54 protein-coding genes and 4 pseudogenes (1 of these 58 cut by a window edge) are annotated in these 56,584 nt (G+C 61.9%); 32 read left to right on the top strand and 26 right to left on the bottom strand.

Features of this window, described 5'->3' with window-relative positions; genetic code table 11:
- Nucleotides 1–15, top strand: the 3' portion of a protein-coding gene (locus IVB36_RS32630; RefSeq protein ID WP_026233653.1) for a hydroxyisourate hydrolase. The gene continues 321 nt to the left of window position 1, outside the view; the window shows 15 of its 336 coding nt (coding positions 322–336); its start codon lies beyond the left edge, outside the window; it ends in the stop codon at nt 13–15.
- Here IVB36_RS32630 and IVB36_RS32625 read toward each other — a convergent pair whose 3' ends face one another.
- Genes IVB36_RS32625 through IVB36_RS32610 form a run of 4 tightly spaced genes read right to left on the bottom strand, consistent with a single transcriptional unit; the run spans nt 16 to nt 3,883 of the window.
- Nucleotides 16–831 carry an ABC transporter permease gene (locus IVB36_RS32625; protein ID WP_018458752.1) on the bottom strand — a complete coding sequence of 272 codons (816 nt, stop codon included), beginning with the start codon at nt 829–831 and terminating at the stop codon, nt 16–18. It lies immediately after the preceding gene.
- Nucleotides 831–1,694, bottom strand: a complete 864-nt coding sequence (locus tag IVB36_RS32620; protein ID WP_026233654.1) for an ABC transporter permease — start codon at nt 1,692–1,694, stop codon at nt 831–833. Before IVB36_RS32620 ends, IVB36_RS32625 begins: the two co-directional genes overlap by 1 nt.
- Nucleotides 1,695–1,711: 17 nt before the next feature.
- A complete protein-coding gene (locus IVB36_RS32615) occupies nt 1,712–2,758 on the bottom strand; it encodes an ABC transporter substrate-binding protein (RefSeq protein ID WP_007608710.1) in 1,047 nt (348 codons plus the stop codon).
- A 30-nt stretch (nt 2,759–2,788) separates the two neighbouring features.
- Nucleotides 2,789–3,883 carry an ABC transporter ATP-binding protein gene (locus IVB36_RS32610; RefSeq protein ID WP_018458754.1) on the bottom strand — a complete coding sequence of 365 codons (1,095 nt, stop codon included), beginning with the start codon at nt 3,881–3,883 and terminating at the stop codon, nt 2,789–2,791.
- Nucleotides 3,884–3,971: 88 nt separating this feature from the next.
- Between IVB36_RS32610 and IVB36_RS32605 the strand changes: the two genes are divergently transcribed.
- Nucleotides 3,972–5,363, top strand: coding sequence for an amidase (locus IVB36_RS32605; protein WP_085362426.1), 1,392 nt, complete (start codon nt 3,972–3,974; stop codon nt 5,361–5,363).
- On the opposite strand, the gene IVB36_RS32600 is transcribed toward IVB36_RS32605, so the two are convergent.
- Nucleotides 5,360–6,109: an aspartate/glutamate racemase family protein gene (locus IVB36_RS32600; RefSeq protein ID WP_018458756.1), complete on the bottom strand. Its 750-nt coding sequence runs from the start codon at nt 6,107–6,109 to the stop codon at nt 5,360–5,362. The two genes, IVB36_RS32605 and IVB36_RS32600, sit on opposite strands and share 4 nt — an antisense overlap.
- On the bottom strand, nt 6,106–6,822 hold the full coding sequence (locus IVB36_RS32595; protein ID WP_018458757.1) for a GntR family transcriptional regulator: 717 nt from the start codon (nt 6,820–6,822) through the stop codon (nt 6,106–6,108). Before IVB36_RS32595 ends, IVB36_RS32600 begins: the two co-directional genes overlap by 4 nt.
- Before the next feature lie 206 nt (nt 6,823–7,028).
- On the opposite strand from IVB36_RS32595, the gene IVB36_RS32590 reads away from it, so the two are divergent.
- Both IVB36_RS32590 and hydA read left to right on the top strand, forming a co-directional pair.
- Entirely contained in the window at nt 7,029–7,769 is a 741-nt protein-coding gene (locus IVB36_RS32590) for an aspartate/glutamate racemase family protein (protein ID WP_018458758.1), read from the top strand.
- 11 nt (nt 7,770–7,780) lie between these two features.
- Nucleotides 7,781–9,190, top strand: a complete 1,410-nt coding sequence (hydA, locus tag IVB36_RS32585; protein ID WP_026233655.1) for a dihydropyrimidinase — start codon at nt 7,781–7,783, stop codon at nt 9,188–9,190.
- A 225-nt stretch (nt 9,191–9,415) separates the two neighbouring features.
- Here hydA and IVB36_RS32580 read toward each other — a convergent pair whose 3' ends face one another.
- From IVB36_RS32580 to IVB36_RS32570, 3 genes are all read right to left on the bottom strand, one after another.
- Nucleotides 9,416–9,712 (bottom strand): hypothetical protein, encoded by a 297-nt coding sequence (locus IVB36_RS32580; protein ID WP_231188681.1) that lies wholly within the window; start codon nt 9,710–9,712, stop codon nt 9,416–9,418.
- Between the two features lie 141 nt (nt 9,713–9,853).
- Nucleotides 9,854–11,014 (bottom strand): iron-containing alcohol dehydrogenase, encoded by a 1,161-nt coding sequence (locus tag IVB36_RS32575; protein WP_018458761.1) that lies wholly within the window; start codon nt 11,012–11,014, stop codon nt 9,854–9,856.
- Nucleotides 11,015–11,049: 35 nt separating this feature from the next.
- A complete protein-coding gene (locus IVB36_RS32570) occupies nt 11,050–11,628 on the bottom strand; it encodes a TetR/AcrR family transcriptional regulator (RefSeq protein WP_026233656.1) in 579 nt (192 codons plus the stop codon).
- Nucleotides 11,629–11,714: 86 nt separating this feature from the next.
- Between IVB36_RS32570 and IVB36_RS32565 the strand changes: the two genes are divergently transcribed.
- The 5 genes and pseudogenes from IVB36_RS32565 (at nt 11,715) to IVB36_RS32545 (ending at nt 17,230) form a co-directional block, all read left to right on the top strand.
- On the top strand, nt 11,715–12,797 hold the full coding sequence (locus tag IVB36_RS32565) for an efflux RND transporter periplasmic adaptor subunit (protein ID WP_247394360.1): 1,083 nt from the start codon (nt 11,715–11,717) through the stop codon (nt 12,795–12,797).
- 39 nt (nt 12,798–12,836) lie between these two features.
- Nucleotides 12,837–13,292: a nuclear transport factor 2 family protein gene (locus tag IVB36_RS32560; RefSeq protein WP_018458764.1), complete on the top strand. Its 456-nt coding sequence runs from the start codon at nt 12,837–12,839 to the stop codon at nt 13,290–13,292.
- Nucleotides 13,293–13,362: 70 nt separating this feature from the next.
- Nucleotides 13,363–13,740, top strand: a pseudogene (locus IVB36_RS32555) (efflux RND transporter permease subunit); the annotation flags it as partial.
- A 430-nt stretch (nt 13,741–14,170) separates the two neighbouring features.
- Nucleotides 14,171–15,370, top strand: coding sequence for an ABC transporter substrate-binding protein (locus tag IVB36_RS32550; protein ID WP_247394358.1), 1,200 nt, complete (start codon nt 14,171–14,173; stop codon nt 15,368–15,370).
- 57 nt (nt 15,371–15,427) lie between these two features.
- Nucleotides 15,428–17,230 (top strand): AMP-binding protein, encoded by a 1,803-nt coding sequence (locus tag IVB36_RS32545; RefSeq protein WP_018458767.1) that lies wholly within the window; start codon nt 15,428–15,430, stop codon nt 17,228–17,230.
- Between the two features lie 26 nt (nt 17,231–17,256).
- On the opposite strand, the gene IVB36_RS32540 is transcribed toward IVB36_RS32545, so the two are convergent.
- On the bottom strand, nt 17,257–17,769 hold the full coding sequence (locus IVB36_RS32540) for a helix-turn-helix domain-containing protein (protein WP_018458768.1): 513 nt from the start codon (nt 17,767–17,769) through the stop codon (nt 17,257–17,259).
- Between the two features lie 238 nt (nt 17,770–18,007).
- Between IVB36_RS32540 and IVB36_RS32535 the strand changes: the two genes are divergently transcribed.
- Nucleotides 18,008–18,640, top strand: coding sequence for a 2-hydroxychromene-2-carboxylate isomerase (locus tag IVB36_RS32535; protein WP_018458769.1), 633 nt, complete (start codon nt 18,008–18,010; stop codon nt 18,638–18,640).
- A gap of 98 nt (nt 18,641–18,738) precedes the next feature.
- Nucleotides 18,739–19,938, top strand: a complete 1,200-nt coding sequence (locus tag IVB36_RS32530) for a CaiB/BaiF CoA-transferase family protein (RefSeq protein WP_018458770.1) — start codon at nt 18,739–18,741, stop codon at nt 19,936–19,938.
- Between the two features lie 33 nt (nt 19,939–19,971).
- Here the strand turns inward: IVB36_RS32530 and IVB36_RS32525 are convergent, their stop codons facing one another.
- Together IVB36_RS32525 and IVB36_RS32520 are read right to left on the bottom strand one after the other, a co-directional pair.
- Nucleotides 19,972–20,649 carry a glutathione S-transferase family protein gene (locus IVB36_RS32525; protein ID WP_026233657.1) on the bottom strand — a complete coding sequence of 226 codons (678 nt, stop codon included), beginning with the start codon at nt 20,647–20,649 and terminating at the stop codon, nt 19,972–19,974.
- Between the two features lies 1 nt (nt 20,650).
- Nucleotides 20,651–21,394, bottom strand: coding sequence for an SDR family NAD(P)-dependent oxidoreductase (locus tag IVB36_RS32520; protein WP_026233658.1), 744 nt, complete (start codon nt 21,392–21,394; stop codon nt 20,651–20,653).
- Between the two features lie 229 nt (nt 21,395–21,623).
- On the opposite strand from IVB36_RS32520, the gene IVB36_RS32515 reads away from it, so the two are divergent.
- From IVB36_RS32515 to IVB36_RS32485, 7 genes and pseudogenes are all read left to right on the top strand, one after another.
- Nucleotides 21,624–21,869, top strand: a complete 246-nt coding sequence (locus tag IVB36_RS32515; RefSeq protein WP_157643067.1) for a hypothetical protein — start codon at nt 21,624–21,626, stop codon at nt 21,867–21,869.
- Between the two features lie 14 nt (nt 21,870–21,883).
- The gene (locus IVB36_RS32510; protein ID WP_018458774.1) at nt 21,884–22,621 is read left to right on the top strand and encodes an SDR family oxidoreductase; all 738 of its coding nucleotides are present in this window, start codon (nt 21,884–21,886) and stop codon (nt 22,619–22,621) included.
- Nucleotides 22,622–22,630: 9 nt separating this feature from the next.
- On the top strand, nt 22,631–23,812 hold the full coding sequence (locus IVB36_RS32505; protein ID WP_018458775.1) for an acyl-CoA dehydrogenase family protein: 1,182 nt from the start codon (nt 22,631–22,633) through the stop codon (nt 23,810–23,812).
- 23 nt (nt 23,813–23,835) lie between these two features.
- On the top strand, nt 23,836–24,966 hold the full coding sequence (locus IVB36_RS32500; protein ID WP_018458776.1) for an acyl-CoA dehydrogenase family protein: 1,131 nt from the start codon (nt 23,836–23,838) through the stop codon (nt 24,964–24,966).
- A gap of 14 nt (nt 24,967–24,980) precedes the next feature.
- Nucleotides 24,981–26,168, top strand: a complete 1,188-nt coding sequence (locus IVB36_RS32495; protein ID WP_018458777.1) for an acetyl-CoA C-acyltransferase — start codon at nt 24,981–24,983, stop codon at nt 26,166–26,168.
- Between the two features lie 22 nt (nt 26,169–26,190).
- Nucleotides 26,191–27,200 (top strand): annotated as a pseudogene (locus IVB36_RS32490) (nitronate monooxygenase family protein).
- Nucleotides 27,201–27,352: 152 nt separating this feature from the next.
- Nucleotides 27,353–27,649, top strand: coding sequence for a YciI family protein (locus IVB36_RS32485; protein WP_018458779.1), 297 nt, complete (start codon nt 27,353–27,355; stop codon nt 27,647–27,649).
- Nucleotides 27,650–27,667: 18 nt separating this feature from the next.
- Here the strand turns inward: IVB36_RS32485 and IVB36_RS32480 are convergent.
- Nucleotides 27,668–27,841: pseudogene (locus IVB36_RS32480) on the bottom strand (acetyl-CoA C-acetyltransferase); the annotation flags it as partial.
- A gap of 170 nt (nt 27,842–28,011) precedes the next feature.
- Here IVB36_RS32480 and IVB36_RS32475 point away from each other — a divergent pair.
- From IVB36_RS32475 to IVB36_RS32450, 6 genes are all read left to right on the top strand, one after another.
- Complete coding sequence (locus tag IVB36_RS32475; protein ID WP_018458780.1) at nt 28,012–28,899, top strand: AraC family transcriptional regulator; 888 nt, start codon at nt 28,012–28,014, stop codon at nt 28,897–28,899.
- A gap of 206 nt (nt 28,900–29,105) precedes the next feature.
- Nucleotides 29,106–30,179, top strand: a complete 1,074-nt coding sequence (locus tag IVB36_RS32470) for a sugar ABC transporter substrate-binding protein (RefSeq protein ID WP_026233659.1) — start codon at nt 29,106–29,108, stop codon at nt 30,177–30,179.
- A 60-nt stretch (nt 30,180–30,239) separates the two neighbouring features.
- The gene (locus IVB36_RS32465; RefSeq protein ID WP_247394356.1) at nt 30,240–31,064 is read left to right on the top strand and encodes an ATP-binding cassette domain-containing protein; all 825 of its coding nucleotides are present in this window, start codon (nt 30,240–30,242) and stop codon (nt 31,062–31,064) included.
- On the top strand, nt 31,061–32,317 hold the full coding sequence (locus tag IVB36_RS32460; RefSeq protein ID WP_247394354.1) for a sugar ABC transporter permease: 1,257 nt from the start codon (nt 31,061–31,063) through the stop codon (nt 32,315–32,317). Before IVB36_RS32465 ends, IVB36_RS32460 begins: the two co-directional genes overlap by 4 nt.
- A 27-nt stretch (nt 32,318–32,344) precedes the next feature.
- Nucleotides 32,345–33,073 (top strand): SDR family oxidoreductase, encoded by a 729-nt coding sequence (locus tag IVB36_RS32455; protein ID WP_018458784.1) that lies wholly within the window; start codon nt 32,345–32,347, stop codon nt 33,071–33,073.
- Between the two features lie 24 nt (nt 33,074–33,097).
- Entirely contained in the window at nt 33,098–34,723 is a 1,626-nt protein-coding gene (locus tag IVB36_RS32450) for an FGGY-family carbohydrate kinase (RefSeq protein WP_247394352.1), read from the top strand.
- Nucleotides 34,724–35,029: 306 nt separating this feature from the next.
- Here IVB36_RS32450 and IVB36_RS32445 read toward each other — a convergent pair whose 3' ends face one another.
- The 4 genes from IVB36_RS32445 to IVB36_RS32430 all read right to left on the bottom strand — a co-directional run bounded on the left by IVB36_RS32445 (nt 35,030) and on the right by IVB36_RS32430 (nt 37,498).
- Nucleotides 35,030–36,232 (bottom strand): hypothetical protein, encoded by a 1,203-nt coding sequence (locus IVB36_RS32445; protein WP_018458787.1) that lies wholly within the window; start codon nt 36,230–36,232, stop codon nt 35,030–35,032.
- A gap of 248 nt (nt 36,233–36,480) precedes the next feature.
- Complete coding sequence (locus tag IVB36_RS32440; RefSeq protein ID WP_018458788.1) at nt 36,481–36,636, bottom strand: hypothetical protein; 156 nt, start codon at nt 36,634–36,636, stop codon at nt 36,481–36,483.
- A 5-nt stretch (nt 36,637–36,641) separates the two neighbouring features.
- On the bottom strand, nt 36,642–37,163 hold the full coding sequence (locus IVB36_RS32435; RefSeq protein ID WP_247377774.1) for a hypothetical protein: 522 nt from the start codon (nt 37,161–37,163) through the stop codon (nt 36,642–36,644).
- Complete coding sequence (locus tag IVB36_RS32430) at nt 37,076–37,498, bottom strand: hypothetical protein (protein ID WP_018458790.1); 423 nt, start codon at nt 37,496–37,498, stop codon at nt 37,076–37,078. The genes IVB36_RS32435 and IVB36_RS32430 overlap by 88 nt, the downstream gene beginning before the upstream one ends.
- Before the next feature lie 319 nt (nt 37,499–37,817).
- Here IVB36_RS32430 and IVB36_RS32425 point away from each other — a divergent pair, with 319 nt between their 5' ends.
- Nucleotides 37,818–38,117, top strand: a complete 300-nt coding sequence (locus tag IVB36_RS32425; protein ID WP_143273925.1) for a hypothetical protein — start codon at nt 37,818–37,820, stop codon at nt 38,115–38,117.
- A gap of 92 nt (nt 38,118–38,209) precedes the next feature.
- Here IVB36_RS32425 and IVB36_RS32420 read toward each other — a convergent pair whose 3' ends face one another.
- Nucleotides 38,210–38,503, bottom strand: coding sequence for a response regulator (locus IVB36_RS32420; RefSeq protein WP_345946553.1), 294 nt, complete (start codon nt 38,501–38,503; stop codon nt 38,210–38,212).
- Between the two features lie 292 nt (nt 38,504–38,795).
- Between IVB36_RS32420 and IVB36_RS32415 the strand changes: the two genes are divergently transcribed.
- Complete coding sequence (locus tag IVB36_RS32415) at nt 38,796–38,987, top strand: hypothetical protein (RefSeq protein WP_247394350.1); 192 nt, start codon at nt 38,796–38,798, stop codon at nt 38,985–38,987.
- A gap of 141 nt (nt 38,988–39,128) precedes the next feature.
- Here the strand turns inward: IVB36_RS32415 and IVB36_RS32410 are convergent, their stop codons facing one another.
- Nucleotides 39,129–39,281 carry a hypothetical protein gene (locus IVB36_RS32410; protein WP_157643068.1) on the bottom strand — a complete coding sequence of 51 codons (153 nt, stop codon included), beginning with the start codon at nt 39,279–39,281 and terminating at the stop codon, nt 39,129–39,131.
- Nucleotides 39,282–39,496: 215 nt separating this feature from the next.
- Here IVB36_RS32410 and IVB36_RS32405 point away from each other — a divergent pair, with 215 nt between their 5' ends.
- The 4 genes and pseudogenes from IVB36_RS32405 to IVB36_RS32385 all read left to right on the top strand — a co-directional run bounded on the left by IVB36_RS32405 (nt 39,497) and on the right by IVB36_RS32385 (nt 44,042).
- Nucleotides 39,497–39,694 carry a Myb-like DNA-binding domain-containing protein gene (locus IVB36_RS32405; RefSeq protein WP_051113050.1) on the top strand — a complete coding sequence of 66 codons (198 nt, stop codon included), beginning with the start codon at nt 39,497–39,499 and terminating at the stop codon, nt 39,692–39,694.
- A 14-nt stretch (nt 39,695–39,708) separates the two neighbouring features.
- A pseudogene (locus IVB36_RS32400) lies at nt 39,709–40,029 on the top strand (MBL fold metallo-hydrolase); the annotation flags it as partial.
- Nucleotides 40,030–40,580: 551 nt separating this feature from the next.
- Nucleotides 40,581–42,242 carry a cytochrome b5 domain-containing protein gene (locus IVB36_RS32395; RefSeq protein WP_018458797.1) on the top strand — a complete coding sequence of 554 codons (1,662 nt, stop codon included), beginning with the start codon at nt 40,581–40,583 and terminating at the stop codon, nt 42,240–42,242.
- A gap of 1,485 nt (nt 42,243–43,727) precedes the next feature.
- Complete coding sequence (locus IVB36_RS32385; protein WP_157643069.1) at nt 43,728–44,042, top strand: hypothetical protein; 315 nt, start codon at nt 43,728–43,730, stop codon at nt 44,040–44,042.
- 128 nt (nt 44,043–44,170) lie between these two features.
- On the opposite strand, the gene IVB36_RS32380 is transcribed toward IVB36_RS32385, so the two are convergent.
- The 4 genes from IVB36_RS32380 to IVB36_RS40295 form a co-directional block, all read right to left on the bottom strand.
- Nucleotides 44,171–44,500 (bottom strand): GcrA family cell cycle regulator, encoded by a 330-nt coding sequence (locus IVB36_RS32380; RefSeq protein ID WP_018458800.1) that lies wholly within the window; start codon nt 44,498–44,500, stop codon nt 44,171–44,173.
- Nucleotides 44,501–44,537: 37 nt separating this feature from the next.
- Nucleotides 44,538–44,708 (bottom strand): hypothetical protein, encoded by a 171-nt coding sequence (locus IVB36_RS32375; RefSeq protein ID WP_018458801.1) that lies wholly within the window; start codon nt 44,706–44,708, stop codon nt 44,538–44,540.
- A 152-nt stretch (nt 44,709–44,860) separates the two neighbouring features.
- Nucleotides 44,861–45,172 (bottom strand): hypothetical protein, encoded by a 312-nt coding sequence (locus IVB36_RS32370; RefSeq protein ID WP_018458802.1) that lies wholly within the window; start codon nt 45,170–45,172, stop codon nt 44,861–44,863.
- Nucleotides 45,173–45,203: 31 nt separating this feature from the next.
- Entirely contained in the window at nt 45,204–45,704 is a 501-nt protein-coding gene (locus IVB36_RS40295; protein WP_275991566.1) for a dodecin family protein, read from the bottom strand.
- 1,435 nt (nt 45,705–47,139) lie between these two features.
- Between IVB36_RS40295 and IVB36_RS32360 the strand changes: the two genes are divergently transcribed.
- Nucleotides 47,140–47,340, top strand: coding sequence for a hypothetical protein (locus IVB36_RS32360; protein ID WP_018458805.1), 201 nt, complete (start codon nt 47,140–47,142; stop codon nt 47,338–47,340).
- 528 nt (nt 47,341–47,868) lie between these two features.
- On the opposite strand, the gene IVB36_RS32355 is transcribed toward IVB36_RS32360, so the two are convergent.
- Nucleotides 47,869–53,748 (bottom strand): AAA family ATPase, encoded by a 5,880-nt coding sequence (locus IVB36_RS32355; protein WP_247394348.1) that lies wholly within the window; start codon nt 53,746–53,748, stop codon nt 47,869–47,871.
- Between the two features lie 1,138 nt (nt 53,749–54,886).
- Here IVB36_RS32355 and IVB36_RS32350 point away from each other — a divergent pair.
- Nucleotides 54,887–55,150 (top strand): hypothetical protein, encoded by a 264-nt coding sequence (locus IVB36_RS32350; RefSeq protein ID WP_007592736.1) that lies wholly within the window; start codon nt 54,887–54,889, stop codon nt 55,148–55,150.
- Nucleotides 55,151–55,398: 248 nt separating this feature from the next.
- Here the strand turns inward: IVB36_RS32350 and IVB36_RS32345 are convergent, their stop codons facing one another.
- Both IVB36_RS32345 and IVB36_RS32340 read right to left on the bottom strand, forming a co-directional pair.
- Nucleotides 55,399–55,581, bottom strand: coding sequence for a hypothetical protein (locus tag IVB36_RS32345; protein WP_085350878.1), 183 nt, complete (start codon nt 55,579–55,581; stop codon nt 55,399–55,401).
- A 417-nt stretch (nt 55,582–55,998) separates the two neighbouring features.
- A partial coding sequence (locus IVB36_RS32340; protein WP_247394345.1) for a Crp/Fnr family transcriptional regulator occupies nt 55,999–56,584 on the bottom strand: 586 nt, incomplete at its 5' end.

The raw sequence follows: 56,584 nt of genomic DNA, 5'->3' as shown, positions 1-56,584 counted from the left end.
TTCCGCGGCGCCTGATCAGTTGGTCAGCCGCCGCGATAACCCCGTGACGCGCTCCATAATCGCGACCAACGCGACGGTTGCAATGATCAGCACGCCCGACAGCGCGGCGATGGTGACGTCGAGCTTGCCCTCGAGGTCCTGCCACATCCGGATCGGCAGCATGTCGGTGGCGGCATCACGCAGGAACAGCGACACCGGCACGTTGTCGAAGGACGACATGAAGGCGATGAAGGCGCCCGCGATGATGCCCGGCCGGATCAGCGGCAGCACGATGCGCCGGAACGTGTAGATGCGGCCGGCGCCCAGCACGGCCGAGCTCTCCAGCAGGGTCGGCTCCAGCTGGGCAAGCGCCGCAATCGTATTGCGCACGACATAGGGCACGCAGACCACGGTGTGGCCGATTACCAGCGTCAACGGCGACACCGGCAGGCCGACCAGCGAGAACAGCATCAACGCGGCAAGGCCAAAGGCCAGCGCCGGCAGAACCAGCGGCGACATGAAGAGGGAATCGAGCAGCCGCGCCGACAGCGTCGGTGAGCGCGAGATCGCGAGCGCGGCGGCAACGCCGAGCACCACGGACAGGCCCGTCGCCCACAGTGCCACGATGAGGCTGTTCTTGGCTGCGAAGTGCAGCTGCCAGGCGTTCCACAATTCGGCGTACCAGCGCAGCGAATAGCCCGGCGGCGGAAAACGCAGCGAGAAGCCGCTGGTGAACGAGACGATCAGCACCACCAGCGACGGCGCGATGATGATGATCAGCGCAATCGCGGCGATCAGGCTCATGACCAGCTCGAAACTGAACGCCTCCAGGGTGCGCTTGCGCCCGCTCATCACGCACCTCCATAGCCGCGCGACAGGCGGCCGAGCGTGGTGAAGACGGAGACGACCGCGAGCACCGCGAGCAAAAAGATGATCGAGATTGCGGAGGCAAACGGCCAGTTCTGCAGGGTCGAAGCCTGCTGGTAAAGATACATCGGCATGAACAGCATCTGTCCGCCGCCGATCAGCGACTGGGTGATGAAGGCCGTGATCGCGGCGGCATAGGTCAGCGTGCAGCCGGCGATCACGCCGGGCAGCGACAGCGGCAGCACGATCCGGAAGAACGTGCGCCAGCTTCCAGCGCCGAGCGAGCAGGAGGCGTCGTCGAGATTGGAATCGATCCGGCCGAGCGCGGTGATCAGCGGCAGCGTCATCAGCGGCATCTGCACCTGCGCCAGCGCGAGGACGACGCCGAACTGGGTGTAGAGCAGTTTCAGGGGCGTCTCGATGATGCCGAGCGATTGCAGCGTCGCGTTGATGATGCCCTGGCGGCCCAGGATGACGATCCAGGCGAAGGTACGGACCACGACGCTGGTCAAAAGCGGCAGCAGCACGATCAGGATGATGATGGTCTGAAGCCGCGGCCCGACCCGCTGGTAAAGCCAGGCGATGGGAAAGCCGAGCACGAGGCAGACGGCCGTCACCTCGGCCCCAAGCAGCAGCGTCGAGCCGAGCACGCTGAGGCTGAAGGGATCGGTGAGGAAGTGCAGATACTGGCCGAGTCCCCAATGGAGCGCGGCCGTGTCGTTGTGCAACGAGAGCCACAGTAATTGCAGCAGCGGCGCCACTAAGAACACTAGGAAGAACAGCGCCAGCGGCGCTGCCAATCCCATCCCGTAGGACGTGACGTCTCGTGATGCCGGTGCTGTGCCCATCATGAGTCCTTGAAGCTCTAGATCTTGATCTCGCGGTTGAAACGCTCGATCCAGGCCGAGCGCTGCTCGTTGATCTTCTTCCAGTCCTGGAACACGAATTTCTGCTTCAGCTCGGCCGTGTCCTTGGCGAGCACGCGCGCGATCTCGCCGCCCATCGCCACCTTGGAATTGGTCGGCACGATCAGGTAGGGCGGGTTCATCAGCGTGGTCTGCACTTCCGGGGTCAACGACGCCTCGATCAGCTTGAAGGCGAGCTCGCGGTTGGGCGAGTTCTTGACGATGTGGATCGTGGTCTTGAAGGCGATGGCACCTTCCTTCGGGGCCACGAACTCGACCGGCACGCCGCGCGCTTTCAGGATCTGGATGGCGTTGAAATTGCCGGGCGAGATATCGATCTGGCCCTGCTGGAACAGGGTGGCGAGCGCGCCGGGATTGGCGGCGACCGCGGCGAGGTTGGGCTTCAGCTCCTCGATCGCCTTGAAGCCGGGATCGACATTGGCTTCCGAACCGCCGCGCATCTTGGCGATCTCGACCAGCCAGCCGGTGCCGAGCGTCGAGTTAAGGTTGGTGATGCCAACGCGGCCCTTGAACTCGGGCTTCCACAGATCGGCCCAGGAGGTCGGCGGCGTCTTGACGGCTTCCGGATTGTAGGTGAGGCCGACGACCTGAAAGAAGGGGGCAGGGCCCATCGGCTCCTGGGCCTCGGCGATCAGGTCCTTGTAATAGGCGCTCTTCTCGACGGGGTATGGCTCGACCAGATCCTGGCCGATTGCGACCAGGGCCGGGCCGGGATCGTGCAGCATGACGTCAATCGGCGGATTGGCCTTGGCGGCGTTCACCTTGGCGATCTGGTCGACCGAGAGCATGGGGTCGAGCACCATCGCGGCATCGGCGTTCGCCTTGCGAAAGGCCGGCACCAGCACGGCCTTGTGCGCCTCCTCCCAGCTTCCGGTGAAGGTCGCAAACACCAGCGGGCGGGCCTGGGCGTAGCTCAGTCCGGGAAACGCCTTCATGGCGCCGAGTGTGAGTGCGGTCGTCATCAGGCTTCGGCGGTTCATGATCATGGTCGAACTCCCTCTGGACAAAAACTGAATTCAAAGCGTTGCAGGAAAAGCGTTTGCGAGCGACGGGGCGAGCGGCGCGAGGCGCACCGCGGCGCCGCTCTCCAGGGTGCGCGTCTCGCCGATGCGCGCCTGGGAGATCTTGACGCCGGAGCCGTCCGCGGTGGTGACCTCGTGGACGACGGTGGCTCCTAACGGCAGCGACATGCCGACCACGCCGGCAAAGCCGGTCTCGTCGCCAACGAATTGCAGATGCTCGGGGCGTATGCACACGGTGACGCGGCCGCCCTCGGTGAGAGCGCCGCCGGCGGGACGCGCAATGATTTCCGCGCCGGCATCGAGGCGGACTTTTGCGGCCGTGCGGTCTGCCGAGACGACCACGCCGGGCATGCGGTTGCTGGCGCCGACGAACGTGTTGACGAACAGGGTCTGCGGCCGGTCGTAGACGTCCGACGGCGACCCGAACTGCTCGAGCTTGCCGTGGCTCAGGACGGCGACGCGGTCGGCCATCGACAGCGCTTCTTCCTGGTCGTGGGTCACGATCAGCGTGGTGATGCCGGAGACGCGCTGGAGCCGCTTGACCTCGATCTGCATGTCGAGCCGCAGATTCTTGTCGAGCGCGGCAAAGGGCTCGTCGAGCAACAGGATTGACGGCTTGATCGCGAGCGCGCGGGCCAGCGCGACGCGCTGCTGCTGGCCGCCGGAGAGCTGCCGTGGCAACCGTTCCGACATGGTCGGCAGCTGCACCAGATCCAGCAAGCGCTGTGCTTCGCGCTGGCGGGTCGCCTTGTCGATCCCGCGCGCGGCAAGCCCATAAGCGACGTTCTCGCTGATGCTGAGATGGGGGAATAGTGCGTAGTTCTGGAACACGATGCCGACCGCGCGGCGGTTCGGCGGTAGCGCGTCGACGATGTCGTCGCCGATGATGATCCGCCCCTGCGTCTGCGCGATGAAGCCGGCGATGATGCGCAGCAGGGTAGTCTTGCCGCAGCCGGAGGGGCCGAGCAGGGCGATGATCTCGCCCCCTTTGATGTTGAGATTGATGTTCTCGACCGCGAGCGCGCCGCTCGGATAGCGGTGGGTGACGGCGTCGACCACGAGCGATCGGCCGCCTTGCGCTTCAGCCATGGTGTTGCCTCCCGTTGCCCCGGAGTAGAAAGCAAGTCTCATGCCCGCACCGGTCGCTTTTCGCCGCGAGGTTTGGCATGGTGGGGTGATGACGTCGGATCGATCGGTTTGCGACCTCACTGCCACGGCCCTCGCACGCGCCCTCGCGAAGGGCGAACTCTCCTCGCGCGACGCGGTCGAGGCGCATCTGGCGCGGATCGCGAGTCTTGATAGCCAATTGGCGGCCTTCGTGACTGTCGATGCGGAGGGGGCCCGCCGTGCCGCTGATATCTGCGACGCCGCGCCAACGCGGGTCGGCCCGCTGCATGGGGTGCCCATAGGGATCAAGGACCTCACCGACACTGCGGGGGTTGCGACCACGTACGGATCGGCTCTGTTCCGCGATCATATTCCGGCCGAAGACGATCTCGTGGTCGCGCGATTGCGGCGCGCTGGCGCGATCATTCTGGGAAAGACCAACACACCCGAATTCGGCTTCGGCGCGGTCTGTACCAACAAATTGTGCGGGCCGACGCGCAATCCGTTCGATCCGGTACTGACTTCGGGTGGATCTTCCGGTGGCTCCGCGGTTGCGGTCGCGGCCGGCATGGTGCCGTTGGCCCATGGCACCGATTTCGGTGGCTCCGTGCGCACGCCCGCAAGTTTTTGCGACGTCGCCTCGATCCGGCCGACGCCCGGTCGCATCCCGGCGCCGCATCGCCCCCTCGGCTGGGACATGCTCGCCACCCACGGTTTTCTCGCCCGCGGCGTCGACGATCTCGAGCTTGCGCTGTCGATCTGTGGGGGAGGCGATGTGCACGACCCACTCTCGATCGGTGTCGTCAATGAGGATCGGCCGGTTGCAGTGCGTCCCCGGATCGCAGCGACGCCCGATTTCGGGATCGCGGCCGTCGCGCGCGATGTCCGTGCACGTTTCGCCGCGGCCTGCGAGGCGCTCGGAGCCGTGGCCGATGTGGTGCCGTCCGCGCCCGATTGCGGCGGTGCGATCGAGGCATTTCGGACGCTGCGCGCCGCGCACATCGCCAACGGCTATGGCGAGCTGCTGAAGTCGCGCCGCGCCGAGCTGACGCCCACCGTGATCTGGAATATCGAGGCGGGCGCAAAGCTCTCCGCGGAGGACTATCTCAATGCCGAGCGTCGCCGCACCGCGATCTATCGCAGCTTTCGCGAGCTGTTCAGCCGCGCCGATTTCCTGGTAGCGCCGGCGGCGTCCGTTTTGCCCTGGCCGAATGAGATCAGCGACGTCACCACGATCGATGGCGCGGCGCTGGAGACGCCGATCGATTATCTCGCCGTCACCTTCATCGTGTCGCTGGTCGGTTTCCCGGTGCTGACCCTGCCGGCCCCCCGAGCGGAGAACGAGCTGCCGTTCGGTATCCAGATCATTGCACCGCCGGGATGCGAATCCCGCCTGTTTGCCTTCGGCCGTACGATTGAGAACAAGCTTGGTTTTTCGCATCGCTGGCCGCAGCTCCCCTAGTTATCGCGATGCTCGAGCCGGGCGGCGAGCGCATCGGCAAGACCAAGGGTGGGTTTGGCGGCGGGCCGGCGGTACGTGCCTGCGGTTGCCTTGCGCAGGCGAAGCGCGACCAGGGCCTCGGCCTGCTTCACCGACGCGATGACTTGATCGACGACTGGGACGGGGATCCGGTCGGCCACGCGCTCGGCGAGGCCCGAGAGCGGCGCACCTGCAAAAATCAAGACGTCCGCGTCGTCCTCCACGATCGCGCGCCTGGCGAGATCGACCAGCACATCCTCCTTCTCGGTGCCGACCTCGGAGATCGCCTGGAACGGCGTATCGAGCATGCGGATGCCGGCGCAGCGCTCCCACAGCCCGTGGGCGCGGACGCATTCCTCGTACCAGGGGCCGAGCGCCTGGGCGAAGGTGACGATGGCGAAACGCCGTCCGGCCATGCAGGCGGTCAGCATCGCCGCTTCCGCCATGCCGACCACGGGAATGTCGAAGGTTTCGCGCGCGGCGAACAGGCCGGGGTCGCCGAAGGCGGCGATGATCGCGGCGTCGACCTTGCGATGCTGCCCGGCCAGCATCTCCAGCGCAATGGCACCGCCGATCTGTGCCTCGGTGCGTGTCGAGATATAGGGCACGCCGCGGGTCGCGGTGCAGGGGATCAGCTCGGTCCCGGGCGCAGCCGCGCGCTGCCCGACATCCGTCATCAACTGGGTGACTGCGGTGCTGGTGTTCGGGTTGAGCAGCAGCAGCTTCATGATTGCGCCGCCGTCTGCTTGGCTTGAGAGGCCGCGATGACTTCGAGCAGCGCCGTGCCGGTGCGCCGAACATGGGCGCCGAGCAGGCGTCCTGCGGTTTCGCTATCGCGCGCCTCGAGCGCGGCAAGGACGCCGGCGTGCTCGTCGACCGAATTGCTCCAGCGCCGGTCGGCGCCGAGCGCGAGGTAACGCGCGCGCTCGGCGCGGGAGATTAGCGTCACGTGCGCCTCGCGCAGCGGCGTGTTGCGCGCCATGCGGACGATGGTGTCGTGGATCTCGCCGTTGATGGCGAAGTACTCGTCGAGCTTGCCGTTGCGATGATGACCTTCCATGCGGGTCTGAAGCGTGCGCAGGCGGGCGAGATCGCGCTCGGTGGCGCGCTCGGCGGCGAGCTCGGCGGCCAGCCGCTCGATGCCGGCCAGCGCCTCGAACAATTCCGAGATGCCGTCGACGGCGAGGTCGGCGATGCGCGGGCTGCGGTTGGGGCGGAGCTCAATCAATCCCTCGGCCGCGAGCACTTTCATCGCCTCGCGCAGCGGAGTGCGCGATACGCCCAGCTCCTTCGACAGCCTGGTTTCCTGGGTCTGCGATCCCGGCGGCAGCTCGCCGCGAATGATCATCGTCCGCATCCGCGCGGCGGCGCGCTCATGCAGGCCCATCCGTTTGAGTTTGGGCGACTTTCGGCCCGGGTTGGGTTCGGATTTTTGCGGCACGCCGGCCTTCCTGCTGACGTGCGATCGTAGCTAATTTCCTTCACGTGAGGTGCCCAAATAGAAGACGTATGTGGCTCAAAACACGTGCATATCGAATAAATTGTATGCAGCATGCAGATTGCGGGTTGCGTGGACCGATGCGGACGCGGATGATCCTTTTGAGGAAGCGGAGGAGCGCTTTCGCCGCAACGGAGCGACTGCGATCGATGTCAATTGTGCGCAAACGCCTCGGCATGATCACGCCGTCCTCCAATTCGGTGCTGGAGCCCGTCACCAGTGCGATGCTCGCCGGCGTGGCCGATGTCACCGCGCATTTCTCGCGTTTCCGCGTCACCGAGATCGCACTCGACGCCGCCGCGCTGAACCAGTTCGACGCCTCGGTGATGCTGCCTGCGGCGGACCTGCTGGCCGATGCGAAGGTCGATGCCATCGCCTGGAACGGTACGTCCGCAAGCTGGCTCGGCATCGGCAGAGACCGGAGCCTTTGCGAGGCAATCACGGTGCGCACCGGCGTGCCGGCGACGACCTCCACGCTCGCCTGCATCGATGCCGCTCGCGCGCTCGGCGCCAAACGTGTCGGCCTGGTCTCGCCCTATACCGACGACGTGCAGCGGCGGATCGGTCACGTCTGGGCCGAGGAGGGGATCGCCCCGCACGCGGAGCGGCACCTCGGACTGCGCGACAATTTCTCTTTCGGCGAGGTCGCGCCTGCGACGATTGCTGGCATGATCCGCGCTGTGGCGGCTGACGGCGCCGATGCTGTCGTCATCCTCTGCACCAACCTCGACGGCGCCGCGCTGGCGGCTTCGCTCGAACGGGAATTGAATGTCGCGGTGGTCGATTCGGTAGCGGTCACGCTGTGGCGAACCCTGGAGCTCGCCGGCGGCGATGCCGGGGCTCTTGCCGACTGGGGGCGGATCTTCCAGACATCGACGGTCATCAAGTGATGGAGACTCCTGTGACGCAGCTCGATCTTGCTATTCGCGGCGGCACCATCGTGACGGCCAGCGACGAGTTCCGCGCCGATATCGGCATTCGCGACGGCCGCATCGTCAGCATTGCTGATCATCTCGAAGGCGCAGCGCGCGAGATCGACGCGACCGGGCTGCTGGCCCTGCCGGGCGGGATCGACAGCCATGTCCACATCTCGCAGGCCTCCGGCCCCGACGTGGTGATGGCCGACGACTTCGCCTCAGCGACCCGTTCGGCAGCCGCCGGCGGCAACACCATGGTGCTGCCGTTCGCGCTGCAGCAGAAGGGCACGTCGCTGCGGACCTGCGTCGAGAACTACCGCAAGCTTGCCGAAGGCGAGTGCTATATCGACACGGCGTTCCATCTCATCATCTCCGATCCGACCGCGGTCGTGCTCGGGCAGGAGCTGCCGGCCCTGGTCAAGGACGGCTACACCTCGTTCAAGGTGTTCATGACCTATGACGACCTCGTGCTCAGTGACAAGCAGCTGCTCGAGGTCTTCGAGGTCGCGCGCCGCGAGGAGGCGCTGGTGATGGTCCATTGCGAGGGTTACGACGCCATCCGTTTCCTGACCTCCAAGCTGGAACGCGAGGGCCATATCGCGCCCTATTATCACGGCGTGTCGCGGCCACAGGCGGTCGAGCGCGAAGCCACGCATCGCGCCATCAGTCATGCCGAGGTGATCGGCGTTCCCATCATGATCGTGCACGTCTCCGGGCGCGAGGCGATGGAGCAGGTGCGCTGGGCTCAGCAGCGCGGATTGCCTGTTCATGCCGAGACCTGCCCGCAATACATTACGCTGACGGCTGACGACATGAAGGGTCTGAACATGGACATGTCAGGCGCGAAATATGTCTGCTCGCCGCCGCCGCGCGACGCGGAAAGCCAGCAGGCGATCTGGGAAGGCATCACCACGGGCGTGTTCCAGACTTTCTCGTCCGATCACTGCCCGTTCCGTTACGACGATCCCAGGGGCAAGCTGACGCCGAACGGCCGCACCTCGTTCCGCTGGGTGCCGAACGGCATTCCAGGTGTCGAGACCCGGCTGCCGATTCTGTTCTCCGAAGGCGTGTCGAAGGGACGGATCAGCCTGCAAAAATTCGTCGAGCTGACCGCGACCAACCATGCGCGCATCTACGGCCTCTATCCGCGCAAGGGCTCGATCGGCGTCGGCTTCGATGCGGATATCGTGCTCTGGGATCCCAAATTGAAGAAGCCTATTCGGCAGGCCGATCTGCATCACGGTTCGGACTACACGCCATGGGAAGGGTTCGACGTCACCGGATGGCCGGTAACGACGATCGCCCGTGGCCGGGTGGTGTACGAACACGGCAGGATCGTCGGCGACAAAGGCGCAGGCGACATTCTCAGCCGCGGCAGGTCGAGCCTGATCTGATCGGACTCAACGCGTTGCTGCTCAGCTATGGCGCCCGTGCGCGCGGCGCGACGGCCGTCTCAAGTCCACAGATCATGCCGGTCATATGTTCGTATCCAGCCTTCGCATGCGGCAAAACGAATCTAATCAATTCGGACAAGGTTGTCAGGCCGTCCCCCATAAGGCGACGTCCTTGACACGATTCTCGAAGCTGCCTGGTGGCGTCGTCCGACCTGTGCCGGGCGCTCAGCCGTGCGGAATGAAGCCGTTCAACGAAGCGTCATGGCGCAGATGTTCGACCAGCCCGGCGGCATCGCGGCCGCCATTGCGCTTGGGATCCTTCATTTGCGCGCAGATCTCGGCGCCGCTTTTTCCGAACCGGATGAAGTCAACGGGAGCGAGTTGCCAGTCGATGCCGGCGCGGGGCGGAGCGGGAGCCGGTTCGTTTACTTGCGTCGAAGTCATGTGACAGGTTGAGCAAGGGATCGCCTCCTTGTCTTTACGGCTTTCTCCACCGTGGATGTTCATGCCAGCGGGCAGCATCCGCGCTCTCCTGCATGAACAGTTGATAGACGGTTGCCGGCGCGTCGCCGGCCCTACTTGCCGGCGTGGGCGCGGAGCTGATGTCATGGCTGGATTCTCCCGCACGTCAATTTGGGCAAGTATCAGTTCATTCGGATTTGGCTAGGCGGCCATTCGCAACAGATCGACGATGTCGGCTTCGCTTTTAAAAGGCCGCGGATTGGCCTGCACGAAGCGATGATTGATCGCAATCTTGCTGATCTGCTCGAAATTGTCTTCGCCGATCCCGACGTCGGCAAGGCGACCGGGTAGTCCAAGTCTCCTGGTGAATTCTGCGAAGGCGGCTGCCGCTTCCATGCCCGGCTCGCCAAGAGCCGCTGCTAAGCGCGTTTGCGCATCCTCTGTGAACGCCTTGTTGTAGCGAAGTAGGCTCGGCATGATGACCGGTGTGCAATAATAGTGTGGTACGCCGAAGGTCCCGCCAAGCACGTGGCCGATGCCGTGACTGGCTCCCATCGGGACCCGCGCCTGGAGGCCGAAAGCGGCGAGCCACGCGCCATATTGAGACAGTCGACGCGCCTCCAGATCATCGGGTTGCTGCAAGGTCCGTTGCATTCCCTCCCGAAGCGTGCGGATGCCGGCCAGGACCACCTCGTCGCTAAGCGGCGTGCCGGCGGGTGAGCACAATGCTTCGATGCCGTGGTCCATCGAGCGCGTTCCCGATCCCATCCAGAGCTTCGAGGGCGTATGGACGGTAAGGGCAGGGTCGAGAATGATCGCCACCGGCATCATCAGAGAATGGAAGAAGATCTGCTTCAGCCTGCTGCGTTCATCGGTGACGAGCGCTGCTGCATTGTATTCGCCGCCGTTCAGCGTGGATGGCACCGCGATCTGTCGAACCTTTGGCGATCGGAACGGAGAGACGGTGACGCCCGGGCCCATGGGAAATGGATCGAAACCCGCTTCGTCACGGATGTCATGTTCCATCGCCATGATGACGATCTTGGCGAGATCGATCGCCGAGCCTCCCCCGACGGCGACCACCAGGTCGGCTCCGGCGTCTTTGGCTTGACGGGCAACCTCGGCAGCTTGCTTGCGCGTGGTGTGCTCTGCAATTCCATCGAAGGTCGCGACATGTCTTTCGCCGAGCGCACGCCGGATCTTCTCGATCTCGTCGGTCTTGGTATTCAAGGTGCGGCTGACGATCAGGAAGACGCGCTTGGCATCCAGCCGCACCGCTTCATCGTTCAAGGCCTCAGACGCAGCTTTGCCGTAAACGACACGGTCGATCGCCGGAAAATTGTGTATCCCTGCTTTGCGCATTTGCGTTCTCCCTGTGAGTTATCAAGCACCGATCTTCAAGCGGCGACAGTGTCGCGAATCTGTCGCGACGCCGTTTCCAGAAAGGCCTGAGCGAGATCGGGATCGTTGACGACGCGTGAGAGTGTCAACGCTCCGACCATCGTCGAAAGAATGGCCATGGCTTTGCTCCTGGATTCCTCGTCGCTCGTTTCGGCAATCAGGCGGCTGAGGATTTCGATATGCGCTTTGATCCCGCCTTCGAACGACGCTTTCACCTCGCTGCTCTGTCTGGCCACATCCGAGCCGAGCGCCACGATCGGGCAACCGTCCATCTTTTCGTCGCGATGATCCGTGCTGAGATAGAACCCCATCACCGCCCCGAGGGGATCCTCAGGGGCCGCGGCGATGGCGGTCGACCATCGCAGCGTGGCGCTCTCCAGCGCGCGCGTCGACGCCTGCGCGGCCAGGTCCTCCTTTGACTCAAACTGCTTGTAGAATGCGCCTTGGGTCAGCCCGGCAGCTTCCATCAGGTCCTTGAGGCCGATGCCGTCAAATCCCCGCGACCGAAACAGGCGGCTTGCGACATTGATGACGTTTTGCCGGTTTTCCTCAGCCTGAATGCGACTCACTCGCATCATTGGTCTCCCCATTTTAGATTGCGTTCGACATCTATTATCCGGTATAGAGCTCGAACGCAATCTATCTGGCATGAGGCCACGTTATGAAAAAGCGACAGATGATCGTGCTGGGGAGCGCCCTGATCGCGGGATGCGCGGTGGCCGCATTCGTTACGCTTCGCGCGCCGGCGGCCTCGGCCGTGAGCGATCCGAGGCAAGAAGCCCCGATCGTCAGGATCGCGGCCGCGGGCGCGGGTGACCGGATCGGGGCGCGGGTGCAGAGCAGCCTCGGTTTTCGCGTTCCCGGCAAGATCGTGGAGCGGCTTGTGAATACCGGTGAGCAGGTCAAAGCCGGTCAGCCGCTGATGCGGATCGACGAAACCGACCTTCGTCTTGCGGTCACGGCGAAGCGCAACGCCGTTGCTGCCGCGCGCGCGTCCGTCGTGCAGACCGAAGCGGACGAACCGCGATACGCCAAGTTGGTGAGCAACGGCTGGGCTTCCCGACAGCGCTACGAGCAAGCCAAGGCCGCGCTGGATACGGCCGAGGCGCAGCTTGCGAGCGCTGAAGCCGATGCACGGGTTGCCGAGAACGAGGCGACGTACTCGATCCTGGTCGCGGACGCGGACGGAACGGTGGTCGAAACGCTTGGCGAGCCCGGGCAGGTCGTTTCGGCCGGCCAGACGGTTGTTCGGATTGCCAAGGCCGGTCCTCGCGAGGCGGTGGTCGCGCTCCCTGAAACGATCCGGCCGGCAATCGACTCCGTGGCCGAGGCCAGCGTGTACGGAGCAGCCGAAGGGTGGCGCTATACGGCGCGTTTGCGGCAATTGTCCGACGCCGCCGATGCCCAGACCCGAACCTATGAAGCCCGGTATGTCCTGGACGGTGAAGCCGCGGCCGCACCACTTGGCGCGACGGTGACCATTCGGCTACCGAGCCAAACGAGCGAGCCGCAAGTTCAGGTGCCGCTCCGAGCAGTGCTCGATGATGGCCGCAAGACCGGAGTTTGGATCCTCGACAGCGCCACCTCAACCGTACGCTTTCGGCCGATCAAGCTTGTTCGGGTGACCGACGAAACCGCCGTGATCTCCGGCTTGAATTCTGGTGATCCAATTGTTTCGCTCGGCGCTCACCTCCTGCAGGAGGGCGCTCGTGTCAGGACCGCCGCTGAAAGCCGGAGCAACTGAAGAGTCTCAATCGTTCCGCCCCAGCCGCTGGAGAAGCACATGTACAGCTACATCGTCGAGCAGGAAATCCGAAAGACCTTCGACCATGTCAACAACCATCGCTGGGATGAAGCGGTGAAGGCGGTCGCGCCGCACATCCATCACCGTGTTTCCGGCCATCACGCGTTGGGCGGGGAGCGCCACGACAAAGCGGCCCTGCGCCGCTGGTTCGAGCGGCTCGGACGCGTCCTGCCCACGCTCCATATCAGGGTCAACAACGTCTGGGTGAAGGGCTGGCCCTGGAACACCACCGTGTTTGTCGAATGGGACGGCACCGCAACGCTGCTCGATGGCGACGGCTCGTACGTCAACCGCGGTCTCCACGTGTTCACCCTGCGGTGGGGCAGAGTCCATGCCCTCGAGGAATTTCAAGATTCACAGGAAGCCGCGCGCGGGCTTGCCGCCCAAGCGGCAGCTGGCCTCAAGGAAGCTGCCGCCCAGCCAATTGTAAGTTAGCAGATGAACCTTAATCTTTCCGCGATCGCCGTTCGCGAACGGGCCGTTACCCTGTCTTCATCATCCTGCGTTCGGGTTCAACGCCATTCTTGGCCTGATCGGACTGGCAGGCATCCTGATGCGCAATACCCTGATCCTGACCGAACAGATCAAGGAGAATCGTGCTGCCGGCCTCGATGACTATCACGCCGTCATCGAAGCCACCGTGCAACGCACCAGGCCGGTGATCCTGACCGCACTTGCCGCCGTGCTGGCCTTCATTCCTCTGACGCATTCCGTGTTCTGGGGATCGACGGCTTATACGCTGATTGGCGGCACGGCAGTTGGCAAGGTCCTGATCCTGCTGTTCCTTCCTGCGCTTTATGTGGCCTGGTTTCGCATCAAGCCAGCCCCCTATGAGCGTTCGGCGAAGGATGCAGAATTGCGAACAGCAATCGCCGCCGAGTAGGGCTCGGCGAAATCTATCCCTGCTGCGCCGTGGGTGCCTGGCTAGATAAGCCAGGCACTGCGTGGTCTCGCGGCGGCCTTATAGTTCAAAAAAAGAATGTGTGCAGCAGCATGGAAATGCGCCAGCGATCCTGTCCTAGAACAGCCGAAAACGCGGCCTTATACGCAGGATTTAGACCAAGTTATTTCCAAGTACGAGGACGGGGCCTGTCGTCCAAGTCACGGCACGTGAGCATCTAATCGCTTGACGAGTTCAAAAAAAGAACTGTAGGCTGCGCACGAGATGGCCGAACGCAACGGCCGCGACGTGCCGGATTTGCGGCTGGACCTGTTCTGCGCGATGCCTCTTCGCAAAGGGCGCGACGAGCCGCCACCGGCGCAACAAAACAAAGCCGCACACTCGAGAAGGGGTGCAAGTTTGGGAGGACGCAATGCTGGTGAGATGGAAGATCGTCGCGGCTCTGGCTCTATTCCTGAGTGGTCCCGCATTCGCCGCCGACGAGCCGGGAATCTCTGCTACCGAAATCAAGATTGGCGGGGTTTTTCCCTTCAGCGGACCGGCATCATCGATCGGTCTCGTGGGCAAGGGGCTCATGGCCTACGTTCAGGCGTTGAACGACCGCGGCGGCGTCAAAGGACGCAAGATCAACTACATCGCCTATGACGACGGATATAGTCCTCCCAAAGCGGTGGAGCACGTCCGCAAGCTGGTCGAAAGCGACGTAGTGTCGTTCATGTTCGGCCAGCTCGGCACGCCCGGCATCTCGGCCACTGCAAAATACCTGAGGGCCAAAGGGGTACCGAGTGTCGCCATCGTCAGCGGCTCGTCCAAGTTCACGGACGTCGCCAATTACCCGCTGATCACCACGGGTCTTGTCAGCTACGACACCGAAGGAAAAATCTACGCCAAATACCTGACGAGAACGCTACCGAACGCCAAGTATGCCATCCTCTATCAGAACGACGATCTTGGCAAAGATTACGTCGCTGCCTTCAAGGCGTTTCTCGGCAAGGATTTCGACCGCAAGGTCGTCAGTGCTTCCTACGAGGTCACTGAACCGACGATTGACTCACAGATTACCAATCTGAAGAGCTCGGGTGCCGAGGCCTTGGTGATCGCCGGGACGCCGAAGTTTGCGGCGCAGGCCATCCGGCAAGCTTCGGTGATTGGCTGGAAGGCGACCGTAATCATCAATTTCCCGTCCGGATCGGTCGGAGGCACGCTCGCACCGGCCGGCCTCGACAAATCGGTCGGCGTGATGGTCGGGACCACCAACAAGGACGTCCTGGACGAGACATGGAAAGACGACCGGGGTATGCAGGCCTACCGGGCGTTTTTCGAAAAGTATCTGATGGGCGCCGATATCACCAACGGCAGCTATCTGACCGGTTATCAGCAAGGCGTCCTGCTCGAGCGGATCCTCAAGCAATGCGGTGATGATCTGTCGCGGAAGAATATTCTGGCGCAGGCGAAGAACCTGAAAGACGTCGTCGTTCCGACTGTGCTGCCCGGGATCAAGGTCAACACGAGCGAGACCGAGAACATGATCTGGACGCAGATGCGGCTGCAGCGCTGGACCGGCACGACGTGGCAAGCGTTCGGAGACGTCTTGGACGCCAGGTCGGAGTGACGCTTGGCGCAGCCCGCCCGTTCTATCCATCCGCGGTAATTCAGGAGATCGTTTTCGATGTCGGCGAAGCCATTGACGTTTGCGCCACGGGAGCTCTCTGTCGAGCGCCGCACCGACGGCACGCTCATATTGAGGTCGCCGCTCGAATTGGGGCCATGCGACTGGCGCGTCACCGATTTTCTGCCGCGCTGGGCAAACGCGGCTCCGGACAGAATATTCCTCGCGCAACGCAATCCCAAAGGGGGATGGGACGAGATCACCTATAGCGAGGCATGGTCGCAGGTGCAGGCGGTCGGCCAGAGCTTGATCGACATGGGCGCAAAGCCGGCTGACAGGCTGGCAGTGCTTTCGGGCAACTCCATCGAGAACGCGGTGATCTCCTTTGCGGCGATGTCGATAGGTGTCATTCTGGCGCCTATATCGCCGAACTACACGCTGATGCCCGGCGGCCTTGCGCGCCTCAAGGACATCGCGCAGGTGCTGCGTCCGAACTTCGTTTTCGTTCAGAGTGGACGCGACTTTTCCGCGGCCCGTTCCATTCCCGAATTGGCAGACTCGACCTGGATCAGCGTCGATGGCGCGCCGGAGACGACGCCCTTCCGGGTCCTGACGGATCGAACGGACCGTGAAGGATTCACGCGTGCGTCGGGTGCAATTCCCAGCGACGCCGTTGCAAAAATTCTCTTCACCTCCGGTTCGACCGGCCTGCCAAAGGGCGTGCTGAACACGCATCGCATGATGGCGAGCTCGCTGCAAATGGGGAGCCTGCTGGTGTCGCCTCCGGAGGCGCCGGTTCAGGTCGAATGGCTGCCGTGGCACCATACGATGGGCAGCAACGTCATTCTTCACGGCATTCTCAGGAACGGCGGGACGCTCTACATCGATGACGGTCGGCCGCTGCCTCAGCTCTTTCACAAATCGGTGGCGAACCTCAAGGAGATCTCGCCGACGGCGATGTTCAACGTTCCCGCCGGCTATAACCTGTTGTGCGATGCCATCGAGAACGACTTCGCCCTCGGCGCCAGCATCTGCAAACGGCTGGATCGATTGAGCTACGCGGGGGCTGCCATTTCGCAAGGAACGCTCGAAAAACTCTATCGGCTGACTTCATCGGTCACGGGCCGGCGGATTCCGGTGATGTCGGGGTACGGGACGACCGAAACGGCGCCGACAATCAGCACGACGCATTGGGCAACGGATCGGCCGGGCGAGATTGGCCTTCCCGCGCCGGGCGTGCAGCTGAAACTGATCCCTGTTTCCGACACGTACGAGGCCAGGGTCAAGGGCCCCAACGTCACCCCCGGTTATCTCGGCAGAGCCGATCTGACGGAGAAGGCTTTCGACGAGGAGGGGTTCTACCGCATCGGCGACACCGTGTCGTTTATCGATCCCGAGAAGCCGGAGTTCGGTCTGCGTTTCACCGGCAGAATTTCGGAGAACTTCAAGCTCGCGAACGGCACCTGGGTTGCGATCGGCAATATGCGTGCCGCCATCCTGGCCGCAACGCGCGGCGTCCTACTGGACATTGTCGTTGCCGGAGAAAACCGTGATGCCTGCGCGCTGCTATGCTGGCTGAATCCAACCGAGGCGGCGCGGATTTCGAACGCGCCGGCTGCGGATTTGACCTGCGACCCCAAGGTGCTCGAATTCCTGAGACATCGTTTGCAGGAATACAATGAGGCCGTCGGAAGCAGCGAAAAAATCTGCACGTTCACCCTGCTGAAGGATCCGCCCTCATTGGCCGCGGGAGAAATCACCGACAAGGCCTATGTCAATCAACGTGCTGTGCTCAAGCACCGGGCTGAACAAGCGGACCGTCTCCACTGCAACGAACCCGACGCAGCCGTGATTCGAGTCTGATTCAGTGCCTGACGCCGGTGGCCGGCTCAAGCGGCGCTGCGGCGCGCCTTTGCCTTCGGCTTGTCAGGTGCGGCTGTCGTCAGCGGGCTTTGGGCGCCGGGGCCTGGATGGGTATGAACCTCTTTGGCCGAGAGCGGCTCGCCGCATTCAGAGCACACCATGACCGGGTCGAAGTCCTTTCCGCACTTGCGGTGCTGGTGCAGCAGCGGCCGGCCGCGCTCGTCGACCATGTGAGTGTCGCCCCAATGCACGAGCGCCATCATGATCGGATAAAGATCGAGACCCTTCTGGGTCAGGATATATTCGTGCCGCTTTGGCGCCTCCTGGTAGGGAATGCGGCGCAGAATGCCCTGCCGGACCAGCTTCTTCAGCCGTTCGGCGAGGAGATGACGTGTAATTCCGAGCGCCGACTGGAATCCTTCGAAGCGCCGCGTGCGCAAAAAACATTCGCGCAGGATCAGAAGGGTCCAGCGGTCACCGATCACGCCGATGGTCCGGGCCATCGAACACGGCTCTTCCTCCAGTTCTTTCCACTTCATCCGTATTCTCCAGTCATCCCAGCGAGACCCGCTCGAATCGCTGCCGAGGCCGCCATGTTTGCCTTGCATTCTAGATAGGTACTGAATTCCAAACAATACCCGATGAAACGGTCAAACCAGCATAAATCTAGCCGAATTTGACAGTTCGTTTTTAGAACTGTAGAAGTGAGAACAGGCAAGCCATGCGATTGGATCGCCGGTCCCTGACCATCCAATACGCTCTGCGGGAGAAGCGGTCATGACCCTCAAGGTTGAATTCCAGTTCGATTTCGGCAGCCCAAACGCGTATCTGGCGGAGGTCGCCATCCCCGGGATCGAGCGGCGGACCGGGGTAAAATTCGAGTACGTCCCGGTCCTGCTCGGCGGGATCTACAAGGCGACCGGCAACATGTCCCCGTTCGACTCGCTTCGCGGGATCAAGAACAAGCCGGAATACCAGGCGCTCGAGACCCAGCGGTTTATCCGCCGCCACAACATCACGAAATTTCGTCAGAATACCTTCTTTCCAGTCAACACTTTGATGCTGATGCGCGGCGCCGTCGCGGCCCAGTTCGAAGGCGTATTCGAACCCTATTTCCGCGCCGCCTATCATCACATGTGGGAGGAGCCCAAGAAGATGGATGATCCCGAAGTGTTCCGGACCGCATTTGCCTCCTCGGGGATCGACATCGACAGGCTGGTTACGCGCGCGCAGCAGGATGACGTCAAAAAGAAGCTGATTGACCTGACCAATGACGCGGTCGCCCGCGGTGCCTTCGGCTCGCCGACATTCTTCGTCGGTAAGGAGATGTTTTTCGGCAAGGATCAACTCCGGGACGTCGAGGAATCGATCGTCGAACAGACCCGGCAGCCCGTTTCCAAGACCGGCTAGTTACCGACTTGCGGTCCGTGCGGGTTGAGGCGAAGGGCTGACGGTAAGCCGGAGTTTATCCTCAGCCCGTCGGCAGGAAAACAATCCAGGAGAGTGAAATGGCTGGTCCGCTTAGCGGCGTTCGTGTCCTCGATCTGACCGGCGTGGTGTCGGGCCCGTTTGCGACCATGTTTCTGGCGGACCAGGGCGCCGACGTGCTCAAGATCGAGCCGATCGGTGGCGATATCACCCGTCGCAGCCGGGCCACCATCGACAAGGACGGCGAGTTCTCCGCGCTGTTCATCTCGTCCAACCGCGGCAAGCGTTCGCTCTCGATCGACGTCAAGAGCCCCGCCGGGCACGAGGTGCTGGCCAAGCTGGTCGCGCAGGCCGATGTTCTGGTGCAGAACTTCCGGCCCGGCACCATGGAGCGCCTCGGCCTCGGCGTCGAAGAACTGCGCCAGCGTCATCCGCGCTTGATCTATGTCTCGATCAGCGGCGTCGGCGACACCGGGCCCTATGTGAAGAAGCGCGTCTACGATCCAATCATTCAGGGCCTGTCGGGCTTTGCCGATATCCAGTCGCAGCCGGTCACCAATCGCCCGCAGATGATCCGCACCATCGTGTGCGACAAGACCACCGCCGTGTTCACCGCGCAGGCGGTGGCGGCGGCGCTCTACGCGCGTGAGAAGACGGGGCAGGGGGATCATATCCAGGTCGCGATGCTGGACGCGATGATTTCCTACCTCTGGCCGGAAGGCATGATGCAGTACACGGTGGTCGGAGCCGAGGCCGCTGCCGCCGATCCCAACGACCGCCCGGATCTCGTGTTCAAGACCAGCGATGGTTACATCACGGCCGGCACCATCTCAGATTCCGAATGGCAGGGCTTCTGCCGCGCGTCCGGCGATCCCGAGCTCGCCAACGATGCCCGGTTTGCGACCCCGTCCGCGCGTTCGGTGAACGCCACGGCGCGCATCAACAAGATGGCGGAGTATATCGGCCGGCACACGACCGCCGAATGGCTGGAGCGGTTGGACGCTGCGGATGTCCCTTGCGCGCCGATCCTGCGGCGCGGCGAGATCATCCACAATGAGCAGGTCGTGGCGCGAGGAATCATCGCGGAGTTCGACCAACCGAAGGTCGGTCGTGTGCGCCAGCCCAAACCCGCGGCCCGCTTCGAGGTCAACCAGGCTGCCATCGGCGGACCGGCCCCGCGCGTCGGGGAGCACTCGCGCGAGGTGCTGCGCGAACTGGGCTACGATGATGGCGCGATCGACGATATGGTCGCTGCACGGACGCTACGCGTGGCCATGTAGGTCGAAGCGCTTCGCGCGTCCGGCGAACGGTTCTCAGGCCTTGGCAGGCGTCGGTTTAATTGGTGCGCGCGGAGCATTCGCGGCAACCGCTCGCTGGTAAGCCTCCCGGCTTCGCATGCGCTCGAGATAGGGCCGCGCATTGTCGCAGATGCCTACCCCGTAGGCGACCGCCCAGTCCAGGCACGTCGTCAGCAGGATGTCGGCGCTGCTGAATCGCTCGCCCATGATAAAATGTCGGCCGTCGGCCAGCGCGACCTCGACATGGCGCAGCTGCGCCCGAAAGTATTCTGCGGCTTGAGCTACGACCTCCGTCGCGACGCCGTAAATTGGGCCGAGCGCATCGGCGCTGTGACGGCGCATCACATACAGGCTAGTCGAGTCGAGCTCGGTGACGATAAAGAAGCACCATTCCAGCCACGCGGCATAGTCGCGGGTGGATTCAGGGATCAATGCACGCTCCGGCGTTGAGTACATCCGCGACAGATAAGCGACGATCGCGGCGCTCTCGCCGATGCGGAAATCACCGTCCTGCAGCAGCGGAATCTTCTGGCGCGGATTGAGCCTGGTATATTCGGCGGTCTTGGTCTCGCCGGTCCGTGGGCCGATCGGTTTGATCTCGTAGGCCAGCCCCAGCTCGTGCATCGCCCAGTGCGGCCGAACGGTGCGGCTTGTCCCGACGCCCCACAAAGTGAGGTCTGGATTGTCGCTCATGTCACCATTTCTCTACGGCGGGGCGAAGATCGAGTTCATGGGTCCAGCCGTCGCGGCTTTGCTGATGGGCAAACCAATACGCTTCGGCAATTGAGGAGGTCTTGGTCAGGCTGTCGGGCGGGATCTCACTGGCCTCGATCCCCCTGGCCGCTTTCATGCGCTGATGAATAGCCTCGCTATCGACGCCAGCGTCGATGATGAGATGGACGACGTGAATGTTCTTGGGCCCGAGCTCGCGCGCCATCGCCTGGGCCAGCGCGCGAAGGCCGAATTTTGCCGACGAGAACGCGACAAATCCCTTGCTGCCCCGGATGCTTGCGGTCGCACCGGTAAAAAGAATGGTGCCGCATCGGCGCGGCAGCATGACGCGCGCGGCTTCGCGTCCGACCAGGAAGCCGGCGTAACAGGCCAGCTCCCAGGCCTTGAAGAAGAGCTTTTCGGTAGTCTCCAGCAGGGGCTTGTTGACGTTCGAACCGGCATTGAACAGGCAGATCTCGATCGGACCGATGTCGCGCTCGACGCCCGCGAATAGCTTCTGGACTTCTGCTTCCTGACGGGCGTCGACGCTGAAGGCGTGGATGTTGTGGCCTTTCGCCCTGAGCTCGTCGACAAGCGCCTGAGATTTGGTCGGATCGCGTCTGCAGATGCAAATAGTGTAGCCGCCGCTGGCAAACCGCCGCGCAACGGCAGCGCCGATGGCATCACCCGCGCCGACCAGCATCGCGACCCCGCGACTTTCTCCCATGCTGCCTCTCCCATAAGTTCTTATTTGATACGCTATGGGTATCGGTTGGAAGTCCGGTTGTAAACGGTGTTCTCAAGAGCGCTGGAACAGGGCAGTAAGCTTGCCGTTTTCTGATCCGATCGTGACAACAAAATAGCGATTGACGAGTTCTAAAAAAGAACGCATGTTTCGCTTCGAGGCGCAATGCTGAAAAAGGCGCCGATGTTTTTCAGTCGGGAGGCGGTTAGTCGTGGCGAAGCTGTCGCAAGCACTCGGTCTCGATCAAACCGCTTTTCGGTTTGCTGGCCGCATCGACCAATCGACAGATCGCCATCTTGCCAAAGCGGTGGACCAGATCGGGCCGATCGAGGACTGCGCCACGACCATGGTAGCCTCGATCGGCGCGATGGCGAATCCCGATCGTTCTGGTCTCGCTCAAAAAATGTGGTCCACCAGGGCCGATAGAACTGCTTCGCACACAGCGCGCCTAACCTAACTGGGAGAAGTTCCTTGAAAAAGAGAAATGCAACCGTCGCCGTGATCGGCGCGGGCGATTTCATCGGCGGCGAGATCGCCAAGAAATTTGCCTCCGAGGGCTTTACTGTCTTCGCGGGTCGCCGCAACGGCGACAAGCTGGCGCCGCTGGTCAAGGAGATCGAGGCTGCCGGCGGCGAGATCCACGCACGTTCGCTCGACGCGCGCAAGGAGGAGGAGATCGTCTCCTTTCTGAGCGACGCCGACAAGCACGCACCATTGGATGTCTGCATCTTCAATATCGGTGCCAACGTCAACTTCCCGATCCTCGAGACGACCGAGCGCGTGTTCCGCAAGGTCTGGGAGATGGCCTGCTACTCCGGCTTCCTCGCCGGGCGCGAGGCGGCCCGGCTGATGCTGCCGCGCGGCCAGGGCAACATCTTCTTCACCGGTGCGACCGCTTCATTGCGCGGTGGCAGCGGCTATGCCGCCTTTGCCAGCGCCAAATTCGGACTGCGCGCTGTGGCGCAGGCAATGGCGCGCGAACTCGGCCCGAAGAATATCCACGTCGCGCACCTCGTTATCGATTCCGGCGTCGACACCGAATGGGTCCGCCAGCGGCGCCTGGAAGCGCTCGGGCCTAATGCGCTCGACGATCCGGATCTGCTGATGCCGCCGGCCTCGGTCGCGGCGTCCTATTGGCAGCTGTATCAGCAGCCGAAGAGCGCCTGGACCTTTGAGCTGGAAATCCGCCCCTTCGGTGAGAAGTGGTAGGAAGCGCAGATGGAACTCGCACTGTCTCCCGAAGATGCGGCCTTCCGTGATGAGGTGCGCGCTTTCATCGCCGAAAACTATCCGAAGGAAATGCGGGTCCCTAATCCGGAGACCGACCTGACCAAAGAGCAATCGTTGCTCTGGCACCAAATTCTCTACGAGAAGGGCTGGATCGCGCCGCTTTGGCCCAAGGAATTTGGCGGCCCCGGCTGGTCGATCACCCGGCGTTTCATCTTCGAGCAGGAGACCAGCCGGGCCGGGACGCTGCCGCCGTTGGCGTTCAGCGTCACCATGGTTGGTCCGGTCATTTACACCTTCGGCAATGATGCCCAGAAGCAGAAGTTCTTGCCGCGGATACTGTCGGGTGAAGACTGGTGGTGCCAAGGCTATTCCGAGCCGGGCTCAGGCTCAGACCTCGCCACCGTCCGGACCAAGGCTGTGCGCGACGGCGACCATTACATCGTCAACGGTCACAAGACCTGGACAACGTTGGCGCAGCACGCCGACTGGATCTTCTGCCTGGTGCGTACTGATTCGAGCGCCAAGCCTCAGGCGGGCATCTCGTTCCTCCTGATCGACATGAAGTCGCCAGGCGTGACCGTGCGTCCGATCATCACGATCGACGGTTCGCACGAGGTCAATGACGTCTTCCTCGAGGATGTCCGCGTTCCCGTCGAGAACCTGATCGGCGAGGAGAACAAGGGCTGGACCTACGCAAAATTCCTGCTGGGCAACGAGCGCACCAGCATGGCCGGGATCGGCCGGTCGACGCGCTACCTCGACCGGTTGAAGAAGATCGTGAAAGCGGAGATCGCAGCGGACGATCCGGCGCATCTCGAATTTCGCAAGGAGATCGGCCGGCTCGAGCTCGATGTGCTCGCGCTCGAGGCCACCGAGCTGCGGGTCGTTGCCCAGATGGCGCGCGGCATCGATCCGGGGCCCGCGGCCTCGCTGTTCAAGATCCGCGGCACCGAGATCTTCCAGGGCATTACCGAGCTCACACATCGTGCCATCGGCAACTATGGCCTGGCGCTTCGCGAGCAACCGTCGGGCGCAAACCAGTTCATGCCGGGTGCCGATTACGGCCACACAGCGTCGGAGAAATACCTGAACGCGCGCAAGCTCAGCATCTACGGTGGATCAAACGAGATCCAGCGCAACATCATCGCCAAAGCGGTGCTCGGTCTCTAGCAACAGCGCAACAAGAGGATCGGATGGATATCCAGTTCACGGAAGAGCAGGAACTGTTGCGCTCCAGCGTACAGCGTATGCTACGCGACCAATACAGCTTCGAGGCGCGCCGCAAGATCGTGGCCAGCGAAGAGGGCTGGAGCCGCAAGCAGTGGGGCGCTTTTGCGGAGCTCGGCCTGCTCGCCGCGCCATTCTCCGAGGAGAGCGGCGGACTTGGTGGCGGCCCGCTCTCTACTATGATCGTTGCCCAGGAGTTCGGCCGCCACCTTGTCGTGGAGCCGTACGTGGAGACGGTCGTGCTGGTCGGCGGCTTGATCGAGCAGGCAGGGACGAAAGAGCAGAAGCAGGCCTTCATTCCCGATATCATCGCCGGACACAAGATCTGGGCGCTGGCCTGGACCGAAAAAAACTCGCGCTTCGATCTCGCCAATGTCGCGGCCACGGCGCGGCGAGAGGGAAAGGACTACACGCTTAGTGGTGAGAAGACCGCCGTCATAGCGGCGCCTTGGGCCGATTATCTCATCGTCTCCGCCCGGACTGCCGGCAAGCGCGACGATTGTGGCGGCGTCAGCCTGTTCGTCGTCGACGCCCGGGCGGCGAATCTCGAATTGCGGAGCTTCAAGACCATCGACGGCCGCCGTGCCGCGGAGATCACTTTCCGCGATGTGCGCGGCGAGTTGCTCGGCAGCGAGGGCGAAGGCGTCGCCCTGCTGGAAGGCTGCCGCGACAGGGCCATCGGCGCGCTCTGCGCCGAGGCGGTCGGCGCGATGGCCGAACTGAACTCTGCGACGCTGGAATACGCCAAGGCCCGAAAGCAGTTCGGCGTCACCATCGGCAGCTTCCAGGTGTTGCAGCACCGGATGGTCGACATGTTCATCGCGCATCAGGAGGCGCTTTCCCTGATGCAGCATCTCAGTCTCAGCCTCGGTGCCGGCGAAAGTGGCATCTCGCGCCTCGCCTCCGGCGCCAAGTCGAGGGTCGGCTATGCCGGCAAGTTCATCGCCGACCAGGCGGTGCAGCTCCACGGCGGCATGGGCATGACCGACGAATTGAACGTCGGTCACTACTTTAAGCGAATCTCCTCGATCAATATCCAGTTCGGCGATCCCGCTCACCACTTGCTGCGTTATGTGCAGCTCGACGCGGCAGCGTAACCAAAGAGGCAGCCATGACGACAGAGGCAGTTATCGTTTCCACCGCCCGCACCGGCGTCGGCAAGGCCTATCGCGGTGCGCTGAACAACACCGAGGGGCCGACCATGGCTGGCCATGTGATGGCCGAAGCGGTGAGGCGCGCGGGCGTTGAGCCGGACGAGGTCGAAGACGTGGTGATGGGTTGCGCGATGCAGCAGGGCACCATGGTGATGAACGTCGCACGCAAGGGGGCGGTTCGTGCCGGCCTGCCGGTCACCGTCGCCGGCACCACGATCGATCGGCAGTGCGCCTCCGGCCTGCAGGCGATCGCGGTCGCGGCCCGCTCGATCATGCTGGATGGCGTCGAGATCGCGATCGGAGGCGGCATCGAATCGATCAGCCTGGTGCAGAACGACCACATGAACAGGTTCCACGCCGTCGACGACGAGCTGATGGCGATGAAGCCCGAGATGTACATGTCGATGCTCGACACTGCCGAGATTGTCGCCGAGCGCTACAAGATCGGTCGCGACCGGCAGGACGAATACAGCCTCGAATGTCAGCGCCGCATTGGTGCCGCGATGCAGGCCGGTCGCTTCAATGACGAGATCGTCCCGATCACAACGACGATGGCCGTCGTCAACAAGGACACCAGGGAGGTCTCCTATCAGCAGGTGACGCTGTCGAAGGACGAAGGGCCGCGCCCCGAGACCACGGCGGAAGGATTGGCGAAGATCAAGCCGGTATTCGAAGGCAAGACCATCACGGCCGGCAATGCCAGCCAGCTCTCCGACGGAGCATCGGCCTGCGTGCTCATGAGCGACAAGACCGCCACCAAGAAGGGCCTTAAGCCGCTCGGCATCTTCCGCGGCTTCGTCGCCGCCGGAGTCGAGCCGGACGAAATGGGCATCGGTCCGGTCGCGGCGATCCCGCGCCTTCTCAAGCGCCACGGCCTGAGGATCGATGACATCGATCTTTGGGAGCTGAACGAAGCCTATGCTGTCCAGGTGATCTACTGCCGCGACAAGCTCGGCATCGATCCGGACAAGCTGAACGTCAATGGCGGCTCGATCGCGATCGGCCATCCCTACGGCATGACGGGCAGCCGGCTTGCGGGCCATATCCTGATCGAGGGGCGGCGGCGCAAGGCGAAGTACGGCGTGGTGACCATGTGCATCGGCGGCGGCATGGGCGCGGCCGGCCTATTTGAACTCGTCAACTGATCGGAAAGCGGAGAAAGCGCACGTGAAGACAGCAATCACTGAACTGTTCGGCATCCAGCATCCGATCATCCAGGGCGGCATGCATTATGTCGGCTTTGCCGAGCTTGCCGCCGCGGTCTCGAATGCCGGCGGTCTCGGCATCATCACCGGCCTGACCCAGCGGACGCCGGAGCTGCTGGCGAAGGAAATCGCGCGCTGTCGCGACATGACCGACAAGCCGTTCGGTGTGAACCTGACCTTCCTGCCGAGCTTCACTGCACCGCCTTATCCGGAATATATCGCCGCCATCAAGGAAGGTGGCGTCAAGGCGGTGGAGACCGCCGGCCGCAGCCCGGAAGCGTACATGCCCGCGCTGAAGGCTGCCGGCATTAAGGTGATCCACAATGCACTTCGGTGCGGCATTCGCTGAAAGCCGAGAAGATCGGATGCGACGCCGTCAGCGTCGACGGCTTCGAATGCGGCGGCCATCCCGGCGAGGACGATATCCCGAACATGATCCTGCTGCCGCGCGCGGCGGATGAACTGAAGATTCCGTTCGTGGCCTCGGGTGGCATGGCGGATGCGCGCAGCCTCGTTGCTGCGCTGTCGATGGGCGCCGCCGGCATGAACATGGGTACCCGCTTCGTCGCAACCAGGGAAGCTCCCGTCCACGCCAACGTCAAGCAGGCCCTCGTCAAAGCCACCGAACTCGATACCGTGCTGGTCATGCGCGCGCTGCGTAACACCGAGCGCGTGCTGAAGAACAAGGGTGTCGATCAATTGCTCGAGGTCGAGCGCGAGAAGGGGGCGAGCCTCAAGATCGAGGACATCCATGAGCAGGTCGCGGGTGTCTACCCCAGGGTGATGGTCGATGGTGACATGGATGCCGGTGCTTGGAGCTGCGGCATGGTGGTCGGACTGATCCACGATATCCCGACGGTGAAGGAGCTGATCGACCGCATCATGAGGGAAGCCGAGCAGATCATCCGGCAGCGGCTGACTGGATTTCTTGACGGTACTGTCGCCGATCTGGCCACGCGCGCCGTTGCTTGACAAAGGTTTGCATGCGAGCGCTTCAGTGCCGAGATCAATGCTCGCTGATCGCATTGAGCAGCGGATCGGCGTGACCGATTGATCTCTCAAGTTGGGGGGGCGGGCCAGGCCGACAAGCAAGCTGAAATGTCGTTTTCACCGAGGAGCGGCCAATGAAGTACTATCTCTGCAAGTACATTCCGCCCCGGGCGGATTTCCTGGCGACCATGAGCGCCGCTGAGAAACAATGGATGAAGCAGCACGGTGCGTTCCTGGATGATCTGCTCGCAAAGGGGCAGATCGTCGCGCACGGTCCCGTCACGGACCCGCGTGGCGGTTATGGCGTGTCGCTCTATCAGATCCCAAACGATCTCGACATCGAGGCGGTCACCTCGGAAGATCCTGTCGTGAAGAACGGCGCCGGCCACTATGAGCATTACCCGATGATGCATTTGAAGGCGCGCGGCTGAGATCCTCCCCTGGACCAATTTGGCAGCGTGGGTGGCATGACCTTTGATCTGTGCCAGCACGGGTAGGCCATCGCGATCGGCGAGACAGCGTTTTGCAAGGATGGGAGCCGCGGCGCCGTCGGCATTGGCGGGGGAGGCGGCCGGCGTAATAGTGCCGTTGGTGCGGAACGCTGCCTTCAATCCGGGAACTTGGCCGGACGGCGTGCTGCACGTCAAAAAAGTATCAGTTCACATCTGAAATGGTGGTGGCGTGCCTAGGTACTGGTCGCTACTCTGCCAACGAGAGGAAGCGCTGAACCAATCAGCCGATAAGGGAGCGGAGGCGGATCATTACAAGCCGCACCGGCCTGAAGGGAGGGGACATGGAACCGGACCTGGAAGTTGTCCAGATACGGCGCGGCGAGTCATTCAAGGCGTGGTCGCACGGCTACCCATTCCACACCGTCCGCTGGCATTTCCATCCCGAGTACGAGCTCCATCAGGTCGTGGCCACCAGCGGACGCTATTTCGTCGGTGACTTCATCGGCGACTTCGAACCAGGTAATCTCGTGCTCACCGGCCCCAATTTGCCGCACAATTGGGTGAGCGATCTGCCGGCAGAGTGCGCCATCCCGCTACGCGGACGCATCCTTCAATTCAGCGAAGAATTCATCGGCGACCTGATGAAGGTCATGCCTGAGCTTTCGGGCCTTGCCGCACTGCTGGATTTTTCCCGGCGTGGTGCGCTGTTCACCCGCAGCACGAGCGATGCGCTCGTCCCACTCATGGAGGAGATCGTCACGGCGAACGGCGTGCGCCGGATCGAGCTGTTCTTGATGATCTTGGGGATACTCTGTCGCGCCGCGCGACAGGCGCGTCCGCTGTCCAGCCCAAACTATCTGCCCGATCCGTCTGGCTACATGTCCGTGGGAATGAACAAGGCACTCGCATTCATCCGGAAGAATCTGACGCAACCTTTCGGCGAAGCGGAGCTTGCTGCGATCGCCGGTCAATCGCAAAGCGCATTTTCGCGCTCGTTCCGCCGGCACACGGGCATGTCATTGGTGCAATACGTTAAGCGGCTGCGTATCAATCTCGCTTGTCAGATATTGATGAGCGACGAGCAGGCTTCCATCACCGACATCTGCTTCGAGGTCGGCTTCAACAATCTCTCCAATTTTAACCGGCAGTTCCTGGCCGAGAAAGGCATGCCCCCTTCGCGCTTCAGACGATTGTTGGCGCACAACATCGATGAGGCGCACGCGGCCTAGCCGCATAGGAGCAAAGAAGGAGGATCGTTACGGAAGAATGACGCGGACACGCCGACGGCGGTCCGCGACAGCAATCGTTCGACCAGAATTCTGCGCGGCTCCGAGCACCGGCGCTCATCGTGCCGTCGGAAACGGAAGCAGCGAGGGCCTGACTTCGAAGGATCAACGACGACACCCTGACACCCAGTCTGGAAAGGAAATCTGAAATGAGAAAGTTCTCTGCTAAATATGCGGGCACAATTGGCATAGCCCTCTCGCTGCTCGGCACAACAGCCATTTCTTCGCGGGCCGCAGAGGTGAAGAACGCGACCGTCGCCTTCCTGATGCCGGACCAGGCCTCCACCCGCTATGAACAACATGATTATCCGGGCTTCGTCGCAGAGATGAAGAAGCTGTGCGACAGTTGCAAGGTGATCTACCAGAACGCCAGCGCGGATGCCGCGCGGCAGCAACAGCAATTCAACTCGGTGATTTCGCAGGGCGCCAAGGTAATCGTGCTCGACCCCGTCGACTCCACTGCCGCGGCATCCCTGGTCAAGATGGCACAATCGCAAGGCATCAAGGTCATTGCCTATGACCGGCCGGTCCCCGACGCCAAGGTCGATTTTTACGTGTCCTTCGACAATCAAGCCATCGGCAAGGCTATCTCCGAATCGCTCGTCAAGCATCTTAAGGCCGCCAACGCGACGGCGAAGGAGGGCGAAGGCGTACTCGAAATCAATGGATCGCCGACCGATGCCGCTGCGGGACTCATCAAGAAGGGGATCCACGAGGGGCTTGATAAGAGCGGCTATCCAATTCTGGCCGAATACGACACGCCGGACTGGGCGCCGCCGAAGGCGCAGCAATGGGCGAGTGGCCAGATCACCCGCTTCGGCAAGAAGATCCTCGGCGTCGTAGCTGCCAATGACGGCACGGGCGGTGGCGCAATTGCCGCCTTCAAGGCCGCAGGTATCGAGCCGGTGCCGCCGGTGACGGGCAACGATGCGACGATTGCCGCGCTTCAGCTCGTCATCGCAGGCGATCAGTACAACACGATCTCCAAACCCAGTGAGATCGTGGCAGCTGCTGCGGCGCAAGCGGCGGTGAAATTCCTCTCCGGAGAGATGCCCAAGGCGGAAGCTACGCTATTCAATGCGCCATCGAAGTTGTTCGTGCCGGCCGTCGTCACTCAGGAGAACCTGAAGGCGGAGATTATCGATAAGAAGATCCAGACGGCCGATCAGCTCTGCACGGGCCGATATGCCGCGGGTTGCAAGAAGCTTGGCATCACGCAGTGACGACGTCGGTCCCGGCCGCTTCCGGCGGCCGGGACGAAGGATGAGAGGGCGAATTGGGACATGACCACGATCTCGGATGCCGATGACGCGCAGGGCGGACCGCGCAAGCCGGTCTTGAGTCTTCGCGGAATTTCCAAGCATTTCGGCGCCGTGTCCGCCCTGACCGATGTTGATCTCGATGTGCATGCCGGCGAAGTCGTGGCACTTGTGGGTGATAACGGTGCAGGAAAATCCACGCTGGTGAAGATCCTTGCCGGCGTGCACCAACCCACCTCCGGAACGATCACGTTCGGCGGTGAACATGTTGTCCTGTCCGACCCATCCATGGCACTCGGCCTCGGCATCGCCACCGTTTTCCAGGATTTGGCCCTCTGCGAGAATCTCGACGTGGTCGCAAACATCTTCCTCGGCCGCGAGCTCAACCCGCTGCGGCTCGACGAGGTCTCCATGGAGCTTCGCGCCTGTACCTTGCTCAACGAGCTGTCAGCGCGGATTCCGAGCGTGCGAGAGCCCGTGGCGTCGCTCTCCGGCGGACAGCGCCAGACCGTGGCGATCGCGCGCTCGCTGCTGACTGAGCCGAAACTCATTCTGCTCGACGAGCCGACTGCGGCGCTCGGCGATGCCCAAACCGCTGAGGTGCTAGACCTCGTCGAACGCGTTCGCGCACGCGGTCTCGGCGTCATCATGATCAGTCACAACATGGAGGACGTCCGCGCGGTTGCCGATCGGATCGTGGTGCTGCGCCTCGGTCGCAACAACGGCGAGTTCGATCCCGACGTGTCCAATCAGGATCTCGTTACGGCGATTACCGGAGCGGACGAAAATTCTGTCTCGCGCCGCGCCAGGCGGCGCCGCGCCCATCAGTCGCCGGAGCTTGGGCGATGACCGACGACACGCAACAGGTTTCGACGGCGCGGTTGCTCGACCGCAGTGACGAACGAGTCAAGCACGCGGACACGCTTGGAAACACGATCGGCGCCTTTGTGGACCGTGTGCGGTCGGGCGATCTCGGATCGCTGCCGGTGGTCGTCGGGCTCATCGTCATCTGCGCGGCGTTCGAGACCCTCAACCCTGTTTTTCTCGCGCCGAACAATCTGGTCAATTTGCTTTTCGATTGCGCGACAGTGGGTGTGATCTCGCTGGGCATCGTCTGTATCCTGATGGTCGGCGAGATCGATCTGTCGGTCGGATCGGTGAGCGGGTTCTCTTCGGCGCTCGTCGGCGTGCTTTGGGTCGCTCAGGATTGGCCGGTCGCCGTGGCGATCGTCACGGCGTTGGTGCTGGGCGCTGCCATCGGCGCGCTCTATGCATTTTTGTTCAATCGTCTGGGTATGCCGAGCTTCGTCTCGACGCTGGCCGGCCTGCTGACGTGGCTCGGCCTGCAGCTGTATCTGCTCGGCTCCTCCGGCTCGATCAACCTTCCGTATGGATCGGCGCTGGTCAATTTCGGACAGATGCTCGTCATGCCGTCGATCGTATCCTACGTGCTGGCGGCGGTCGCGAGCGTGGTTATGTTCGTGACCGGCTACCGAACGGCCGCGCGCCGGCGGGCGGCGGGGCTATCGGCCAGTTCGCTTGGTCGCATGGTGCTGAAGGCGCTGCTGGTCACCATCGTGCTCGAATTCGTTGTCTATTATCTCAATCTCGGGCGCGGCATTCCCTGGATGTTTGGTCTGTTCGTCGGCTTGTGCGTGATCATGAATTACGCATTGACGAGAACCAAATGGGGCCGCTCGATGTCTGCCGTCGGCGGCAATCGCGAGGCGGCCCGTCGGGCTGGCATCAACGTTCGCCGGGTCTATTCGACCGCATTCATGCTGTGCTCCACGCTGGCCGCGGCCGGCGGCATTCTGGCCGCAGCGCGGCTGGCATCTTCCAGCCAGCAGGCCGGGACCGGGGATGTGAACCTCAACGCGATCGCCGCCGCGGTCATCGGTGGCACAAGCCTGTTTGGCGGCCGCGGGAGCGCCTATTCCGCGCTCCTCGGCGTCATCGTCATCCAGTCCATCGCGAGCGGCCTCACGCTGCTCGATCTCTCCTCGTCGATGCGGTACATGATTACGGGCGCGGTCCTTGCCATTGCAGTCATCGTCGATTCGCTGGCACGGCGCTCGCGCCTTTCCCACGGCCGAGCTTGAACAACTCTCATAGGAAAAGGACAAGCCTTGGCCCAGGAACTTGCAGAAAAAGTCGCGGCGATCACCGGCGCCGCATCGGGCATCGGTCTCGAATGCGCCAGAACATTGATCGGGGCCGGCGCGCGGGTGGTGCTGATCGATCGGGCGGAAGAGGCGCTGAGCAGCGCCTGCGTTGCGCTGGGCGATCAGGCGATTCCGTTACGTATCGACCTCACCGATCCCCTGAGCATGGAAGCGATGATGCCGCAGGTGCTGGAGAAAGCGGGTCAACTGGACATCTTCCATGCGAATGCTGGTGCCTATGTCGGCGGCGAGGTGCTTGGCGGCGATCCCGACGCGTGGGACCGCATGCTCAATTTGAACGTCAATGCGCTGTTCCGGTCGATCCATGCGGTGCTGCCGCACATGGTTGAGCGCAAGAGCGGCGACATCATCGTCACCAGTTCGATCGCAGGTCTCGTGCCTGTCGTCTGGGAACCGATCTATACCGCGTCCAAGCACGCCGTGCAGGCTTTTGTGCATACTCTGCGCCGGCAGGTCGCGAAACACGGTTTGCGCGTCGGCGCCGTTGCGCCCGGTCCAGTCGTGACCGCGCTCATCAAGGATTGGCCCAAAGAGAAGATCGAGGAGGAAATGGCGGCCGGTGGCTTGATGCAGCCGGTGGAAGTCGCGCAGGCAGTGCTCTTCATGTTGACGCGCCCGAGAAACGTCACCATCCGCGACCTCGTCATTCTGCCGCAGAGCAACGATCTGTAACATCTTCCGATCGGCGATCCTGAGATGAACAAGCAACCCGATAACCGCCATTTCCTTGGCATCGATGTCGGCACCGGCAGCGCACGGGCCGGACTCTTCGACCGCTCTGGCAGGCTCCTGGCGAGTGACAGCGCCCCTGTTGCACTTTGGCGGGAGGCTGGCGACGTCGTCGAGCAGTCGAGCGAGGATATCTGGCGTGCCGTATGCCGCAGCGTGCGTAGCGCGGTGGTGCAGGCGGGTATCGCGGCGGACAGTATCGCCGGCATAGGCTTTGACGCGACCTGCTCGCTGGTGGTGCTTGGCGAGGCGGGTGTGCCGCTGCCCGTCGGGCCGTCCGGCGATCCTGCTCGCAACGTCGTTGTATGGATGGATCACCGCGCTGCGGATCAGGCGCGCCGTATCAACCAGACGGGCGAGAAAGTTCTCGACTATGTCGGCGGAACGATCTCTCCCGAGATGGAGACGCCGAAACTGTTGTGGCTCGCCGAAAACATGCCCGAGACGTTCTCCCATGCGTGGCAGTTTATGGACTTGACTGATTTTCTCACTTGGCGTGCAACAGGGAGTTTGTCCCGCTCCATTTGTACCGTGACGTGCAAGTGGACCTATCTGGGCCACGAAGACCGCTGGGACGATCAATTCTTCCGCAGGATTGGCCTCGGCGTGCTGCCGGATGAGCAGTTCCGCAGGATCGGCACCGAGATCGTGCCCGGCGGGACCAGGCTGGCAGCGGGCCTGACGGCGAAGGCCGCGGCCGATCTCGGACTCGCGATGGGTACGCCGGTCGCCGCCGGCCTCATCGATGCACATGCCGGCGGTGTTGGTACGGTGGGGGCGCGCGGAGCGGCGGGCACGGTGCTCACGCGCATGGCCTATGTATTCGGAACGTCCGCCTGCACCATGTCGACCACACCGGACCCCTTCTTCGTCCCTGGCGTTTGGGGACCCTATTTCTCGGCCATGGTGCCTGGGCTTTGGCTCAATGAAGGCGGACAGTCGGCCGCCGGCGCTGCGATCGAGCATCTGTTGCAGATGCATCCGAATTCCGCGCAAGCGACACAGGCTGCGGGCCAGAAGCAGCAGACGCTTGCCGATTGGCTTGCCTCGGAAATCGAATCACGCGGCGGTGCCGAAATGCTCCCGGATTTGGTCGGCCAGCTTCATGTCGTCCCCGAATTCCTCGGCAATCGAGCGCCGTTCGCCGATCCCGGCGCGCGCGCACTGATTGCGGGCCTTGATATGCGCTCGGATCTGGAGAGTCTGCTCGCGCTTTATCTTGCAGGGCTTTGCGGCCTCGGCTGCGGGGCCCGGCAGATCGTTCGCGCTCAGCAAGACAAGGGCATTGGGGTCGATACGATCGTGGTCAGCGGCGGTGCCGCAAAGAGCCGCCTCGTGCGGCAGGTCCTCGCCGATATGACGGGTTTGACGGTCGCTGCGCCAGCCTCTCCGGAGGCCGTCCTGCTCGGCTCCGCGATGCTTGGATCAGTTGCCTCGGGCGACCATTCCGACCTCAGTGAGGCGATGCAGGCGATGTCGGTCTTGGGAGACATCCATCAACCCCAGGCCGCTTTGGCAGGCTGGGTTGATCAGCGCATGGGAGCCTTCGAGGCTCTGCAGAAGGTCGGCCGGGCAATTAGAAGAGCTTCTTAGCTCTTGCCAACTGGACCCGGCACCAAGCACGGCATCTGACCCGGGCCGAGCCGCGATCCTAGACTATCCGCGGTTCGGAGAGCCCATGGGGCAAGTTCGTGAACGGTGACCGCCAATGAGGCAGGACCGCTACATCCCGGCACGACGCATCTGGTCGCGGACCTGACGGAGAAGTTCGACGACATCAACTCGCTCGTCGCGGCCAAAGGCGGGTGGCCAGCGTCAGGGGGCGGCTGAAGGGATCCTGTGGGCGGGGAGGAACCCGGGTCTCGCCCCGCTGTAGGCGGGGCGAGATGCCTGCTTTTCTCAGATGAGGAAGTCGGTCGGGTGCAGGCTCGCGGCGTGGACACCGTCGAGTGTAATGGTGTCGCTCGCCGATACATGAATCACGGCATCGCCGTCGGCATTGTCGCTGATCAGCTTCGACAGCGCCGTCCAGTCCGTAAAGCCGTAATCGTGCAGGTTGATCAGATCGTGCTCGGTCACGGTGCTGCCGGCCGCCTTGTTTCCTTGATCGAAGTCGGTGATGAGGTCGTTGCCGGACCCGGTGTTGAAGACGAAGGTGTCGCTGTTTCCGCCGCCCGAAAGCTGGTCATTTCCGGCGCCCCCGTTGAGCATATCCTTGCCGCCGGTGATCGAGCCCGGTGTTGCGGGATCATAGACCTTCGCATCGCCATACAGAAAGTCGGTGGCCGCTCCGCCGGTGAGGATATCGTTGCCGCCATGGGCATTGCCGGACATGGTCGGAGCGTCGCCGAACAGCAGATCGCGCGCATCGTCGGTGTACTCGGTGCTGATCTTGACCGTGAGGATGTCATCGCCACCCTGTGCGTTGTCGGTCAGGGACGTGGAGGAATCTCCCGACAGCGACGCACCGGCCCAGACGTTTTCGCCGCTCATGGTCAAGATGATGTTGTCGTTGCCGCCATGCGCATCGCCGCTGATGGAGCCGATGGCATCGCCGCTGGCTCTCGCTGAACCCTCCCGGGTGTTCAAGCTGATGTCGAGCGTGTCGTTGCCGCCCTGCGCCGGGCCGCTCATGGAGCCACCGGCATCGCCGGCGTACACATTGTCGAAGCCTCGCCAGCCCACAGCGCCCGTGATGGTGTCACTGCCGCCGTGCGAATTGCCGGACATGTCGCCGGCGACATCGCCGAAAGCATGCACGTTGGTGTACATCGAGTGGTCTTGGGTATCGATCGTGTCGTTGCCGCCCCTGGCGTCGTCGGTCATCGCCTGGGCATCGCCGACCACGAGGGCGGCGTTCCAGCCGTAGTTGACGTTGACCGTGAGCGTGTCGTTGCCGCCGTGGGACTGGCCATGCAGCGTCGTGTTGTCGTCGCCAAAGATCGTGACCTCTGCTTCGGGCTGAGTGATGGTTGCGGTCACGGTGTCGTTGCCGCCCCGGGCGTCCGTGGTGGTCGGAAAGTTCGGATCTCCGATGACGGTTTCGATTTGGCCAAATTGGTCGAGCAGGATGTCGATGGTGTCGTTCGGCAGATGCTGCATGGCGTAACTCCCATTTCATTGTCGGAGGCGGGCCTGACATCGGCAAAACTCTTGCGCGAAGTGCTGTGACCACGCTTCACGGAGACGAATCTAGTTTTGGTCGATGGCGGAGATTTGCTGGAATTCGGGACAGAGTTTGTTCGCGACAGGTTTCGCTGCGCCGTGCGGCGAAACTGGTCGTTGCGCACTCGCGATTGCGATGTCGCCCCGCGCGTCGGGGTACGACATCGCCGCTTTGATTTATTCCCTCAGATGATGAAGTCGGTCGGATGCAGGTTCGCCGCGTGAATCCCGTCCAGCGTGATCGAGTCGTTGCCGGAGAGATGAATCACGGCATCGCCGGAAGCATTGTCGCTGATCAGACTCGACAGCGCCGCCCAGTCCGCGAAGCCGTAATCCTGCACATCGATCAGATCGTGTTCCGCTGCGGTGCTGCCGACGGCCTTGTGCCCTGATCGAAGTCGGCGATCGTGTCGTTGCCGGAGCCGGTGCTGAAGGCGAAGAAGTCGCTGTTTCCTCCGCCCCACATCCAGTCGTCGCCCGCTCCGCCGTTCAGCGTGTCGCTGCCGCCGGTGATCGAGCCTGGCGCCGCCGGTTCATAGATTCCTGCATCGCCATACATGAAATCCCGGCCGACGCCGCCATTGATATCGTTGCCACCATGAGAATGACCGGCCATGATCGGCGCGTCGCCGTACACTGACGAGACCGCATCCGCGTACTGGCCTTCGATCTTGACGGTCAGGACATCGTCGCCGCCCTCGGTAAGATCCATCAGGGACGTCGACGAGTCCCCCGACAAGGTCGCGCCGGCTATGGCGCTGTCGCCGTTCAAGGTGACCGTCATATTGTCATTGCCGCCTTGCGCGAGGCCGCGCAAGGCGCCGATGGCGTCGCCACTGACGGTCGCCACGCCGTCCGTGGTGAGCACGCTGACATCGAGCGTGTCGTTGCCGCCGTGCGAGGTGTCATCATGGAACCGCCGGCATCGCCGGCGAACAGGTTGGCGCCACCGCGCCACGCGATCGAGCCGGTTATCTCGTCATGGCCGCCCTGCGCGTTGCCCGACATGTCCCCCGCGACGTCGCCGAAGGCCGAGACAGTGGTATAGGCCGTGCCATGGGCATCCGCGACGATGGTGTCATTGCCGCCCTTGGCGTCGTCGATCATCGATTTGGCATCGCCCACCACGAGAGCGGTGTTCCAGCCGCCGCCGATATCGGCGAACAATGTGTCGTTTCCGCCTTGCGAGTGACCAAGCAGCATCGACTGGTCATCGCCGAAGATCGTGAGCCTCGTATTGAGCTCGGTGACGTTGCCGTCACGGTGTCGTTGCCGCCCGAGACGTCCTTGGCTGCGGGAAATCCGAGATCTCCGTACACGGTCTCGATTTGACCAAACTGGTCAAGGATGACGTCGAAGGTATCGTTCGGCAGATGCTGCATGGCGTAACTCCCATTTCATGTCGGTAGCGGGCCGGACGTGTGCACCAGTCTTGCGACACGCTTGATCGACACGGTTCACCGGAAGCAAATCTGCCCTTGGTAAATGGCAGAGATTTGCAAGAATTCAGGAGAGAGTTTGATTGCTCGCATCGATCTGCGGTCGCGGCCGCGAGAAAGAGAATGTTGATGGAACTGTCGGCGAGGATCTACCGCCGATTGGCGCGTTCGAGTGCGAGCTTACTTCTCCTCTGGTTGGGATGAAGTGCCGCTTTCGCCGTCGTCATTTCCTGGATCAAGTCGGCGATACCGTCTCTCGCGATCTTGTCAGTGACAAGAGACAACAACCGACTATGGCGCGCGATCTTGTTGTCGATCTCATCGCATTTGCCGCACGTGAGCATACCCTGCGCTATTGCAGGCGGAGCGAACGAGGCAACTGAGACTAAAAAATGTTCATTGCCGAGCTTCGTTCCTGCCGCCATGGACGGTTGGGACGCTGGCTTGCTGTGCGAGCCAGTGACGGCGGCGGTTTTTACTTGTGCGTCGGTGGGACCTCATTGAGGAGCTTCGAGACCGCAGTGACAAGCTGGGCCGGTGCAAACGGCTTCTGCAACAGGATGCTATTTGAGACGCCCTGCGAACCCCAATCGTTCGCTGCAGCGCCCGTCATGTAGACCACGGGAAACGTCGGCTCTCGTTGTCTGAGCTGTCTGGCCAATTCCCAGCCGCTGAGCGTGCCCTTGAGGTTCACATCCGCGACGACCGCCCGGTACTCCTTCATGCCGCTTCTGAAGAGAGTCAGGGCTTCCTCGGCAGACGAGAGGATGTCAGTCGCGAAGCCTGCCTCCAGCAGGGCTTCCTCGACACCGCCTGCAATGGGTATTCATCCTCCACCACCAAGATGAGAGGCGACGGCGCTGTCATGTTCACTCCGTCTCGGAACGCTGAACCTACTATGTTGCGGCGCTTTGTTCCCTGAAAATGTGTCCAAAAGTGAACATAGGCCGATCCGAGGGCCCCAGGGAGCTGGCCGGCTGCATGGCGGATATCAAGGCCGACGAGACGGAGCATGGGCGCACTCTCAATCTTCCGTGGTGGAGGACGTAGCGCCGATCCGCATGATGGTCTGCGACATGCTGGAGGAGTTGGGCGACAAGGTCATCGCCGAAGCAGGCACCCTGAAGGAAGCGATCGAAGTCGCGCGGGTGGCTGACTTCGATCTGGCCATTCTCGACCTGAGGCTTGCCGATGAAACAACTGAACTGGTGGCGGAGATCACTCGTGGTCGCGGGTTGCAATTTTTCTCCTGACCGGCCACGCATCCGATGGATTGCCGGGCGGCTTCCGCAATGCTCCCCGATTGGAGAAGCCCGTCCTCTGCTCCGCGCTCGCGGAGATGATCGAAAACTGCGCCAGGTCTTGACCAGCGAACAGGCCGCTCGCGGGGAGTTTCACGCTGCCAACTTGCCCTTCGCCAAGCTTTCAAGATGTTTCCACGCCAAAGCGGCCCTCAACCACTTCAAACGCTCGGCAGCACAGGTCGCGGCGACCGCTTTGCGCATTGCGGCGATGGCCTCTGCTTGATGGTCAAGGTCTCCGGTCATCGGAGCGATCATTCGCTCGAATTATTAAAGCCGACGAAAATTTACGGCCCGGAAAACTACCGGCTTGCCCCGCCGTGGAGCCTCCATCCAAGCCCTGTGCTCGCTCAGTCCGGCGCCATCCGCTCGCCTCGTCCTGCGAGATAGGCATCATATGTTAAAGCGCGACTCAGCAATTGCAGCCCGATAACCTGGCAACAGGCTGGGGACGCGGGACGATGGCACAGTCACGCTATCCGTTGATCCGGAGGTGGACACCGGAAGAGCATCAACAGCTGCTGGTGATGGCGGCGGCTGGGCGCCGACCCGACGAGATCGCCCAGGCGCTCGGCAGGACAGAGCCGGCCGTGCGAGGCCGCGCCAACCTGCATAACATCCCGCTGCGACTGGTGATGCAAAAGCGAAACGGCCCATGATCAAGGGCGCGTTTGGACCAATGCCGATGGACTATTTCGTGTGGCTGGCGAGGGGAGGCGGCCGCATCTTCGTCATCGACACCGGGTTCAATGCCGAGGTCGCGAAGCAGCGCAGGCGAAATTACCTGCGCTGCCCGGTAGAGACGCTTGCCGCGTTCGATATCGACGCTGCCCACGTCAAGGACGTGATTCTCACGCATCTGCACTACGACCACGCCGGCAATTTCGACCGATTTGCGCATGCGCGGTTTCACCTTCAGGAGCGCGAGCTTGCCTGTGCGACCGGGCGCTACATGCTTTATCCTCGGCTGTCGCATTCGTTCGAAGTCGAGGATGCCGGGAAGCGTAGCTGTGCACGTTACATCGGTGCGGTCGCTGCTCGCCGACGAGACCTCGACCAAATGGCTCGATGCTGCCGTGAATACCAGGCTGCCTTGGGCCGCAGGGTACCGGACCCGCTGCCGGGCGCCAGGGCGCCGCCATTCGTGCCGGTGCTGCCGATGATGCCTGTACCGCCGAGTATACCGCACCGTCTGGCTGCTGGCTGCGAGGGCCAATGAAAGGATCGGGTAGGTCCGACGACCTTTCGCACTGCCCGGTCGCTCCCTTCGGAAGGCGGCGCCAAATGTCGGTTCGTAGACGAGGACCGAGGTTTGCAACGCAGCGCCAAGCCGACGCGACTGGCTCATCCTCAATGGAAGTTGGCGCTCGGTCGGCGTGTTTGCTCACGGAGGCCGATGACCGAGGAACTCCAGAACTCTATTTGGCGTGCCACAAGATCCTTTATTGCCAATCAGCCCGGCGCTAGTCTCGAGCCCATTGAGGCGCCTTAAACTTATTCCAGCCGCGAGTTGAGGGGCGTTCGATTGCATCGGAAGGAAGATGGATGAGGGCAGTGATCGTCGGTGCGGGAATGGGCGGGTTGATGACGGCCTTGGCGCTGCGTCAGTCGGGAGCGTTCGCATCGGTCTATGTCTACGAGCAAACGAAGGTGCCTAGCACCGCAGGCGCCGGGTTGAACATCCCGCCCAACGGGGCGCGAATATGTCGTTGGCTAGGCGTCGACCTGGATGGGGGAGATTCCAAAGGCCCCGACGGGGTCATTGACGGCGGCCGCGCGGCAATCCTGGAGTCGACACGACAGTTCAACGCAGATGGGAGCGTGACAAAGAGGCCATTCGATCATGTCACCGCCGCAGGCGACGGCGCCGGCTTTCATCACATGCACAGGCTGGACCTTTTGATGTGCCTGTACAAGCGAGTGTCCGACTTCGGTATCGACAGCGGCGCGCCATGCCCGATCGCGGTGCACATGGACTGCAGACTGACGCAGCTGCGTCAGACCGCAGGCGAGGTACTAGCGACCTTTTCGAATGGTCGAACCGCCACGGGAGAGCTTCTCGTAGGTGCGGACGGGATCAACTCTGCGACGTTACAGCTGGCGTGGCCGAATTCGCGTCCCAAGCGTTGGACGGAGGTAACCTGCTTTCGAGGACTCATTCCGCGGACGGGGGTTGCGTCCCTCCGCAAAGCGAACGGTAACCCGCTGGACCACAATCCCATCAACTCCTTCAGCATGGACCGCCATCGGGCGGATAGGAGCGGCGCGACCACGTACTGGGTACGCGGCGGCGAGTTGTTGAACGTGTGGATCGCGCATTATGAGCCTGAGTCCGCCGCGTTCGAGCAGGAGGAGGGCGACTGGTTTCCCGTCAGTCAGCAGGAGATCGTTCGCGAGGTCGGCGAGGCATTCGCGGGCCATCCCAGCAGAGACGACCTCATCGCTCTGTCGGGGGCGATCGTTCGTCCTACCAAGTGGGGTCTCTACGATCGCGATGCGCTCGAAACCTGGGTGCAGGGCCGCATCTGCCTGCTCGGTGACGCGGCGCACCCGATGCTTCCCACATTCGGTCAAGGAGCTGCTCAGTCCTTCGAAGACGCCGCCGCCCTTGCCAGCGCCTTTGCGCTTCACCAGCGCGATGTGCCTACAGCCTTGTTGCACTACGAACGCGTGCGGCATTACCGCGCTACCCGCTTTCAATTGGGATCCAAATTCGCCTTCGACCATTTGCGAGCGAAGGACACCGCTGAGCAGAAGGCGCTACTGGAGAGACTCGATGAGCGTGTGAGTCCTGCCTTTGCCCATGATAAGCGCGGCGGCGAGGACGATTCCTGGATCTACGCCTATGACGCCCGCAAGATCGGCAGCGAGTTGCCTGCCAAGAGGCTAGGTCCGTGGGACTTCCGCCGAACCGCCAAGGTAAGGTACGGTGGGATCAAGCTCTGGATGCCCGCCAATCCGGCGAAGGGTACGCGCCGCGTCACGCGCGAAGAGATCGCTCTGCACAACACACAGAACGACTGCTGGATCATCATCTCGGGAAAAGTTTATGACATCACCGAGTGGGCCCCTCATCACCCTGGCGGCGCTGGAATCGCACGAATGTACGCTGGCAGGGAGGCCACTGCCGAATTCGGTGACTATCACAGCACCGAGGCCGTCGCGCACATGGCAAATTTTTGCGTGGGCGCTCTCGTCGAGAATTGAACCACCTCGTCGTAGCCGGGCACCTGGCGGCACTGCCGTAGGCCGCATCCGAGCCGCGCCGTCGACCCGCCTCGCACATCGCGAAGAGCATTCCGACAACCGGTAGACTTTCAAATATCGTGCCGGCTCGCGACGGCTGAGGCGCACGACATTCGCGGGCCAACGCACTTACCGTCACGCGAGACGACCGCATCGGTCGCCGAGGCGAGTAATGCCATTCGAGTTCTGGTCGTGGAGGATGAAGCTCGGATCTGCAGCTTGATCGAGGACGCCTTTTCGACGGCGGTTTCGAGGTCCTACTTGATCAATTCGGGGGACGGTCGCGCGGACGACGAACCGGCCGCGCGAGTAGCCGGGGGAAACCGAGGCTCGCAATCCTCGACCTGCGCCTCGAGGAAGCCGTTCGCGACAATGAGCGCCTTGACCGCCTCCCGGGTGTCTCGACCGCAGGCAGCGATGGCCTGGTCGGCGGCAGCCTCCAATTCGAACGGTGCCGGTCGGGATGGCTCCCGATCCCGATTCACTAACCCAAGTCTACCTAAGTATGGTCACTTCATACCTGCGCGCGATGGCGCCGGCCGAGGGCTAATGTTACTGATACATTCACTGAAAAGCAACGGAACCGGCCCTGCGAGCCGGCGGTTGCGGGACGAGACCGGCGGCGTAGCGCCCGCCGGCCCTTCTCCCGATCTAGCGGCGCTTCGCCGCTCAACTGACGCTTACGGCCGTAGTTAGTGCAGAGTGTTCGCCATGAGAAACATCGCCGACCTCCTGATGTGGTTCAGACGGGGAAGCCAACGCGTGTCCAATACTCAGGTTGCAGCTATGGCTGAAGATCGATCCAGCATGGCTGATTTTGTCCGGATCCTGCAGGCCTGCGATCAAGCCCAGTAAGACAGGGGTTTGGTGCGAGCGCGTCAGTCCGTGATGCGGACGTCCGAGCAAACCAAAGCCAAGACCTCACACCACACCGCGTCCAGCTGTTTATGCCTAGCACGTCCGTTCAGGGTCAAACGGCGACAAGAGCAGAGGACTCTGATTTGCAGCTTCGGGCAAACTGCGGAAGTCACTCGGCTCCAGCCTTGGTTCAGTTCGGCGCTGATGTCAGTCAGCCCCAACGGTTCGCGCGCCGCATACAATGAAGCTAGCGCGGGATTCTGCTAGGTCCGGGCCGGGCCCAGCAACTGCCTGCTGAGACCTCCAATGACTTCGCACTGTTGCATTGGCCCCCGCGCCGCGCTGCCAGCAACATGAACCGCCTGCATGTCCCGTTCCTGCAGGGCACCCGCCGCATTGACAACGACATCAACGCCGGCAAGAGCGTCCTTCCAAAGCGTCGGTGGTCCGACCATATCGAGGGTGATGTGGTGCGTATCAGGTGCGGTGGGTGGCGCGACACCAATGCGCATTCGGGCCCTTCGGCGGACAGTCTGGCCTGGATTGCCGATCGAACAAGCCCCGTGCCACCAACGAGACGGATGCGCATTGACTGGCTCTTCGATCGGCGGCGGCTTTCGCAAACTGCTGATCGAACAATTAAAGGTGCGGACGGTTAAAGCACGGCTGATGCAATCGTTCCTCGCGGCGGAACAGGTGAGTTGGCCGCAAGCAGCGCCTTATCGTTGCCAAGCATCGCTTTTCGAGCGCACGACGATCGCCATCGACGTTGCGGCGTCATCGATATCGACGGCAGGTCATTCAAAGGGCCAGATCCGGCATTACGGCTTCCACTTCAGGCCGCTTAGTCGAAGATCTCTTGAATCGGTGACATGTCGGCTTTCGGCGGCAAACCACAAGTAAGTTCAGCCTAGCATCTACCGCTGCTTTTGAATCCAAGCAGATGAAGCCTTGGGATGGGTATACGACTGCCGAACCCGTCGAACTGGGCCGGGGACTTGCGGGAGCACAACCACATTCTTGGTGAGCTCTTAGCCAGTGTTTCTGACCGCCTCTGCCAGCATGGAGTAGAGCTGCTGCTTGCTGAATTCCTTGGGCGGCTGCCTCTGCACTGCGTTCCGCGACACCTTCGGTGCGACTGGACGGGCGCAGGCTGCCGACGAGGTCGGCCTCAGCTTCGGGCGCGGCCTTATCTCGGGCGTTGCTGTGGGCGGCTTGTGGCCGCGCTTCAAGCCCAGACGGGTCAGCATGCCGCAGACCGCATTACGACTGCACCCGAGACGACGCGCAATCTGCGCCGCGCTCTGTCCTGCGGACCAGAGCCTGTTGAGGAGCGCTATGTCTTTCGCATTCCAGCCCATGAGAGATATTATAGCGCCGACTGCCGAACACGCCAGTCTAGTCTTCGTCTGGCTCGCGCACGACCGGCGGTTCGTCGGCGTCATCTTCCTCTTCGTCGTCCTCGTCGTCTTCATCGGGATTTCTTGGCGGCATCGCGGTGCCCATAAGCACAAGCGGTGTCCAGTAGATCGCGGTGGTGGAAAATGCTTCGAAGGTATGTTGCTTCATGTGGCTGCTACTCCTCGAGAATACGCGTAGTCGCATATTCATGGCGGACGGCACGCGCGTCCAGGGCGCGATCGGTGCAAACGAGATGGAAACATCAAGTCGACGACATGAGCAAAGGAGGGCAACCGGCACGCAAATGGCGGCGTTTTCAGCTACTTTATGCCCGAGAACTCATTCGGCTCTATGTTCACCAAAACCTCGCCGGTGGTGATTTCGGGAACTCCAAGATCGAGGTCATGTAGACTTGCTTGAACAAACGCGAGTATCTTGGCGTTCGCTGCATTGGCGCTTTCGCGATCGTCAAATATCATCACGGCGATACCAACGCCGTCGCCCGCATCCAGAACTTGGTAAGATCTGAAGCCGTGCGATTGCCTTAGGATCTGGCCAACGCCGCTCTTGGCGCGGCGAGCGGCGTCCGCTACCGAACGAACCTTGGTGTACTTGCGAATGACCATGTACATGAGGCCACCATGCACCACACGCCTCGACGCATCAAAGCATATCGGTCCCGGTCGGACTAGGGCCAACTTCCGAGACCGGGCCACAGTGTCCGGCTAGGCGAACCGGGCAACGCGCCTTTTCCAATGAGTCCTCCTCGCCCTGCGCATGGGGCGAGGTGCTGAGGCTCAGGAGCCCTCGAACTTGAAACGATACGTTGAGCTTGGCGCGATAGGCCTCGACCTTTCCCTTGTCATCGAGCTGCATATCCAGCTTGACGACCTCTGCAATGCGAAGATCTCGGAGAGATTTTGCAGCTTGCTCGACCGCATTTGCGGCGGCCTTCTCCCACGAGTCGTTGCTGGTACCGACCAGTTCAATGACCTTGTAGACGCTATCAGGCGTGTCGTCCTCCTGTCCGGGATGACGAAGGAAATCTAGCATCAGGATCTCGACCCCGATACGGGGATGCCGTCCGGAGCCGGAAAGGGACAAAATTGCATTTGGCGGGGGCAGCTTTTGGCCGGAGCCAATCTGCCGGGCCAGCGCCATCATGTCCGCTCCTAGCGAGCAGACGGAAAAACGTCCGATTGCCTGTCACTTTCCTGTTTGACCCGGTGCCGACCATTTCAGTCTCGGGTCACTCGATCGCGGCTGCTGAGACTAACCAAAAATACGGACCGGCTAAGCCGTCCAAGCCCCTGGCTCCGGCGCTTGCTACGAGGCAGGATTCGCATCCGCGCAGGCTTGCCCTTGTCCACCTGCTTTAGCGACGGTCTGTAGATAGCTATCGGTCAGATCTCATGACTTGCCGCGGAAGCACGAGCACTACATTGATCTGGCGATCGAGGATCGTCGTGGCGATGATCGTCGTCTTCGACCTCATCGTGGCGGAGCATTTAACTTAGTGCTAGAGACAACCCTCGCTCAGGCCCGCAGACCGGCATCATATCCACAATCTTGCCTCCCGACCGGTTGCGCTTTCACATTGCCATGCCAGCGTGGAGACCGGCCCAAATCTTACCGCAGCGTCGCCCATCAACCGGGTGGTTGCGTCGCGGACCGTGGACAGGATCGTCGCCCGGCGATACGTGGACGGCTCGATTAATTGAGCGCGCTGCCGCGTATTGCCGCCAAAGTGAGCTTATGAATTCGGAGGCCAGGCCCGCAATTAATCCATCACGCTGCCAGATTTAAGCCGCATGGGGCCCATATCGCCGCGAAGGCTTTGCCGGTGGGGACGCATTGGCGCGAATATCGGTGTTCGCAGTGCAATAGATCTTGCTCACTGTCCATTCGGTCTTGAACGAGGAGCAGAAGCCCTCCGTGGCCGCGTCGTTCCTTCTTGCTTGCGATTTGCGTTCGACCTTTATGGATCACTCGGCCTCGAGCTTCATGCCTTTCGGCTCGGCCAGAGATCAAAGAGCGTCAAGATGTTCTGCCGATCCCCGCCGCCCTGGAGCAGGACAACGCGACATGCTCGCGATGCTGGCGACGCTGGAGCTCTCGATCTCTGCTCTGTCGCGCCTTGGCCCCTGTCGCTAGCGCCCCTGAAACCTGAACAGCACATCCTGCATGAGCCTCATCCCGCAGGATGCGCTCTTCAGAAGCTAGAACCGACAGCTATCAGCGGCAGCCGTAGCGACCGTTAACCAGAACGCGGAGACATGCCGTGCCTACCGCGGCCGCGCCAACGGCCGCGCCGCCTACGACCGCGCGCCATGTGGTGCGCCGTGCAACGCCGGCGACTGACACGAGTGTCAAGGGGCGCCCGACGCGCAGGGCGCCAATTTCCTCTGTGTGCGCCGTAATGGGCCCTAGGGTTACCGGATCAACCAGTTTGCAGCGCCGCGCGCCAATCAGCGTGAGGATGATTGGGGGGCGTGCCCCGAATCGATGTGGTTTGCCATCGAAGCCGTGTGCGAGCGGCCACTAATCCTTACCTCCTCGTGATCTATGGCCTTTCCATGCTCGATCTAGTGGAAGGCGGATGCACTTAGGACGAAGTGATGCACTGGCGCGAGCGGTTCAGGGCTCGCTGCGGGGCGGCCTGACGCTGCTCAGCAACAAGTCCGCTGCCAAGATCGACACGCTGGTCTATCGCAACAATCACGCCCAACCGCGCCCTGTTTCGTCGGGGCAATTCGGAAAAGCGGAAATCGATCCATTGCCAGTGATCGAGGTCCCCTGAGGCACGGCTTACGGGCACCGAGTCGGCCATAGGCTCGATTGCCGCAGTGGCTGACGTGACGAGCGCGAACAGAGCGATGAGAACGAGCGGCGATGTTGGATCAGCGGATCCCCGGTTCGAGCCCTGGTGCGCCAACCATATCAAAACTGTTCGTATTCAATTAAATTACGGATGGGGTCGACGAGAACAAGGCGGATCTCGTGCGACATTTTTTGCGTATCGTGCCCCGGATAGCAGTGCGACTTATGCTTTTCCTTTGTTTCTGCATCTTCGCGCAATGCGAAACGGTGTGCAGATTAAACGGCACAGGTCGATTACGCGCTCGTCGTAGAATAGGATACTAAGGCGCGCAAATGCACAACCTGTTTTGCCTAGTCGCCTCGTGATCCCTCGACCGTTTCTGCGACAGCTTGGTGATTTAATCCCCGTCGCGGCAGCCAGGATCGGCAGGGCTGCGATCGACTTGATCTTCTCGATCGCAAAGCGCGAGGTGCGTGCTCGAAGTTGGAACCAGCAATCCGGCCATAATCAAGAAGCGTCGGCAGGGTGGGCTGGTACGGTGAAGTGAAAAATTGCGCCGTGGGGCTGGTTGCGCGTCACCCACAAGCGTCCGGCATGCGCTTCGATAATCGAACGACAGATCGACAGTCCCACCCCCAAACCGCTGGGCTTCGTCGTGTAGAAGGGGGCGAAGGCGTGCTCGAAGGTTTCAGAGCTCATCCCCGGTCCCGAGTCCTTCACCTCGACGAGAACACCGTCCGGTGCACCCTGCGCGGTGGTGATCAGCACTTTCTTGGCTCCATTCGCGACCGTGCCGATTGCCTGGACAGCGTTGATAATCAGGTTGAGAACCACTTGTTGCAATTGGACGCGGTCGCCCTCGACAAGCGGTAAGCTGTCTGCAAATTCCGTCTGCACTGAGATGCCGTTCTTCATCGCTTCGCCGCGGGTAAGCTCAATAACGTCCCTGATCGCCTCATTGATGTCCAAGCGATCCTTCCGGGGCGGTGCTTTTTTTACGAGATCGCGAATTCGTTGGATGATGTCGCTGGCCCGAGCGGTATCGTTCATAAGCCAGTCCAGTGATTCCCTGACCCTGTCAAGATCCGGCGGATTTCTGTCCAGGAAGCGCGCGGCCGCACCAGCATTCATGGATGCCGCGGCAATCGGCTGGCTCACTTCATGCGCGATCGAGGCCGTGAGTTCGCCCATGGTGGCGAGGCGGTTAGCGTGCGCAAGCTCCTTCTGTATCTCGCGCAGCGCCTCTGCGGCCCGCTTCTGTTCGGTGATGTGCCGTCCAACGCCGCGATAACCGATGAAGTGCCCGGACTTGTCGAGCACCGGTAGCCCGGAGACGGACACGTAGCGCTTGCCGCCATCGGGCGTAGGGCGCGCGAGCTCGAAATCGCGGAACGGCAGGTGGGCATCGAGCGTCTCCCGATGCTTGCGCCAAGCCTCCTCGTCGGGCTCCAAGTAGGGCACTTCCCAGCGCGTCTTACCAAGTTCAGAGACCGACGCGGGTGCGTCGACCATGCCTTCGGCGAATTCCTGGCGAATGAAACGATGCCGCGCATCGGATTCCCAGTACACGTCGAAAGAGAACTGTACGAGAGTCCGGAAACGCTCCTCGCTCTCCTGCAGAGCCACTTCCGATCGTTTGCGCTCCGTCAGGTCAACGACAAAGGAGACACCCTGGTCTCGTTGTTCGTCGAACGCAGCCATGCCGATCAACACCGACACGCGGCTTCCGTCCTTGCGGAAATACTCTTTCTCGAACGGCTGCACGCTACCCATCTTTTTTAGTTCCGGGATCCACCATCGCTCGTGGCGGTCGAGCCATTCAGGCGGCGTCAGGTCAGTCCAGCGCAGGCGGCCCGAGACGAGATCCTCACGGTCGTATCCCACGATGCTGAGAAACGCATCGTTGGCCTCCAGAATCGAACCTTCAAGCTCCCAGATGATGATTCCGATGATGTTGGCATCGACAAGGCGTCGGATTTTCGCTTCCCGTTCTCCGAGATCGCGGTACAAAGCCGCATTTTCCAGCGCGATTGCTGCCTGTGAGGCGAGCAGCTTCAGCACCGCAATTCGCGCCGGTGCAACAACGTAGGGCGTCAGTGTATTCTCGAGGTAAAGCACGCCGATAACTTTCGCACGGTTGATCAGGGGCATGCAGAGAATGGAACGAGCGTTGCGCTGATTAACGTAGGGGTCCGTGGCAAAGGGAGGCTGGACCGTGGCATCCTCGAGAACCGCGCACTCTCTGGTTCGCAGTACGTAATGGAGAACGGATTCGGGAAGGAGATCCGCGGTCACCGCTGTATTGCGCATTTCAACAGTAACTTTATCGCCGGTTGTGGTGGCTTCCGCTTCGATGCGCGGCTCGGTGTCGTGCGACAGGATCAGCAGACCGCGTTCAGCCCCTGCTTGTTCGATGGCAGTGCGCATGAGCGTCTCGATAAGCGTCTCCAGAACCATCTCACCTGACACCGCTTCCGACACCTTGATGACAGTGGCGAGGTCGAGATGCTCGACCGGCGCTCCAATCGTGCTCATCGGGCCTGGCTCTGATCTCGCCTCCCTGAGGTGCGGATGCATATCCTCAAGTTGCCGCACTTTGCCGTCTGCCCCCCAACGAACATAGCAGTCGCGCGCTCTCCGCAAATAGATGCCAGAAAATTCTTCGAAACCACGCTCGCCGTAAAACCGCGCGGCCAATTCATAAGCGAGCGCCTCGTGGTGGACGAAGCCGTTGTCGCGAGCGGAGCGGATGGCTTGTTCATAGAGACGCTCCGCGTCCAGTTCTCTGCCTTGGAGACGGGCGATCTCGGCGCCGGTTAGAATAGCGCGGTCCGCGAAATTCTCCGGGCAATTCTGTGCCCACAAATCGAGCTGCGTGTGGTGCCCAGTCAGGGCCTCAAGGTGCCCTTGACGTTGTTCGGGGTGTGCCGAATTCCAGCATGCAGCGTGCGATAGCGCTGCATAGAACTCGTATTCCACCGTCTCGAGTAGCTGCGGTGGTGACCACGGCAGTCTCCGTGCCTTCGATGCGGCGTCGACGGCCAGCGAATAGTCGCCGGCAAAGAAGCACGCTTGCAGCTTGCGGATCCAATACCAGCTCTCGGGCAGCGCGAATGCCGGATCGGCGGCCAAACGCCGTTCGAACCGAAGCTCGTCGGACGGGTCGTCGTGCAGAGCGCCGAAACGCCGCGTCAGGCCGCGCAGCATACGGATTAGCGCAACCTGCGGCATTATGATGTCGGCCACCAACGCAAACTTCGCCTTCTTGCTCAACTGCAACCCGTGCTCGGCTTCGCGCTGCGCTTCTGCAAGCGCATCGCCCGCCGCAAGGAAATTCGTATTCAAGCTGGCGCAACTGAAGGCCGCGAACGTGACATCGCCACTGCTGCTCGCGGCCTCAAATGCCCGCTGAAAGGCGTCTCGGGCATGCTGGAGGTGCTTGGTCCATGAAAGGACAAGGTTGCCATAGTTCAGGTAGGTCCTGGCGTGCACGCGCGAAAATCCGCACCGCTCGACCAGCTCAGTGCCGATACGGCTGAATCGAAGGCCCGCCTGATAGTCGCCGAAGCGCGCGCCGGCAATGGCGCCGAACATGACGTAAGGAACGCATGAAGCATCGTTGTTCCCCCACTCGAGGCTGATCTCCACCGCTTTTAGGGCCACCAGTGAGCGAAGGTTCGCATCAGTGAAAAACGCCGGCGGCATGAGCGCCGTCAAAAGATCTATGGTCGCTAGTGCGAGTGCATCACTCATTAGCGGCAGATCCAATAGCTCCTCGACCGACCGATTCCCGAGCCGAGATCGGACGTGCTCGTATTCGCGTCGGACGTGATCATCGCTTGGGTGGACTACCCATCGAATCCCGAGTTGTTCCAGATAGCTGAGACCGGCGCTAACCGCGCGGTCCGGCTCACTGAGCGCCGTATACAGATCCACCCGACGGCGCGCGACGACAGCAAGGTCGGCAGCGGTCGCGGTTCGCGTCGTCAGCTCCTGTAAGCGCTGTTCTGCCTCCAGGACCGAGCCAGTCACGAACTCGCATTCAGCGCGATGCAACTCGAACGCAAAGGCAAGCTGCTGGCGTTGTTCCCAGCAGTCGTCTGGTAACAATGCGGCACCGGCAGCGGCATAGTTGAGCGATGCCGCGTAGGCCGCCGCCTCCCACGCGCGCAGGCTGGCTGTCAGATTAAGCTCTGCGAGTTGCTCGCGTTCGTCTCGCGAGGTGATCAAGGACTCGCCACGGTTGAGCTGGTTGACGATCTCGAAAATAGCCTTCTCCCACTTCTCCCGGGGGGTCTGCGCCAGTAGCTCCCGACCGATTCGCAAATGCAGCGCCGCGCGTTGATCATCAGCAATCAGCGAGTAGGCGGCTTCGTGCACTCGATCGTGGACAAACCGATACACTCCTGGCTGGTGCTCGACCAATTCCTGGCGAATGGCCTCCCACAGATCCGCGTGTACCCGCTGCTCGGAGCGACCGAGGACGATCGAAATTGTCCTCGTGTCGGCGACGTTGCCGAGACAGGCCAGCCGCTGCAGCGTGATCTGCGTCTCGGCAGGCAGGCGGGTCAGCTTTGCGATCATCAGATCCACGACATTGTCGGTGTGGCCCTTGACGCGAATGCGAGCGAGATCCCAGCACCAGAACCGTGCGTCATGATCGAAGCGGACCAATCCCTCTTCGGCAAGCGCCTGAAGGAATTGAATCACAAAGAATGGGTTGCCGGCCGTCTTATCGTGAATCAACTTCGCGAGTGGCGCGGCACGCTTCGAATCGCAGCGAAGAGCATCGGAAATCAAACGCGAAATGTGTGAGCTGGCAAGCGGCGCTAAAATGATCTGCTGCACGTTAGCGCCAGCACTCTTTATGGCCTCAAGCCTGTACCACAATGGATGAGCGAAAGTGACCTCGTTGTCGCGAGAGGCGCCGATGAGCATCAGGTATTGCAGATCGGAGCGGGTTAAAAGGTCCTCAACCAGATCGAGCGTGGCGGCATCGACCCACTGGAGATCGTCGAGGAACAACGCCAATGGATGCTCGGACTGTGCGAACACCCCTATGAAGCGCCGGAGCACGAGACGGAAGCGGTTCTGTGCTTGCTGCGGGGGGAGCTCAGGGACGGGTGGCTGCTCTCCCACGATCAGCCGCAATTCAGGGATCAGGTCGGTAACGAGTCGTCCATTGGCGCCCAGCGCACCATGAAGCGCTTGGCGCCAGTGCGTCAGCTCGGCTTCGTTCTTGCTCAGAAGGAACCGCACGAGGCTCTGAAAAGCCTCCACTACCGTTGAATAGGGAATATCGCGTTTGTATTGGTCGAACTTGCCTGATGCGAACAGCCCGTGGGACGGAACAAGGCGACGATGGAGCTCATTGACTACCGAGGATTTACCAACGCCGGAATAGCCGGTAACCAGCATCAATTCCGGCGCGCCGCTCTTGATCATCCGGTCAAAGGCGGCCAGCATGGCTTCAATCTCGCGGTCCCGTCCGTAGAGCTTCTCAGGGATCCGCAGTCGGTCGGGCGTGTCGTATTGTGCGAGCGCAAACTCTTCGATGCGGCCTCCGGTTTCCCATTCGATCAGGCAGCGGCGTAGATCATGTTCGAGGCCTGAAGCGCTCTGGTAGCGTTGCTCGGCGGATTTGGCGAGCAGCTTGAGGACTATGGTCGAGATTGCAGCCGGTACAGTGCTTACCCGCTCGCCGGGCGCCACTGGCTTTCGCGCAATGTGGCAATGCACCCACTCCATGGAATGTGCCGCTGAGAACGGCAACGAGCCGGTCAGCATCTGATAGAGCGTAACGCCAAGTGAATAGAGGTCACTGCGGAAATCGATCGAGCGGTTCATCCATCCGGTCTGTTCGGGCGCCATGTAGGGCAGCGTGCCCACGATGAATTCCGGCGGCCCAGGGGCGCGTCGCTCGCGGGCGAGGCGCGAGGCGATACCGAACCCGGTGAACCGGACCCGTTCGTCCTCGCAGTTCACCATAATATGCGCCGGCTTCACGTCCTTGTGGACGAGGCCGCGTTGGTGCACCTTGTTCAGGGCTGCGGCGATGCCGATCGCGAGCTGCAAAAAGCGTCCGATGTCCATGGGCGCACCAAGCAACTGTTCGAGCGGCTGGCCACCAGGATCCTCAAGCAGCAGCACTGGACGGTCACCATCGCACTCCAGCCCGAGCGGCCGCATTGCCCAGGTCTCATCTAATTGGTCTTTCAGCGCAAACTCGTGATCAAGACGATCGAGGAGGCCGGACGAAGCGTGTTTCGCCTTGGGAAGTACCGCCAATACAGTTCTGCATGCGCCATCGGAAGCCGGACGCAATGGCCGACAAAAGATGCGGTCATCGTCCTCCCATAGCACTTGGAACCTGCTGTCCATGCGCATCAACCCAAAACACTGGGTTCAACCCCGAAGCCTCCGCGTGACCAATGTCAGGTGAGGAGGTACTGTGTTGCGCTCTGTGGCCACATCGACACTGCCATAAAAGCGGGGTTCTGCCCAGCGTAAGCTGCGGCGCCAGGCAGATGACGGCGAGAAAGCCGAAGCGGCGCTAGCCGGACATCAACCGTGATCGCGCGCGAGCCGGCGGGCGAATTCAGCGGTGTATCGAACTCGAAATATGCTGCCCGATGCGTCGCCACAACTTCTGCTGGCCGTCCGGACCGGCTCGAATGCGAACGGCTTCTGCGGCTCAGGTGTGGTCTGGGCACCGGATTGCTGTGCGGTGCGGCCCACGAGCTGATTGGCTCATAAAGCGGACGCGCACCGCCTTTGATTTCGGTCGCCGGCCTTCATCCTACTCAGTCGTAACAATCCGTGGTTAATGTCACCATCATTCAGAATTCAGAGCTATCGGATGTAGGCGCGCCAGCCGCTGACAGCGCCCTTTACATCTCGCGGGGTCGATTGGCTTCGGCGCTGGCGTTTCGGTTCTCATGTTGTGCGCGGATCGGCCGATCCGTCGACCGTGCAGGCCGCAGCCTCAAATAGCAGATTGAGATAGTTGCAGGTCCTGATTTGCACTTATGCGGCTGTGTCGTTGGTTCGTTGGTTCGAACGTTTGTGAGATAGTACGACGTCCGAGGACACTTCCTGAAAGTAGCTCAAACTTGCCCATGATAGACCGGAGCGAGAGAGGATGATCGTACCGGTGGTCATCCGCGCAGAGGGTTGAATTGCTGGTCGGCATCGTGAGGTCCTCCCCAGGCGGCGCGGGAGAGGTTTGTGCCCGTTAACAGCGGCGCCGGCCGGCGTGTCGCCCCCTTAGGTTCCTGAGATGATCAGAGCGGCCTGTCCCGTTGCGCAATGCAGCTTACATGGGGACGTCAATTGTCGCACATCTGTGTCGACGAGCCTGGATTTGTACGGGGTTCGCCAGCATAGGCGGGCCGGTGCTCACGAAGCTGGGGCATGAAAGCAACAATCCACAACACGTTGCACCAGCGCACCACTGTTAATTTGCGCGATCGGGACGATTCAGGCCTGCTCTCTGCAACGAACCTAGTAGCTGCGGGGGATGACAATGACTGTCACGCGTGCGATTGGCGCTGCTGCCTTGTTTCTGATGACGCTTAGCTCTGAAGCCTATGCTGCGCGCCAGCACAGACCGGGAGAGCGGATTTCTTGCTCAGAGGTCAAATACTACGTTGCTAAGTATTCGGCGGCCCTGGCTGAGATGTATGCCCGTAACCACGGGGCCACCGGCGCCCAGATCGAGCGGGCGCGGCGTTGCTTGGCCTCGAATGAGGCTGCCGAAACAGGGCAACGCAGGTCCTATAGCGAATGAGCATGACGCAGCCTTCGTAATAAAGCGCGCTGGCCGGGGATATCCTGCAAGGTCAGGGCTGTACGCCTACCCGCGGTCGCAGCTGACGATCGAAGTTAGCTGATTGCCTTGCACGCGCAGATAGGCCTTCCGACTAGTGGCCAGGCGAGCGCGCGATTGCACACTCGCACGCGAGGCCGCTCCGCAGTCATGTCCTCCTCCGCTCATCGCATGCTGATTCCCAATCATCGGTGTCGGGCCATATCCTCTTATCGCTCCAATTTGGTGCCAAAGGCTGTCGCAGCAATTGCACGCTCGACCTCGGAAGCCAACACGCTCAGATGATCGGCAAGCCTCGCGAACAACTCTCGCTTTTGCAGGTCGGTGGCCAGATCGCTGATCGATTTGCAGTCGGCTGCGGCTTTGAGGAGGTTCTCCAGCTGCTCTTGCATGTCTCTCATCGTCTGTGTGCCCCAAAGGCACCCTCGGCTTCATTCAGTTGAACTGATTGAGGCGTACTTGAGCTCCCGTCGATCCATTTCCGAACGGAGCGATTCAGCATAGGTGCGCAGATTGTCGCCAACAACGCGGGAGCGTCCGCCATTTGCGCGATCAGCCAACACCTGTCGCCGCACGCTTTCCCAAAGAGACAATAAGGTCTGATCTTTCGTTTGAAAAGGTCATCCACAGGCCTCCAGTACATGGCGCGCCGATAGTACGCGTACCTCATGAGCGGGATTGTTCGGTTGCGGACATTGCCGTGGAGAAGCTAGGCGCCCGTTGCACATTGGCCACATCGTCCATGTTCGGGATAACGGGCTATCACGCCGAAAGGCGCGATGGTTTGCGGCATCCCCCCGTTTCAGTTACTACGTCGGCAGAACCAAAGCGCGAGACCGGGCTGCATTCATAGAGAAGATCCCCTCGATTTCGAGACGCATGGTATCGTGGCATTCGCACGCCACCGCTGCGAGCCGCAATGGGTCAATCTCGATTTCTCCTCGCCGTTCAGATCTGATCGCTCCGGAAGCGCGCAGGTTGCGCATCAGGAGCGTCACTGTCGTTCGTCGCACACCCAGTATTTGCGAAAGCGCCTCTTGGGTGAGTGCGAGGACGTCGTGGTCGGCGCGGTCGCGAAGATGGAGCAGCCAGCGTGCCATGCGGGCTTGGGCCGGATGCAGAGCATTGCAGGCGCCGCCGATTTGTAGCTGTATCAGCATCGCTTTGAAATGAATCTGGACTGCGTGGCGGATCGCGGCGCTTCGGCTAAAAGCGGCGTGGAATCGCGATGCGGGGATCCGCGAGGCGATGCCCGCGGCACGAACGACGGCGGTAACGGCCGAAGGGGACGGCCCCAGCACGGAAAGAGTGCCTACTGCTCCCTCGCGCCCTATTGCGGCGCTGGCGACCGTCTGTCCGTTGGCCATGTCGATCATCACAGAAATGGCGCCACTA

Origin of the sequence: Bradyrhizobium sp. 35 (assembly GCF_023073215.1) — a bacterium.
GTDB lineage: Bacteria > Pseudomonadota > Alphaproteobacteria > Rhizobiales > Xanthobacteraceae > Bradyrhizobium > Bradyrhizobium canariense_D.
The sequence above is the reverse complement of the archived record's forward strand: the minus strand, read 5'-3'. Positions and strand labels throughout refer to the sequence as shown.

Coding starts and splice junctions, on each gene's coding strand:
- IVB36_RS32580 (WP_231188681.1), bottom strand. CDS start 9,712: ATGCTGCCCGCTGGCATGAACATCCACGGTGGAGAAAGCCGTAAAGAC.
- IVB36_RS32375 (WP_018458801.1), bottom strand. CDS start 44,708: ATGAAGCAACATACCTTCGAAGCATTTTCCACCACCGCGATCTACTGG.
- IVB36_RS32530 (WP_018458770.1), top strand. CDS start 18,739: ATGGCTGGTCCGCTTAGCGGCGTTCGTGTCCTCGATCTGACCGGCGTG.
- IVB36_RS32395 (WP_018458797.1), top strand. CDS start 40,581: ATGAGGGCAGTGATCGTCGGTGCGGGAATGGGCGGGTTGATGACGGCC.
- IVB36_RS32625 (WP_018458752.1), bottom strand. CDS start 831: ATGAGCGGGCGCAAGCGCACCCTGGAGGCGTTCAGTTTCGAGCTGGTC.
- IVB36_RS32465 (WP_247394356.1), top strand. CDS start 30,240: ATGACCACGATCTCGGATGCCGATGACGCGCAGGGCGGACCGCGCAAG.
- IVB36_RS32355 (WP_247394348.1), bottom strand. CDS start 53,748: ATGCGCATGGACAGCAGGTTCCAAGTGCTATGGGAGGACGATGACCGC.
- IVB36_RS32350 (WP_007592736.1), top strand. CDS start 54,887: ATGACTGTCACGCGTGCGATTGGCGCTGCTGCCTTGTTTCTGATGACG.
- IVB36_RS32415 (WP_247394350.1), top strand. CDS start 38,796: ATGATGGTCTGCGACATGCTGGAGGAGTTGGGCGACAAGGTCATCGCC.
- IVB36_RS32600 (WP_018458756.1), bottom strand. CDS start 6,109: ATGAAGCTGCTGCTGCTCAACCCGAACACCAGCACCGCAGTCACCCAG.
- IVB36_RS32495 (WP_018458777.1), top strand. CDS start 24,981: ATGACGACAGAGGCAGTTATCGTTTCCACCGCCCGCACCGGCGTCGGC.
- IVB36_RS32610 (WP_018458754.1), bottom strand. CDS start 3,883: ATGGCTGAAGCGCAAGGCGGCCGATCGCTCGTGGTCGACGCCGTCACC.
- IVB36_RS32590 (WP_018458758.1), top strand. CDS start 7,029: ATGTCAATTGTGCGCAAACGCCTCGGCATGATCACGCCGTCCTCCAAT.
- IVB36_RS40295 (WP_275991566.1), bottom strand. CDS start 45,704: ATGATGGCGCTGGCCCGGCAGATTGGCTCCGGCCAAAAGCTGCCCCCG.
- IVB36_RS32620 (WP_026233654.1), bottom strand. CDS start 1,694: ATGGGCACAGCACCGGCATCACGAGACGTCACGTCCTACGGGATGGGA.
- IVB36_RS32410 (WP_157643068.1), bottom strand. CDS start 39,281: ATGACCGGAGACCTTGACCATCAAGCAGAGGCCATCGCCGCAATGCGC.
- IVB36_RS32550 (WP_247394358.1), top strand. CDS start 14,171: ATGCTGGTGAGATGGAAGATCGTCGCGGCTCTGGCTCTATTCCTGAGT.
- IVB36_RS32615 (WP_007608710.1), bottom strand. CDS start 2,758: ATGATCATGAACCGCCGAAGCCTGATGACGACCGCACTCACACTCGGC.
- IVB36_RS32570 (WP_026233656.1), bottom strand. CDS start 11,628: ATGCGAGTGAGTCGCATTCAGGCTGAGGAAAACCGGCAAAACGTCATC.
- IVB36_RS32345 (WP_085350878.1), bottom strand. CDS start 55,581: ATGCAAGAGCAGCTGGAGAACCTCCTCAAAGCCGCAGCCGACTGCAAA.
- IVB36_RS32470 (WP_026233659.1), top strand. CDS start 29,106: ATGAGAAAGTTCTCTGCTAAATATGCGGGCACAATTGGCATAGCCCTC.
- IVB36_RS32460 (WP_247394354.1), top strand. CDS start 31,061: ATGACCGACGACACGCAACAGGTTTCGACGGCGCGGTTGCTCGACCGC.
- IVB36_RS32430 (WP_018458790.1), bottom strand. CDS start 37,498: ATGCTGCTTGGTCACTCGCAAGGCGGAAACGACACATTGTTCGCCGAT.
- IVB36_RS32525 (WP_026233657.1), bottom strand. CDS start 20,649: ATGAGCGACAATCCAGACCTCACTTTGTGGGGCGTCGGGACAAGCCGC.
- IVB36_RS32575 (WP_018458761.1), bottom strand. CDS start 11,014: ATGCGCAAAGCAGGGATACACAATTTTCCGGCGATCGACCGTGTCGTT.
- IVB36_RS32540 (WP_018458768.1), bottom strand. CDS start 17,769: ATGAAGTGGAAAGAACTGGAGGAAGAGCCGTGTTCGATGGCCCGGACC.
- IVB36_RS32405 (WP_051113050.1), top strand. CDS start 39,497: ATGGCACAGTCACGCTATCCGTTGATCCGGAGGTGGACACCGGAAGAG.
- IVB36_RS32605 (WP_085362426.1), top strand. CDS start 3,972: ATGACGTCGGATCGATCGGTTTGCGACCTCACTGCCACGGCCCTCGCA.
- IVB36_RS32360 (WP_018458805.1), top strand. CDS start 47,140: ATGCACTTAGGACGAAGTGATGCACTGGCGCGAGCGGTTCAGGGCTCG.
- IVB36_RS32560 (WP_018458764.1), top strand. CDS start 12,837: ATGTACAGCTACATCGTCGAGCAGGAAATCCGAAAGACCTTCGACCAT.
- IVB36_RS32475 (WP_018458780.1), top strand. CDS start 28,012: ATGGAACCGGACCTGGAAGTTGTCCAGATACGGCGCGGCGAGTCATTC.
- IVB36_RS32450 (WP_247394352.1), top strand. CDS start 33,098: ATGAACAAGCAACCCGATAACCGCCATTTCCTTGGCATCGATGTCGGC.
- IVB36_RS32370 (WP_018458802.1), bottom strand. CDS start 45,172: ATGTACATGGTCATTCGCAAGTACACCAAGGTTCGTTCGGTAGCGGAC.
- IVB36_RS32380 (WP_018458800.1), bottom strand. CDS start 44,500: ATGGGCTGGAATGCGAAAGACATAGCGCTCCTCAACAGGCTCTGGTCC.
- IVB36_RS32500 (WP_018458776.1), top strand. CDS start 23,836: ATGGATATCCAGTTCACGGAAGAGCAGGAACTGTTGCGCTCCAGCGTA.
- IVB36_RS32485 (WP_018458779.1), top strand. CDS start 27,353: ATGAAGTACTATCTCTGCAAGTACATTCCGCCCCGGGCGGATTTCCTG.
- IVB36_RS32565 (WP_247394360.1), top strand. CDS start 11,715: ATGAAAAAGCGACAGATGATCGTGCTGGGGAGCGCCCTGATCGCGGGA.
- IVB36_RS32535 (WP_018458769.1), top strand. CDS start 18,008: ATGACCCTCAAGGTTGAATTCCAGTTCGATTTCGGCAGCCCAAACGCG.
- IVB36_RS32505 (WP_018458775.1), top strand. CDS start 22,631: ATGGAACTCGCACTGTCTCCCGAAGATGCGGCCTTCCGTGATGAGGTG.
- IVB36_RS32445 (WP_018458787.1), bottom strand. CDS start 36,232: ATGCAGCATCTGCCGAACGACACCATCGACATCCTGCTCGACCAATTT.
- IVB36_RS32545 (WP_018458767.1), top strand. CDS start 15,428: ATGTCGGCGAAGCCATTGACGTTTGCGCCACGGGAGCTCTCTGTCGAG.
- IVB36_RS32520 (WP_026233658.1), bottom strand. CDS start 21,394: ATGGGAGAAAGTCGCGGGGTCGCGATGCTGGTCGGCGCGGGTGATGCC.